The following is a 57333-nucleotide window of genomic DNA, read 5'->3' on the forward strand; positions in this document are numbered from 1 at the left end:
GCAACCCGGCCCGGACGACCGCGACCGCCCGGGCCGGCCGCTTTCGACAGCCGCCCCTACGTCTGCACCGCCGACGCGATCAACTGGTCGATCAGGGCGATCAGCACGTCCCGGCACGACTCCCGGTCCCGGGCGTCGCACAGCAGCACCCGGACGTGATCCGGCACCGCCAGCGCATCCCTGATGTCCTCGGGCGGATACGGGTGTTCGCCGTGGAAGCCGTTGACACCGACGACGAACGGAATGCCGCGGCGCTCGAAGAAGTCGATCGCGGCGAAGCTGGACTCGGGTCTGCGCACGTCGACCAGGACCACGGCCCCGAGCGCGCCCAGCGCCAGGTCGTTCCACATGAACCAGAACCGCTGCTGTCCCGGCGTACCGAACAGATAGAGCACCAGTTCCCGGCTGATGGTGATCCGGCCGAAGTCCAGGGCCACGGTGGTGGCCCGCTTCTCCTCGATGCCGTCGAGGTCGTCGATGCCCAGACCGGCCATGGTCAGGGGTTCCTCGGTGCACAGCGGAACGATCTCGCTGACGGACCCGACCATGGTGGTCTTGCCGACGCCGAAGCCCCCGGCGATGAGGATCTTGACCGTGTCGGGTGCCGAAGACGCGTCAGTGGCAAGGTCAGAGCCGGCCAAGGCCGTCCCTCACTTTCTGCAGCAGGTCCAGGTCCGGGGAGGTACGGGAGACCAGGCGCGGCGGACGGACGGTGATCCGGCCCGCCTCCAGCAGGTCGCACAGCATGATGACGACCACGCTCACCGGCAGATCGAGCCGGGCGGCCAGCTCCGCCACGGCGACCGGCTCGGCGCACAACCGCACGATCCGGGTGTGCTCGGGCTGGCACCGGACCGCCGTGGCGGGCTGCGGATCGACCGCCGTGACCGTCGAGATGAGCGTGAAGTCGGCGCGGCTGGGGCGGGTCCGGCCACCGGTCAGAGCGAACGGCCTGACGAGCCGGCCCGCCGGATCACCTACGTCCACCTCACACGCCAGGATCGACGACGGGGCCGGCCATGCCCCGAGGTGCCGCGCTGAGGTGCTCGCCGATCTTCTTCACCAGCATGTTCATCTGATACGCCACCACCCCGACGTCCGCGCCCGGCCCGGTCAGCACGACCAGATGCGCGCCGGGGCCGGCGGAGGTCAGGATCAGATAGCTGTTGGCCATCTCGATGAGCGCCTGGCGCACCGGACCGCCCCGGAAGTCCATGCTGACGCCCTTGCTGAGGCTCATCAGCCCGGACGCGGTCGCCGCGAGCCGTTCGGCGTCGTCGCGCAGGAATCCGGTGGACTTGCTGACCACCAGGCCGTCCTCGGAGAGGACCACGGCCTGGTTCACGTCGGCGACCCGCTCCACGAGTCCGGTCAGCAGCTGGTCGAGCTGGGTGTGCGTGGCGGGGATGGGGCGTGTCATTGCGGTGTCCTTCGTCAGCGGTCGGCGGGCGGAGTCGGGGCGACGGGATCGGCGGCGGCCTGCCGGGGCACCACGGCCGTCTCGTCGGGGTGGGGCGGCTCGGTGTCGTCGTCACGGGCCCGGAGCGTGCCGCGCTGGAAGCCGGCCAGGGAGGACGCGGCGGCCTCCGCGGTGAAGTCGTCGAGGGAGCCGTCGTCGACGGCCGGTGCGGCCTCCTCCCGCAACTCCTCCACCAGGCTGGTCTGCGGCACCCTGCGGGGGAGCGGGGCGAGACCGTCCCTGCGGGGGGCGACCTCGCGGCCGGCGGACGGGACGGCGGAGGCGGTGCGGGCCGTGACGAGGGGTCTGAGCTCGCGAACGGACCCGGCGGCGCTCCCGGTTCCCCCCGACGCCCCGGCGCGCTGCGGAGCCCCGCTCGGCTCGGCGTCTCTCGCATCCCGTCCGTCCACCGCGACCGGCCCGTCCTCCCGGGCGTCGCCGTCCGTCGCGCCGCCGTCCGTGCCTCTCGGGCCGGCCGGGGCCGGGAGCGCGTTCGGACCGGATGTGGACCCGGCGGCCAGCGGCTGCGGCGCCGCGCCGCCCGCCGGCTCCCGGACCACGATCTCGTGCGGGATCAGCACGATCGCCGTGGTCCCGCCGTACGGGGACGCGCGCAGGGTGACGGCGATGCCGTGCCGGTGCGCCAGCTGGGCGATGACGAACATGCCGAGGCGCAGGTCGTCGGCGAGCGCCACGACGTCGAACTGCGGGGGCACCGCCAGCTGTTCGTTGAAGGACGTGTAGTCCTGCTCCGACATGCCGAGGCCCCGGTCCTCGACCTCGACGGCCAGGCCCTTGGCCACCATCCCGGCCCGCACCGTGACGGAGCTCGGGGCGGGGGAGTACGCCGTCGCGTTGTCGATGAGCTCGGCCAGCAGGTGGATGACGTCGGCGACCGCGGGCGGCGCGACGCACACCTCCTCCTCGGTGAGCACCTCCACCCGCTGGTACTCGGCGACCTCCCCGACCGCGCTGCGCAGGATGTCCATCAGCGCCACCGGCTCGCTCCAGCTGCGGCCGGGCCGTTCGCCGCTGACGATGACCAGGTTCTCCTCGTAGCGGCGCAACTGGCTGGCTGTGGAGTCCAGTTCGTACAGGCCCTTGAGGATGTCGGGGTCGGTGTGCTCGCGCTCCAGCGTGTCGAGCTTGCTCAGCTGGAGGTTGACCAGGTTCTGGCTCTGCCGGGCAATGCCCAGGATGATCTTCTGGAAGCCGCGCCGGGTGTCGGCGAGTTCGACCGCGGTGTGCACGGCGGTGCGCTGGGCGGCGTTGAACGCCCGTGCCACCTGGCCGAGTTCGTCGTGTCCGTAGTCCAGGGGGGTGGTCGCCGACTCCGGGTCGACCGTCTCGCCCCGCTCCAGCCGCGCCACCACGTCGGGCAGCCGCTCCTGCGCGAGGCTGACGGCGGCCCGGCGCAGGCCGCGCAGCCGCCGGGACAGCGAGCGGGTGATCCGCCACGACATGCCGACGCACAGCAGCAGCGCGAGCAGCCCGCCGGCGCTCAGCAGGGCCGCCTTGAGCAGCAGGGCGTCCGCCTTGTCGGCGCTGCGCTGCAGCAGGCTCGCCGTCTGCTGCTCGATGAGGGCCGTGTACTGATCGGACAGCTTGCTCATGGCGGCGGACCACTGCTCGCGCGCGTCCGGCAGGGCGATCCGGCCGGCCGTGCCGCCGGCGTTGCGCGACGCCAGCACCCGGTCCTCGACGGACTGCAGCGTCTGCCAGTCCCGGCTCGCCAGGATCCGCTCGGTCTGCGTCTTGGCGCTGCCCGTCAGCTGCGGCATCACCTGGTCCTGGACCAGCCAGCGCCGGGTGTTCACCATCTCCGTGAACTGCGTCCACGTCTTGTCGTCCAGGTGCCCGGTCGGCCAGGCCAGGGTCAGCTGCGCGTCCTCCCGGGAGACCAGCTCCGCCGCGTGCTCGAGACCGATCAGCGGGCCGGCCTGCGAGGTGAGGTCGCCGTCGTCGACCTGGGACAGCTCCTGGAAGGCGTGGATCTGGTCGTCGATGATCGACGAGTACTGGTCCAGCGTCTGCTGCGCGGTGATGTCGCTCGGGTGGTCCACCTGGTCCCGGTAGTACTCCAGGCTGCCCACCGAGCCCAGCACCGAGTACAGCCGGTCGGATACGCGCGCGGGAGCCTTCTCGATCGCGTCCGCCTGCCCGATCAGCTTGGCCACCGCCTTGTCGGTCTCCTCGCGCTGGGCGTCGAGGGCCGCCCGGGAACCCTTCGCGGAGGCGAGCCAGGCGGCCGACAGGCTGCGTTCCCGTTGCAGCGCGAGCGTCGCGTCGGTGCCCATGGCGCCGGTCGACCGGCTGAGCTCCGTCTGGTCGCGCAGCCTGAGGCCCTCCGAGAACATCTGGATCGTCGTCACGCCCCACATCGCGGCGAGGGTGACGCTGGGCACGAGGGCCAGGAGCACCAGGGAGAGGCGTATGGAACCGAGGCGGCGCCGGGCACCTGTCCGTCGAGACATCGTCGTCCTAGGGCGATCAGCGGGGGGCGAGGAACGAGGAGGAGGGGGAGCGGTCGGGGGGTGTGGGGGACGGGCGAGAGGGTGGGGCCGCCCCGTACACGGCACATGGGATGCGCAGGATGTTATCCGTACAAGTGGACCTGCGGGCCGGGCCTGACCGAATCTTTGGCGACACCGTCACAGGAAACGCCCGGTCACCGGGTCCCGGCCGCCGCGAACCGCGCCACGGCGGACACGTTCGACCTGGTGACGAACGCCGGACCGGTGAGCACCGGCGCCGTCCCGCCACCGCTGACGTTGCCGTTGGTCCGGTACAGCCACAGGGCGTCCACCGCCAGGTAGCCCTGCAGGTAGGGCTGCTGGTCCACGGCGAACTGCACCTCACCGCTCTTCACCGCCTCGACCAGGTCCTTGTTCAGGTCGAATGTGGCGACCTTCGCCCGGCTGCCGGACTGCCGCACGGCCTTGACGGCACTGAGCCCGTACTGGGCGCCCAGGGTGACGACCTCGTCGATACTCGTGTCCTGCCGAAGCCGGGAGGTGATCGTGGCGGTCACCGCGTTCATGTCGCTGCCGTCCACGTACAGGTTGTCGGTGTCGCCGCGGAACGTCTTCCTCATTCCGGCGCAGCGCGCCTCGAGCGCGACGTTGCCCCGCTCGTGCACCACGCACAGGGCGTGCTCGGCCTTGACGTCGTCCAGCTTGTCGCCGACGGCCCGGCCCGCGACCGACTCGTCCTGGCCGAAGTACTCCAGCAGGCCCGCGGGCCGCCAGGCGTCGATACCGGAGTTGAGTCCGACGACGGGGATGCCGGCCGCCCTGGCCCGGGCGATCGGGCCCCGCATCGCCGACGGCTTGGCCAGCGTCACCGCGATGCCGTCGACCTTGTCGCGGACCGCGTCCCGCACCAGCCCGGCCTGCGCGACCGGGTCGGCGTCGCCCGCGTACGTCAGGTCGACGCCGTCCTTGGCGGCAGCCGTCTCGGCGCCCCTGCGCACCAGGTCCCAGAAGGCGTCACCCTTGCCGCCGTGGGTGATCAGGGCGACCTTCATCCCGCCGCCCGCTCCGCCCGCGGCGTCCCCGCCCGCTCCGTCGTCGGCCGCGCCGCCCAGGACGGAGCAGCCCGACACCAGCAGACACAGGGCGGACAGCAGAGCCGCGACACGGATGCCTCTGCCGGAGGTGTGAGGCGGGCAAGGAGTGTTCATGGGGGGCGGACCTCGCTGTGCGGCCGAGCAAGAGCAGGGTGAGAGTGCAGTCGGGGCCGCGGGGATGCACCGACCGATGACTCTCGCTGGCCCGGAGCCAACCGTGTGTGACCACTGGTCGTCAAGTGAGCGGCCACATGCCGTGAGGTGATGCTGCCGCATCGTGATGATCTGTCCGGCCGGTCGAACAAAGGGTGGCCGCGGATGCTCTCACCTCGGCTTTTCATACCGTCCGTGCGGTTCGGCCGCCCCGTGCGGACCGGCCTGACGACGTCAGGAACGCCACGGTGGGTCTTTCAGCCCCGCCTGGACTGAGGCGGCGCACAGGGCGAGGCAGGCGACGGAAGGGGCGGTGACGCCCCGCCGGTGCGCCCGCGCCCTGCGCGACCCCTTCACCGCCGTACTCCTCTGCCTGGGCCTGGTGTCCGCCGCCGTCGCCTCCTGGGGCACCGCCGTGGTGATCCTCGCCCTGGTCGCGGTCAGCTGTGTGCTCCGGGCGAGCGGGGAGCACCGGGCCGACCGGTCCCTGGCCGCCCTGCGCGAACTGGTCGCGGGCACCGCCACGGTGCTGCGCCGCACCGGCCCCGCCGGGCAGCCGGACTCCCTGGAGGTGCCGGTCGCCGAACTGGTTGTCGGCGACGTGCTCCGTGCTGAGGGCGCCGCGGATCCGTACTCCCCGGACGCGGCGCCCGCCGCACCGCCCGTCAGCCGGTCAGAACCGGCAGCGACCGATGTCCGTGCGAGATGAAGGAGTCCACCGGCGCCGGCCCGTCCGCCGGTACGGCGAGAGTGAGGCCGGGGAACCGGTCGAACAGCGCCGGCAAGGCCACGCGCGCCTCCAGCCGGCCCAGCGGGGCGCCCAGGCAGTGGTGGACCCCGTACCCGAAGGCCAGATGATCCTTCGAGGCCCGGGTGACGTCGAAGACGGCGGCGTCCGGGCCGTGCTGCTCCGGATCGCGTCCGGCGGCGGCGTACGCGGCGAGGATCGCCTCTCCCTTACGGATCACCGCGCCGTCCGGGCCGCCCAGTTCGCCCAGGGGGAGGTCCTCGACGGCGTACCGCAGCGGCAGGCTGGCCACCGGCGCCTCGGCCCGCAGGGTCTCCTCGATCACGTCGTCCCAGGAGGCCCGACCCTCGCGGACGTGCGCAAGCTGGGCGGGATGGGTGAGCAGCGCGTGGACGGCGTTGTCGAGCAGGTTGACCGTCGTCTCGTGACCGGCGCTGATCATCAGCATCAGCGTGTCGAGCAGCTCCTGCTCGCTGAGCCGCGTGCCGCTCTCCTCCTCGTGGGCCGAGATCAGCGCGGAGGTCAGGTCGTCGCCGGGCGCGGCCCGTTTCGCGGCGACGAGTTCGCCGAGGACGGCGTAGAACCGGGCGTAGATGTCGGCGACTTCGGCCGCGTCGGCCGAGGTGTGGAAGACGCCGTCCACCACGACCCGCAGCTCTGCGCCCAACTCCTCAGGCAGTCCGAGCAGTTCGCCGATGACCTGGATGGGAAGCGGATAGCAGAACTCCTCCCGCAGATCGACCGCGAGGCCGTCGGCCCCCGCCTTGGCGACGCGGTCGAGGAGCGCCGCGGTGATCTCCTCGATCCGGGGCCGCAGCGCGGTGGTGCGGCGGGCGGTGAACGCCTTGGCGACGAGGGTGCGCAGCCGTTTGTGCTCGGTGCCGTAGGCCGTGAACATGTTCCGCACCGCGACCCACGTGTACAGCGGCCAGTCCGGTGCGACCTCACCGTCGATCCAGCGCTGCCAGTGCCGGCGTGGGTCCTTCGACACCCGCGGGTCGGTGAGCAGCCGCTTCAGAAGCGGGGCGCTGCTGACCGCCCAGGCCGGGACGCCGTGGGGGAGTTCGACGGGTGTGACGGGTCCGCGCTCGCGGATCCGGGCGGCCTCGCCGTGGATGTCGCGGCCGGTCGGGTCGATCACCATCGGGCGGCTGAACTCCATCGGACTCTCCCTGGGCTGACGGCTGGTCGCGGGGCGCGCACACGCCGGTGGGGGAGCGCGCGACACGTCCAGCCAAGTGGCCGCGGCCGGGCGGCGCCAGGGGACGGAGGATCACTGACCTGATTCAGGCGGTCTGGCCGGTCTTCCGCCCCAGGGGCTGTGTCACGGCCTGCGCGTCCTTGGCCTGCCTGCGGCGCTGCCTGCGGCCGACGCGGGGTTCCTGGTCCGGGAGCCAGCCGAAGGCGAGGCAGCTGCCCACCATGCCCAGGAGCAGGCCGACGAAGAAGCCGCCGAGGTTGGAGGTCAGCCAGGTGCCCAGGGAGACCAGGACCCCGATGACCGAGTAGAACAGGCGCTGGGTGGGGTTGAAGAGGATCAGCACGCCGCACAGCAGCATCACGGCCGGGAGCAGGTAGCCGGCCAGTCCCTGCATGCCGACGTGCAGGATGACGTCCAGCGACGCCTTCAGCGTGAGCAGCACCTCGGCCCCGCCCAGGGCGAGCAGCAGCCCGCCCCAGAACGGGCGGCCGGCCCGCCACTGCCGGAAGGCGGGCCGGATTCCCTCGCGCGGACCGCGCGACATCAGCAACCCGACCCGCTGAAGCCCAGCTTCAGGCCGGGCAGCTTGAACACGCCTGCCGTCGTGGCGTAGTTGGTCTGCCGCAGGTTGGCGATGTGCACGGTGTCGGACTGCTGGCTGAACACGCCCTTCGGCCCGCGGCCCTTGGGGCCGGCCTTGGTCAGGGTGCTGGCGTCGTTGCCGATCTCGATGTTGTTGAACGCGGCATCACCGGTCAGCTCGGTGGAGTCGGTCGTCAGATCGCTGGCGGAGACCTTCTGCGCCCCCTCACCCGCCCTGATGACCAGGTTCGTGCCGCCCAGGTCCACGCTCTGGCACAGCTTGGAGAGCGTCGCGTTCTTGATCACGGACGTGACGACCAGCACCTGGCCGCCGGTGTCGCCCGCGTTGGGGCTGCCTTCGGCCATCTCGTCCAGGCCGCCGAACTGCGCGAAGCCGGTGCCGTTCAGCTCGGTCGCGGTGACGGTGAACGGCATGCCGGAGATGGCGAACTGCACGCCCAGAGCTCCCTCGGCGGTGAGGATCGCGAGGCCGGCGGCGGCCAGGGTGGCCGGCACCGCCATCACCGCGGCGCGGCGCGCGCGGACCCGCCCACGTCGCACGGGAGCGTCCTGGACGTCGGGGGCGGTGGCGCCGTCCGGTCTTTCGGGGGTGTGCTCGGCGGGGGTCATGTCTGCTCCAGGTGCATGTCGGTGCGGATCGGACTTCGGTGGCACGTTGCCCTGGCGCGGACATCGACCGCGTACGCACGTCCTTCGCAACTCCCGGCGGTTGCAAGGGCTTTCTCGTTACGCGGCAGTAGCCATCGAGGAAGTTACCGGGGGTTACATGAGGGGTCAAGAGAAGTGTGAACAAAGAGTGTCGATTGTGCGCCAGGGGTGAGCCGCCCATGCCCCGTAAGGCTCAGCCCACGTACAACTCCCCTGCAAAGCCTTGACGTTGACGGAGACGCAGGTCTACAACTCTCCTCGTCCCACCGGATCCGTGGCGCCGGATCCGTCACACGGCACATCCCCGTGTCCCGGACCCGCCCGTCCCGGTACGGGCAACTCGTCGCCCGGTGCGTCCGCACGGGCTTTCCCTCGCCCGAGCCCACGCCACGGCATGGCCGCTTCCCTGGCGCCGTGCCACCAGCCACCCCCCGCCCGGCCCGGCCGGAGGTCCCCTCCCGTGTGAACCTCCGGCCGGTGTCCGGCCTGCCGTCGCCGGCCCGTCGCGTACGGAGAAGGCGTGACGGGCCGGCAACGGCGGACGCCCGGCGCCACCCCCTCACCCCCCGCTATGGAAAGAGGTACACCCGCATGCGTACGCGCACCCTCCTCGCCCTCACCGCCGCCGTCGCCGCCCTGGGTCTCGCCGCCCCCGCCTCCGCGGCCGACACCCCCGTCCTGACCACCGCCGACGGCGCGGCCGTCGCGGTCGGCGACGTCCTCGACGCGTCCCTGGCGAGCGGCACCGCCGCCACCTTCTACTCCAGCGCGACCGGCACCAGCGGCATCTCCTGCACCAAGTCGGCGTTCTCCGCCGCCGTCACCGACAACCCGGCCGCCCCCGGCACCGCCACCGAGTCCCTGACCTCGCACAGCTTCGACACCAGCGGCTGCACCACCAACGTCGTCGGGGTGCTCGGCGTCAGCGGCATCACCGTCGACAACCTGCCCTACACCACCAGCGTGTCCTCCGGCGGCGCCGTCTCCGTCACCCCGGCCGCGGGCTCCACCGTCCAGTCCACGGTCAAGCTGCGCACCCTGCTCGGCAGTGTCACCTGCGTCTACCAGGCCCCCGGTCTGACCGGCACGGCGAGCAACGCCGACAACAGCATCTCCTTCACCAACCAGCAGTTCACCAAGGTGTCCGGCTCGTCGCTGTGCTTCGCCAACGCCTTCTTCACCGCCAAGTACGCCCCGGTGACCAAGGGCGGCGTCGCCGTCAACGTCAACTAGGCGATTTCGTCTGGATCATCGGGCAGACCACAGGAAGATGCCCGCGACGTGGAGTCCGGCCAGGTAGATGGTCGCGGTCTTCTCGTAGCGGGTGGCGATGCCGCGCCACTGCTTGAGGCGGTTCATGCACCGCTCCGACGGTGTTGCGCCGCTGGTAGGCCTCGCGGTCGAAGGCCGGTGGCCTGCCGCCCCGGCTGCCCCTCGCATCGGGCGGCCGGGGCTCTTCTGCGCTCCGGACCCGTCGGTGCCGCCGCCCGGGCGGCCAAAGGTCATGTGGGCGAGATGGAGGACCAGACATACCCCCGCACCTTCCACACCGCGACGGTCATCGAGAGCACAGGCGACTGCGTCGTCCTGTGTCACGCCCACCACCCCTGGATCGCATTCGCTCAGGAGCGCCGGGACTGGTACGCGGAGGAGTTCCTCACACCGCCACCGTGGGCTCATGCCTTTGCTGACCTGGGGTTCGTAGTGCTTGATCGCGCACAGCTCACTCTGTCACTCGCAGACATCGACGTCTCGGTCCTCACCAAAGGCGAGTGGCGCCAAGTTCGCTCCTACGGCATCACCACATTGGGCGGAGTGCTCTTCAACGCATGGGACTGACAGGCAAGGAGTACTCAGTGCTCGACGCCGGACGATGAACGTCAAGCTGAGTACGTACTTCTGAACTTTCGTCCTCGGGACCTGATGCACAGGGTGGATCCGGGTTGGTCGGATGAGTGCCCTGAGCCAGGGGCCCGAGATGGGGGGCACGGGTAGCGTGCTTCTGGAGCGGATGGCGGCGGCCTTGAACCGTCGTACGGCTTGGCGCGGAGTTGGCGCGCTGACGATGGGGGTGGAATGGGAGTCGCGACGTCGACGGTCCGTGCGGTGAACGGGTTGACCGCGCGGTGGGCGGGTGTCTCAGAGGACGGTACGGCGTTCTCGGCGGCGGGGGTGTGGCCGCTGCTGGCCCATCTGGCGGGCGGAGCCGGGGGCGCTGCGCGGGCTGAGCTGGCGGAGGCTCTCGAGCTTCCCGCCGGGCAAGCGACGGAGGCCGCTCGCGAGTTGCTCGCCGCGATGGGCGCCATGCGGGGACTGGCCACAGCTCTGGGGCTGTGGACGAAGCGCACGCTGGAGTTGAGGCAGGAGTGGGAAGCGGGCCTGTCGGCCGACGCCCACGGGGTGCTCACCGGGGACCCTGTGGCTGACCACCAGGCGCTGGACGCCTGGACGGTGAAGCGGACCGGCGGGCTGATCGACCGTATGCCGGTCTCGCTGACCGAGGACACACAGATGGTGCTGGCCAGCGCGCTGACCATGCGCACGCAGTGGCTGCGCCCCTTTCACGAGGTGGAGTTGGAGACAGCGTACGAACCCTGGGCCGCCAAGCCGCGGCTGGGGCTGCGGCGCTCCAGTGCCGTGCTGGAACGGGTCGCGGTGGCGGACACACCCGGCGGACACGTCACCGAGCTGAGGGTGCTGGGCAGCAATGCCCTGGACGTGCACCTGCTGCTCGGTGAGGAGGAGATGAAGCCGGGGCAAGTGCTGGGAGCCGGGGTCGACATCCTCGCCGGCCGGTACGCGGTCCTGCCGGGGACGCGGCTGCCCTACGGGGAAGTGGGCCCCGGCCTGCGGGTGGAGAAGGTGCGCTGCACGCGGCCCGAGCCGCCGTCGCTGGAGGTGACCACCGTGGCGTACCACATGAAGGCGAGCCACGATCTGCTGAAGCTGCACCGGTTGTTCGGACTCACGACGGCACAGGACGCCTCGCGCGGGCACTTCCCCGGCATCAGCGAGTTCCCACTCGCCATCGGGTCGGCCGAGCAGAACACCATGGCGAAGTTCGGCGCGTTGGGTTTCGAGGCCGCCGCCGTCACGGCGTTCGACGTAGTCGCCGGGGGCCTGCCCGACCGCCGCTACGTCACCACAAGGATCAACGCCGCCTTCGACCGGCCCTTCGGCTTCCTCGCCCTGCACCGCCATACACGGCTCGTGCTGACGGCAGGCTGGGTCACGGAACCGTTGACGCTCCCCGAGTATGACTGGGAGGACGAGCGGTGAGCGAGACGACGACGCACACCGTCCGCGCGGTCAGCAAACCGTCGGCACGCGACTTCAAGTGCCAGCCGCTCTCGGGGCGCGCCCTGCTCTCAGCGGTGCCCGCACGTCGACTGCTCGGGTCCTCCCACCCGCGGGGTGCTCTCAGGCCGTGGTCGAGCGCAGCCGTGGCAGCCGCGTTGCCGTCTCGTGTGCGAGACGAACCGGACGATCACGCCGGTCCGGCGGTGGACTGACCACGAAGATCCAGCTGGTGGCCGACGGCCGCTCCTCAAGCAGTGGCGCGCCATCGCCACCCGCTACGAAGGGACAGCCACGATCTACCTGGCCGGACTCCACACAGCAGGCATCTTTCTGTGGTCCGCACGGTGATCCAGACGAGAGTCCCCAGGCGGCTGCCGGGCGCTGAATCAGCGCCGCCGCAGTCGTACGGCCAGGGCGGCGCCGCCGGTGAGCAACAGCACCGCCGCGGCGCCGCCCGCCAGCACGGGTGCGGACGGCCCGGAGGCCGGGCCGGAGGTGGTGGCCAGCGGCGTCTGGTCGCCTTGAGGCGCGGGCCCGGAGGAGTGCGCGGCGGGGCTCGCCGCCGGCTTCTGCTTCTCCTTCGCCTTCTCCGGCTCGCTCTTCTGCCCGGCCTCCCTCTCCTCAGGCTCCGCCGGCTCCTCCTGCCTCTGCTCCTTCTCCTGCTTCCGCGGCTCCTTCTTCGTCTCCGGGAACACCACGTCCGAGCACGAGTAGTAGGTGTCCGGCGTGCTGCTGTTCTGCCAGACCGTGTACAGCACATGGCGCCCGGTGCGGTCCGACGGCAAAGTCGCCTCGAAGCGGTACGCGCCGTCCGTCAGTGCCGGGTCGGTCACCTGGGCGAACGGCTTCTCGGGCAGGTCGGACCAGGACAGCGGCCCGGCCGCGTCGTAGCCGGGCTTCGTCAGATACATACGGAACGTGCCGGTGTGCGGGATCGTCGAGACGTACCGCATCCGCAGGGTCGCGCCGGGCGTCATCCGGGTCGACGGCCAGTCGGCGCGGGCGAGATCGAGGCCACGGTAGGCGGGCAGGCCGCCGCTGCACAGCTTCCCGTCCGGGACGACCTCCCGGTCCCGGCCGTTCACGTTCGCCACCCGCAGGTTGTCCCACGCCGTGAAAGGCGCGCCGTTCGCCGCGACGGCCGCACGGCACGCCGCCGTGCCCGTGCGGTCACCACCCTCCGGTGAACAGGCCACCACCCGGCTCACCGGGTCCGTCGGAGCACCGTGCGCCCGGGCCGGCCCCGCCGCCCACAGCGGCAGCAGCAGCGGGGTCAGGAGCGCGGCCGCGAGTGCGGTGCGGTGTGCGGTCGTACGAGGCATCCGTCTGCTTCTCCTCGGCCCGGGCGGCGACGTTCGGTAGTCCAGTACGGGAAATCGGCCCGACGCGTTCATCACGCCACGACCTGTTCGAAAAGGGTCCATTGGGCGACCAACTGGCGCCATAGAGGGTGGTGTTTCAGCCTGATCGAGGGTTTCCCCCGTATCCCGGTGACCTTCCCTTTGCCTATCGTTCGACCACTGCTGACCCACAGGTAACCCCGAACGGGTCCGCTCTCGCCTCACGCCTGGCCGGCCATCGCGTCGCTCTTCGCTTTTCGAACCACCCCCCTGCGCTTCGAGGACGAAGCGAGTCCACCGCCGCTCCGCCCAGCCCGGAGTCCGGCCACGAAAGGCAACGACCGTGCGTACCTCCCCAGAGCTCAGACGGAAGCTGATATCCGTCGCCGCCGTCTCCGCCGCCCTGCTGACCGCAGCCCCCGCCTCGGTCGCAGTCGCCCAGGAGTCCGCTCCCCGCCCGGCCGCGGTGCCGGCCGCCCAGACCGAAGCGGCCCCCGGCATCCAGGCCGAGCGCCTGATCGTCGGCTACAAGTCCGGCGCCACCGAGGCCAAGTCCAACAAGGCCGCCGCCGCCGACGCCGAGTCCAAGGCCGAGAAGACCGGCGAGGACATCGACTTCCAGCGCCGCCTCGGCACCGGCGCCGCCCTCGTCGAGCTGGGCGACAGCCCCACCCGCGCCTCCGTCGCCGACGTCGTCGCCCAGTACCAGGCCGACCCGCAGGTCGCCTACGTCGTCCCGGACCGCCTGAACAAGCCGACGGCCGTCACCCCGAACGACACCGAGTACGGCAAGCAGTGGGACCTGTTCGAGTCCACCGCGGGCATGAACGTCCCCGGCGCCTGGGACACCACCACCGGCAGCGGCGTCACCGTCGCCGTCATCGACACCGGCTACGTGGCCCACTCCGACCTGGCCGCGAACATCGTCGGCGGCTACGACTTCATCTCCGACACCGCCGTCTCCGTCGACGGCAACGGCCGTGACAGCAACCCGGCCGACCCGGGCGACTGGTACAACGACAACGAGTGCGGCCAGGGCATCGCCGCCTCCACCTCCTCCTGGCACGGCACCCACGTGGCCGGCACCATCGCCGCCGCCACCAACAACGGCAAGGGCGTCGCCGGTATCGCCTACGGCGCGAAGATCTCCCCGGTCCGCGTGCTGGGCAAGTGCGGCGGCTACGACTCCGACATCATCGACGCCATCACCTGGGCGTCCGGCGGCACCGTCTCCGGCGTGCCCGCCAACACCAACGTCGCCAAGGTCATCAACATGAGCCTCGGCGGGGGCGGCGCCTGCTCCAGCGCGACCCAGAGCGCCATCAACGGCGCCGTGAACCGCGGCACCTCGGTCGTCGTCGCGGCCGGCAACGAGAACCAGAACGTGTCCAACGCCTCCCCGGCGAACTGCAACAACGTCATCGCGGTCGCCGCGACCAACCGCGCCGGCAGCCGGGCCTCGTACTCCAACTACGGCTCGCTCGTCGACATCGCCGCCCCCGGCGGTGAGACCCGCACCTCCACCGCCAACGGCATCCTCTCCACCCTGAACTCCGGCACGAAGACGCCGTCGAGCGAGAACTACACCTACTACCAGGGCACCAGCATGGCCACCCCGCACGTCGCGGGCCTCGCCGCGCTGATGAAGTCGGCCAACTCCGCCCTCACCCCGGCGCAGATCGAGTCGGCCATCAAGGCCAACTCCCGTCCGCTTCCCGGCACCTGCTCCGGCGGCTGCGGAGCGGGCCTCGCGGACGCCGCCAAGACGGTCCAGGCCGTGAAGGGCGGTACGTCCGCCGGCACGACCTTCTCCAGCACCACCGCCGTCGCCATCCCGGACAACGGCGCGGCCATCGAGTCGCCGATCAGCGTCACCGGCCGCAGCGGCAACGCCCCCTCCGCCCTCCAGGTCGGCGTGGACATCACCCACACCTACCGCGGCGACCTCGTCATCGACCTGGTGGCGCCGGACGGTTCGGCCTACCGCCTGAAGTCCGCCGCGTCGGACTCCGCCGACAACGTGAACACCACCTACACGGTGAACGCCTCCAGCGAGGTGGCCAACGGCACTTGGAAGCTGCGTGTCCAGGACAGCGCGGCGCAGGACACGGGCACCCTCAACGGCTGGAAGCTGACCTTCTGATCCTTCTTCCAGAACTCTGAACGAGGCGGTCCACCAAGCGGGCGGGCCGGCCGGTGCGGATGGGGCACCGGCCGGCCCGCCTTTACGTATGGCCCGGCATCCCTCACAGTTGAATACCGAACGCGCTGTTTTCTTTCACCAGTTGCGCTTGTTTCGCCGGATGTGCACCCGCACTCCGGCGCACTGGTGTGATGAGCGCCGTCTCAGGGTGAGTTATCGTGTACGGGGGGTAAAAACAAACGGCATGACCCGTTCATTTCTGTCCCGGGAGAGTTCAGTCGATGGCGAGGCAGTTGCGAGCCGAGCAGACCCGCTCGACGATCATCACGGCCGCCGCTGACCTGTTCGACCGTCGCGGCTACGAATCGACCAGTCTCAGCGACATCGTGGAGCACGCTCACGTCACCAAGGGTGCCCTGTACTTCCACTTCGCGGCGAAGGAGGATCTCGCCCACGCGATCCTCGAACTCCAGTCGCACACCGCCCGCCGGCTGGCGACGGAGACCGACAACCGCGGCCGCACCTGCCTGGAGGCGCTGATGCGCCTCACGTTCGGCATCACCCGCATGTCCGTCGAGGACCCGGTGCTGCGGGCCGGGCTGCGGCTCGCCACGGGCGGGATCCGGCCCCGGCCGCCCCTGAGCCACCCGTTCACCGAGTGGCTGGACATCGTCACGGCCCGGCTCGTCGGCGCGGTCAAGGAGTCCGACGTCCACCCCGACATCGATATCGACGTCGTGGCCCACTCGTTGGTCTGCTTCTTCGTCGGCACCCGCGTCGTGGGCCGCTCCCGCGAGCCGGTCGCGCGCCAGCCCCGCCGGACGGCCGAGATGTGGAACATACTCATCCGCGGCCTGGTCCCGGTCACCCGCCGAGCCCGCTATCTGAGCCTGGCGGCGCGTCTGGAGCGGGAGATCGCGCCTGTGTGACCGAGGCGTCGGGCCGTTCGACCCGGGCGACGGACAAGCGTGTCACCGCGATGACGGCGCGTCACCGCGACGGACAAGCACGTCACCGCGACGGGCAAGCGTGTCACCGCGATGACGGCGTCACTGCGACGGGCTCGCGCGTCACCACGACGGGCACGCGTTACGGTGAAGCCCATGCCCGACACCCCCTCCGCACCCCTGCTCCTCGGCAATCAGCCGGGCTCCTTCCCCCACAGTGTGCTGGCCGAGCGGCACCCCGCGATCATCCAGCAGGTCCGCGAGGCCTTCCCGTACGAACCCGCGCAGCACCGAGCCCTCGACGACCTGCTCGCCAACTGCACCGAGGGCGTGATCGAACCGCTCCCCGCCGACGCGCACGACCGGGACGACTGGGAGACCTGGGGGCTCGGCGAGTACACCGGACGGTCCTGGTTCGACGTGCCGTGGCTGTGGTCCGAGAGCTGGTTCTACCGCCGACTGCTCCAGGCCGTCGGTTACTTCGGCCCGGGCCCCTGGCAGGGCATCGACCCCTTCCGCCCGTTCAAGCTCGCCGAACTCGACTCCGCCGAGACCGACGACGAACTCGCCGCACTGGACGAGCTCGCCGGACGCCCTGCCCCCGAACAGGCGCAGGCGCTGCTGCACGGCTCCCTGTGGGGCAATCGCGCCGACCTCGGCTTCCGCCTCTCCGCCGAAGGCGCGCGGGTCGCGGACGCCGTGCCCGGCCTGGTCGCCGACGACAGCGACCGGCTCTGGTCGTTGCTGGACAGCGTCGAGGGGGGCACTCTGTGTCTGGTCGCAGACAACGCGGGCCGCGAGCTCGTCCCCGACCTCCTCCTCGTCGCACACCTCCTTCGGACCGGCCGCATCGGGCAGGCGGTCCTGCACGTCAAGCCCTACCCCTACTACGTCTCCGACGCCACCACCGCCGACGTCGTCGACGCACTGCGCCGGCTCACCGGCGCCGGGGGAGCGGCCGCCGCGTACGGGCGGCGGCTGTGGTCCGCCCTGGCCGACGGCCGCCTCACCCTGCGCGCCCACCCCTTCTCCAGCGCCCCCCTGCCGTACGAGGAGATGCCCGGCGACCTGCGCGCCGAATTCGCCTCGGCCACGCTCACGATCGTCAAGGGCGACCTCAACTACCGCCGTCTGGTGGGCGACCGGCTGTGGGCCCCGACGACTCCCTTCCCGGACGTCACGGCCTTCTTCCCCGGCCCGGTCGCCGCCCTGCGCACCCTGAAGTCCGACGTGATCACCGGCCTCGACGCGCACACCGAGGCCGCCCTGGTCGCGGCGGAGGAGCAGCGCTGGCGCACCGGCGGCACGCACGCGCTGATCCAGGTACGGGACGCCCGGTAGGGGGAGGGGAAACCTGCCGTCGAGCGAGGAACGCCACAAGTCCCTTTCCTGACTCCCGTGTTGGCCCCGGTTCACGCGATAGTGTGATCATGTCCGGTCCGGCGGATGCCACGGCGGGGCCCCGGGTAGGGCCCGGCCATGACGCAGCCGTTCGAACTCCCGCACTTCTACATGCCGCACCCCGCGCGGCTGAACCCGCACGTCGACGAGGCCCGGGCCCATTCGACCGAGTGGGCGCGCGAGATGGGCATGCTGGAGGGATCCGGCGTCTGGGAACAGGCCGACCTCGACGCGCACGACTACGGCCTGCTCTGCGCGTACACCCATCCCGACTGCGACGGCCCCGACCTCTCCCTCATCACCGACTGGTACGTGTGGGTCTTCTTCTTCGACGACCACTTCCTGGAGAGGTACAAGCGCAGCCCGGACCGCGCCGCCGGCAAGGCCCACCTGGACCGGCTGCCGCTGTTCATGCCGCTGGACCTGTCGGCTCCCGTACCCGCACCCGAGAACCCGGTCGAGGCGGGCCTGGCCGATCTGTGGGCGCGCACGGTGCCGAAGATGTCCGATGGTTGGCGCCGCCGCTTCGCCGTGGCCACCGAGCACCTCCTCAACGAGTCGATGTGGGAGCTGTCCAACATCAACGAGGGGCGGATCGCCAACCCCGTCGAGTACATCGAGATGCGCCGCAAGGTCGGCGGCGCCCCCTGGTCGGCGGGGCTCGTGGAGTACGCGACCGCCGAAGTGCCCGCCTGCGTCGCCGGGACCAGGCCGCTGAGGGTGCTGATGGAGACGTTCTCCGACGCCGTGCACCTGCGCAACGACCTGTTCTCCTACCAGCGCGAGGTCGAGGACGAGGGCGAGAACAGCAACGGCGTGCTCGTCCTGGAGACCTTCTTCGGCTGCACCACCCAGGAGGCCGCCGACACGGTCAACGACATCCTCACCTCCCGCCTCCACCAGTTCGAGCACACGGCGTTCACCGAAGTGCCCGCCGTGGCCCTGGAGAAGGGCCTCCGGCCGGACGAACTCGCGGCCGTGGCGGCGTACACGAAAGGCCTGCAGGACTGGCAGTCCGGCGGCCACGAGTGGCATCTGCGCTCCAGCCGCTACATGAACGAGAACGCGGTGCGCGGCGGCAGCCCCTGGTCCGGGTGTACCGGCTTCGGTACCTCGGCGGCCGATGTCCGCACCCTGCTCGCCACGGCCGGGGCGGAGCGGCTGCGCTCCTTCACGCACGTGCCGTACCGGAAGGTCGGGCCGTCGCGGATCCCCGACATCCGCATGCCGTTCCCGCTGCAGCTCAGCCCGCACCTCGACAACGCCCGCCGGAGCCTGCGCGACTGGGTGGAGCGTATGGGCATCCTCGCCGAGGGCGTCTGGGACGAGGACAAGCTGCGCGCCTACGACCTCGCGCTCTGCTCGGCCGGCCTCGACCCGGATGCCACGTCCGAGGACCTCGACCTGAGCGCGCAGTGGCTCGCCTGGGGCACCTACGGCGACGACTACTACCCGCTGGTCTACGGCCACCGCCGCGACCTCGCCGCCGCCCGGCTGACCACGGCCCGCCTGTCCGACTGCATGCCGGTCGACGGCGAGGAGCCCCCGCTCCCGGTCAACGCCATGGAACGCGGGCTGGTCGACCTGTGGGCGCGCACCACCGCCGGGATGACGCCCGAGGCGCGGCGCACGTTCAAGGACGCGGTCGACGTGATGACCGAGAGCTGGGTGTGGGAGCTGTCCAACCAACTCCAGAACCGCGTGCCCGACCCGGTGGACTACCTGGAGATGCGCAGGGCGACCTTCGGCTCCGACCTCACCCTGAGCATGTGCCGGAGGGGACACGGCCCGGCCGTCCCGCCCGAGGTCTACCGCAGCGGCCCGGTCCGCTCCCTGGAGAACGCCGCGATGGACTTCGCGTGCCTGCTCAACGACGTCTTCTCGTACCAGAAGGAGATCGAGTTCGAGGGCGAGATCCACAACGCGATCCTCGTCGTGCAGTCCTTCTTCGGCTGTGACTACCCGACCGGGCTCGGCATCGTGCACGACCTGATGAGCCAGCGCATGCGCCAGTTCGAGCACGTCGTCGCACACGAACTGCCCATCCTGTACGACGATCTCCGCCTCACGGCGCAAGCACGGGCGGCGATGGGGGAGTACGTGGCGGACCTGCGGAACTGGCTGTCCGGCATCCTCCACTGGCATCGGGAGGTGGACCGCTACAAGGACGCGTGGCTGTCCCGGCGGGCCCACGGCTTCCTCCCGGACCGGCCACCCGCCGTACCCGTACCCGCTCTTCGCTGAGACGTTCGCCCGGCTGAGGCCGCACCGGCCGGGCCTGCCCCACGGCCCGTACCGCATCCAAAGACCCGGGTGCGGTCCGGGCCGTGCCCCCGTTCGGCGCCGCCTCCTGGCCGCCCCGGACCCGGGCTTGTCGTTCGGATCAGGTCGCAGGGCATAGGCGGGGTTTCTCGGCGCCGGTGGACGTGGCCTGGCACGTGCGAGGTCGCCGGGCATCGGCGGGGTTTCTCGACGCCGGTGAGCGCGGCCTGGCACGTGCGGCTGCAAGGCGGAGGAGGGCGTCGACGCGATGGGGCCCCTCCCGCGCGAGCGCAGCCGAGCGTGGGGGAGTCGGTGACCGACGACAACGCCGCAGATGCGCGCACCAGGCCCCGCGTCCGGGACCTGATCAACACGACAAATCCCAGGTCAGTCTCACTCTTTCGTGGCTCGTCGGCCGCCGGTGCGCCGGGTAGAGCACCTGCCGAGATCGCTCCGGGATCCGCCGGAGCCGATCGGCACCATCCGGAGGCGAGCCATGGAACAGACCGCGCTGCGACCCAAGCCGATGCCGGGGCAGGACCCCGGCGGGGCCGCGCCGGCGACGGGGGCCGGTCCGTCACGGCCGCGCCCGCACGCCGCCCGGCGCCGGGGGAGGCGGCTCCTCAACGTCCTGCTCGCCGGGTTCGCCGGCGTGGTCCTGGTGCTGTCCGGGATCGGCCTCGGGGCGATGGGGACCACGGTGGTCGGCAAGGGCGGACGCCTCGATGCACGCGGATGGCACGCTCCGTCACCTCCCGTTCCCTCGCCCGTCTCCGCTCCCTCGGCGCCCGCCGCCTCCCTCGGCGTGCAGGTCATGGACGCCCGCAAGCCGGGGGCCGTGGTCGTGGGACTGCACGTCCCGGGTCCGGCCCAGGCCGCCGGGCTGGTGCGCGGCGACGTCCTCCTCGCCTTCGGCACGACCCGGATCGACACGGCCGCCGATCTGGTCCGGGCCGTCGCCCGGGCCCGCCCGGGCTCCGGGGTCAGGCTGACGGTCCGCCACCGCAGTGGCGGTTACGAGCAGCTGACACTGGTACCGGCCGTCGCCGCGTGAGCCGCGCCCTCACGGCACGACGCGGAAGTGGCTCGTGAGCCGGCCCGAGCCGTCCAGGACGTGGAGCGCGAACCCGGGCGGCGCCTCCCGGTCCGCGATCTGCTCGCCCTCCCAGGGCAGCCGCAGCGTCCATGTCACGCCGGGCCCGACGACCAGCGGCCGCCCGGCGAACGTGGTGGCGGCGGGGGTGTGGGCGTGGCCGGTGATCAGCCCGGCGATCTCGGGCCGGCGGGACAGCAGGCCGGCCAGCCGGCCGGGGTGCCGCAGCGGGTAGGCGTCGGGCAGGGGGTGGTGCAGCGCCACCGGCGGGTGGTGGAGGACGAGCAGGGCCGAAAGCCCGTCGTCGAGTTCGTCGAGGGTCGTTTCGATCCAGTCGTACGTCTCCTCGTCCAGGTCCCCGTGGTCCCGGCCCGGGACGCTGGAGTCGCACATCAGCACCGCGCCGTCGTCGAAGACCTGCACGCTGTTGACCGGCCCCTCGTTCCCGGGCCGGTCCAGCAGCGCCGTGCGGTACGGCGTACGGCTGTCGTGGTTGCCGGGGCAGGTCAGCACCGGGAACGGGGCGTCACCGGCGCGCAGCCCCAGGATGCGGGCGGCCTCCTCGTACTCGGGGACCGTGCCGTGATCCGCGATGTCCCCGGTCACCAGCAGCGCGTCCACGGGGCCCGGCAGCTCCCAGAGGCGGTCGCGCACCCGCTCGGCGCGTTCCGTGGCCCGCGCGCTCCCGTCCAGATGCAGATCGCTGATGTGTGCGAGTACCAGCACCGTCGTACGCCCCCTCGATCGAAGACTAATGGAAGAGCTGCATATAAGCATTAGCCCTAACGCCTGGGCAATCCACTGCCGTTAGACAGGTCGCCGGGTGAATGCCCGCAGACGGCTCGCGCCGCCCCCTTCCGCCGGGCAGGATGCTGCCCGTAGCCACTTCGCCGTCCTGGGAGGCCCGGATGACCGGAAGCACGGCAGCGTCCTTCACCGCCGACGACTACCGGGCCCGTATGGAGCGCGCCGCGCGGACAGCCGCCGAGGCCGGTCTCGCGGGCCTGCTGGTCGCCCCGGGACCGGACCTGGTGTGGCTCACCGGCTACACGCCCCCGGCGGTCACCGAGCGGCTCACCCTGCTGGTCCTCGCCGCGGGACAGGACCCCGTGCTGGTCGTCCCCGCCCTGGAGGCCGCGGACGCGCACCGGGCGGCCGGCGCGGCCGCGCTGACCCTGCGCGACTGGACCGACGGCAAGGACCCCTACGCCGCCACCGCCGCGCTCCTCGACGCCCCGGGCCGGTTCGGCATCAGCGACAACGCCTGGGCCCTGCACCTGCTGGCCCTCCAGCAGGCCCTGCCCGGCAGCTCCTACGCCTCGCTCACCGAGGCCCTGCCGATGCTGCGTGCCGTCAAGGACGCGGCGGAGCTGGACCTCATGACGGCCGCGGGAACCGCCGCCGACGCGACGTTCGAGGAGATCCGCAACGTCCCCTTCGCCGGACGCCGGGAGGCCGAGGTCGCCGCGGACCTCGACCGGCTGCTGCGCCGGCACGGACACGAGCAGGTCGACTTCACCATCGTCGCCTCGGGCCCGAACGGCGCCGACCCGCACCACGAGGCGGGCGAGCGCGTCATCGCCCGGGGTGACATGGTCGTCCTCGACTTCGGCGGCCTGCGGGACGGTTACGGCTCCGACACCTCCCGCACGGTCCACGTCGGCGAACCCACCGACGAGGAGCGCCGCGTGCACGCCGTCGTGCGCGAGGCCCAGGAGGCCGGCTTCCGCGCGGTGCAGCCCGGGGCGGCCTGCCAGGACGTGGACCGGGCCGCCCGCCGGGTCATCGCCGACGCCGGCTACGGCGAGTACTTCATCCACCGCACCGGACACGGGATCGGCGTCACCACCCACGAGCCGCCCTACATGATCGAGGGCGAGGAGCGGCCCCTGGTGCCCGGCATGTGCTTCTCCGTGGAACCCGGCATCTACCTGCCCGGCCGGTTCGGGGTCCGCATCGAGGACATCGTGACGGTCACCGAGGACGGCGGGCGGCGCTTGAACACCACCACGCGCGAGCTGGTCATAGTGGAGTGAGGCCCCGATGTCCCCAGCACGCCTCCCGAACGGCAACGGCGCGACCATGACCCAGGCACCCACACCCACCGCGGACACCGTCCGGCGGCTGGTCCAGTCCCTCCTCGACGACGCCAAGGAAGGCAAGAACGCCAAGAGCGCCGAGGACGCCAGGAGCAGTACGGGCGGCAAGGAGAACCGGCAGGTCGGAAGCGGCCCCGGCCTCGACGTGCGGCCCGCCACCCCGGAGGCCGAACCCGTCACCTGGTGGGTCGGCACCCGCCACGTCCTGCGCCTGGCCCCCGACCGGGAGGCCGCCCTGCGCCAGCGCCGCGAACTGCGCCTGCGCGACCTCGTCCGCCCGCACGTCCCGGTGGCGGTGCCGGTCAGCGTCGCACACGGCGAGTGGGCACCCGGCCTGAGTTACACGCTGGACACCAAGGTGTCCGGCGGCTCGGGGGAGGAGCACGACGTGTCCGCCGTCGGCGAGGCCGACCTCGCCGGGCTCCTCACGGGCCTGCGCGAGGTGCCGGTCCGGCAGGCCGAGACACTCGGAGTGCCGCGCGCCGCGCCGCGCTCCCTGGAGGCGCTGCGCCGGGCCGCCGTGCGCGCCGCCGAACGCCTCGCCCACGCCGACGAGTTCGACCCCGCCCGCCTGAACCAGCTCACCCCGCCCGCCGCGTCCCAGCTCGCCGCGCAGCCCGGCTCGGCGGTCCTCACCCACCACGCCCTCACGGGCGGCCACCTCGTGGTCAGCGCCGACGGCAGGGTGCGCGGCGTGCTCGGCTGGGCGGGCACGGCCGTCGGCGACCCGGCCGAGGACATCGCCGGTCTCGCTCTCGCCGTCGGCTCGCCCGCCGCCGTACGCGCCGCCACCCTCGCCGGCTACGGCGCCCGCCCCTGCCTGCGCGGCCTGTGGCTCGCCCGTTGCGACGCCGTGGTCCATCTCGCCGACGACCTCGCCGGCAAGGACGCCACCCTGCTGCGTACCCGGCTGCGCCGTGCGTGGGAGCCGATCCTGCTGGAACGGGTGACGGACCTGGGGGACGCCGACGACGTCCCGTAGCGGGCCCGGCGCCGTGATGCCGTACGGCTGTCCTCCGCGCATGCCCGAGGGCGGCACACCCCGGCCGGTCCCCACCACCGTCGTGCGCCACGGGGACGTCATCGCCGTCTGCACCGCGGTCGGCGGCGATGCGCCACGGGGACGTCATCGCCGTCTGCACCGCGGTCGGCGGCGCCCGCATCGCGAGGCCGGGACTCCTCGCGCCCGCATCGCGAGGCCGGGACTCCTCGCGCCCGTCATCGAGGCGCAGGACGCCGAACTCCCCTGACGCGCCGGGCGCTCACTCCTGCAGCAGCACCACGGCCGACTCCCCGGGCAGCCGCACCACCCCGTCCGCCCCGGGCGTGTCCACCGGCTCCCACGCGGCCAGCACCCGCGCGTGGGGCACACCGAGCGGCAAGGTCGCCTCCTCGGAGGCCAGGTTCACGGCCACGAGGACGTCCCCGCGCCGGAAGGCGATCCAGCGACGCTCCTCGTCGAAGGCCACCTTGGTGTCGGCGAGGTCGGGGTCGGTCAGGTCCGGCTGCTCGTGGCGCAGGGCGAGGAGCTGGCGGTACCAGCCCAGCATGCGCGTGTGGGGCTCGCGGTCCGGCTCGGACCAGTCGAGGCAGGAACGGTCCCTGGTCGCCGGATCCTGCGGGTCGGGCACGTCCTCCTCCTTCCAGCCGTGCGCGGCGAACTCCCGCCGCCTGCCCCGCCGTACGGCGTCCGCGAGCTCCGGGTCGGTGTGGTCGGTGAAGAACTGCCAGGGCGTACCCGCCGCCCACTCCTCGCCCATGAAGAGCATCGGGGTGAAGGGCGCCGTCAGGATCAGCGTGGCCGCGCACGCCAGCAGTCCGGGGGAGACCAGGGCCGAAAGCCGGTCCCCCTGGGCGCGGTTGCCGACCTGGTCGTGGGTCTGGCCGTAGCCGAGCAGCCGGTGCCCGGCCACCCGTGTGCGGTCCAGCGGGCGCCCGTGGTGCCGCTCGCGGAAACTCGAGTACGACCCGTCGTGGAAGTAACCGCCGGTCAGGGTCTTGGCGAGCCCGCCGAGCCCAGCCGCCGCGAAGTCGGCGTAGTAGCCCTGCGACTCGCCGGTCAGCGTGGTGTGCAGGGCGTGGTGGAAGTCGTCGTTCCACTGCGCGTGCAGTCCGAGGCCGCCCTCGGCGCGGGAGGTGATGAGCCGCGGGTCGTTCAGGTCCGACTCGGCGACCAGGAACAGCGGCCGGTCCGTCTCGGCGGCCAGGGCGTCCACGGCCGTCGACAGCTCCTCCAGGAAGTGGCACGCGCGCGTGTCCACCAGCGCGTGCACCGCGTCCAGGCGCAGACCGTCGATCCGGTAGTCGCGCAGCCACGCCAGCGCGCTGCCGATCAGGTACGCGCGCACCTCGTCCGAGCCGGGCGCGTCCAGGTTGACCGCGGCGCCCCACGGGGTGTGGTGGGTGTCCGTGAGGTACGGGCCGAAGACCGGAAGGTAGTTGCCGGACGGCCCGAAGTGGTTGTGCACCACGTCGAGCACCACGCCCAGGCCGAGTTCGTGAGCCCGGTCGACAAAGCGTTTCAGCGCCTCGGGCCCGCCGTACGGCTCGTGCACCGCCCACAGCGAGACACCCTCGTAGCCCCAGCCGTGCGTGCCCGGGAAGGGGGTGAGGGGCATCAGCTGCACATGCGTCACACCCAGTTCGGCGAGATGGCCGAGCCGCTCCGCGGCCGCGTCCAGGGTGCCCTCCGGCGTGTACGTCCCCACGTGCAGCTCGTACAGCACGGCGCCGGGCAGCGGCCGTCCCCGCCACGCCGCGCGCCACGCGTAGCGCTCGTGGTCGACGACCGCGCTCAGCCCGTCCGGGCCGTCCGGCTGCCGGCGCGAGCGCGGATCGGGCAGCACGGGCCCGTCGTCCAGCGCGAAGCCGTACCGGGACCCCTCGCGCGCCTCCGCCTCGCCCCGCCACCACCCCGCCCGTTCCGGATCACGCTCCAACGCGTGTGTGACGTCGTCGCACCGGAGCGTCACACGACCGGCCTGTGGTGCCCACACCTCGAACTGCACGGACGGTTCCCCTTCGTCTGTTCACCGTGATGTAGCCCGTCCATGGTGCGTCAAAAGAGATCAATCCGCTGGCGCATCCACCCATTTGCGGCGGGTCTCACCGGGTACGCGCGTGTGGCGGCCGATTTCCCGTTTTCTGGACAGCCCGGCCGCGCTGCCCGACAATCACCAGCGTGACGTCGTCCTTCGAGTTCAACACGTTTCCCGCGCGGCTCTCCGACGCGGAGCGCGACCGGGCGCTGAAGGTGCTCCGTGACGGCGTCGCAATGGGCCGCCTCTCCCACGACACGTTCGTCCGCCGCATGGAGCTGGCGCTCGCCGCCCGCCGCCGGGACGAACTCGCCGTGCTCACCGCCGACCTGCGCACCGAGAGCCGCCTCTCGCGCCTGGTGTTCGGCACCGTCGAGGCCGTCTCCGGGTTCTCCCTGCGGCTGCGCAGGGCCTGGCAGGCCGAGCGGCTGCCCAAGCTGCAGCTGCCCCACCCCTCGCACGGCCATCCGCTGCGCATAGGCCGCGACCCCGCCAGCGGACTGCGCCTCAACCACGAGACGGTCTCCCGCGTCCACGCCGAACTCCGTCACCAGGGCGGCCTGTGGGTCCTGCGAGACCTCGGCTCCACCAACGGCACGACGGTGAACGGCAGGCGCGTCGTCGGGGCGGCCGTCGTCCGCGAGGGCGACCAGGTGGGCTTCGGCCGGATGACGTTCCGGCTGTCGGCCGGATGACCTTCCGGCTGTTGGCGGGCTGACCTTCCGGCCGTCGGCGGGCTGACCGGAAACGGAACCACGCCTCAGCTCCGGCCTGGGCCTTACCGGCCGTCGGTGCCGTGACCTTGGCCGAAATCCCGTTGCGGTTCACGGTGTTGACGTGTCCCCGAAGTCGTGACTGACTGTGCGTACACCATCTACACCTGGTGAACCGACGGCACCGCATCGGGGAGGTGTGCCCTGCCGCCCCTGCTGCGCTACCCGACCGTCGACGAACTGGGTGCCCGGGCCGCCGCCCTCGTCGCCCGCCGTCCCCGTGACGCCCGGCTGCGCCGGGTCGGCACCTCCCGCGCGGGCACCCCCTTGTGGCTGCTCTCCGTGGGGCACGGCAGCCGTCAGGCGCTGGTCGTGGCCGGCCCCCACGCCAACGAACCGGTGGGCGGTGCCACCGTGCTGCGACTGGCCGAGCGGGCCCTGGCCGACCCGCGGCTCACCGAGGGCGCCGACGCCACCTGGAACCTGCTGCTCTGCCTCGACCCGGACGGGTCACGCCGCAACGAGGGCTGGCTGCCCGGCCCGTACACACTCGGCCACTACGTCCGGAACTTCTTCCGGCCCGGCTTCCTGGAGCAGCCCGAGTGGCTGCCCGACGGCGCGGCCGGCGCCGCCCTGCCGGAGACCCGGGCCCTGCTCGACCTCCAGGACGAACTGCGCCCGTTCCTGCAGTGCTCCCTGCACGGCGTCGACATCGGCGGCGGCTTCGTCGAGCTCACCCACGACCTGCCGGGCCTCGACCGGCGCCTGGCCCACATCGCCGCCCGGTTCGGCGTACCGCGTGAACTCGGCGCGTACGACGCCCTGTACTGGCCCGGCCTCGGGCCCGCCGTCTACCGGATCCCGCCACCGCGCCGGGCCGGTCTGATCGCGGCCATCACGGAGGCCGCCGTCGAGTCCACGTGGTTCCACCCGTACCGGCACGGCACCGTCACCGCGGTCGTCGAGGCGCCCATGTGGGGCGTGACGGCCGTGTCGGACGGCTCCCCGCCCACGGACCGGGACGCCGTGCTCCGGGCCGTCAGCCGCACCCTGCGCCGCGACACGGGTCTCCTGCGGCAACTCCTGGCCCGGATCCGGCCGCACCTCGCCACCGCGCCCGACGCGGCCCGCCTGCTCGCCCCGGTCGACGACTACCTCCTGGTCTGCCCCGGCCTCGCCGACGCCTGGGACCCCGACACCGGCGACAACCCGGCCCACCCCCTCCCGCCCCTGAGCACCGCCCACCTGGTGGCCCTGCGCATCTCCGGGCGCCGGCTCGCGCTGCGCACCGCGGGACTGCTGCACCAGCTGATACGGACCGCCGGCCGTGACCCGGCCGGGCTGCTGCCGGAGCTGGACCTGCTGATCGACCAGTGGTGCGCCGAGTACCGCGACGGCTGCGGGGCGCGCTGGATCCCGGTGGCCCGACAGGCGGAGTACCAGGCCCGTGTGGTGCTCGCCGCGTTCGAACTGGCCGGGCGGCACGCGCGCGCGAGCTCCGGTCCGGGCGAGCCGGTGCCGGTGCAGCGGGACTGAACCCAGCGACCGTCGGTTGCGTCCCGGTGCGCGGTGCGCGGTGCGCGGTGTCAGGTGCCAGGTGTCCGGGTCAGGTGCCAGGTGTCCGGTGCCAGATGCCCGGTACACCGCCGTCCCACACGAGGCCCTACGACGCTACGACGCCCTCTCGCGCGCGTGCAGCGCCGCTGCGACGACCGTGCGGGACTGGTGCTCCACCTGGTGCTCCAAGGGCACCCAGCGGGCGCGGAACCGTTCCGCGAAGGCGTCGCTCCAGGTCGACACGAGGCCCTCCAGCTGCGTCGCCGCCTCGTCGTCGGTCCCGCGCAGCACGCGCAGCAGCATCGCCGCCGCTCGCAGCGGCACGCGGCGCGCGAACGCGTCCACGCTGCCGACGTACGCCCGGGTGAGGTCGGCGGGCGGGGTGTGCAGCAGGTCGGAGGCCAGCCCCGGCACCAGTTCGAGACCCCACCGGGCGGCCCGCAGCAACGGGCCGTCCAGGTCCGCCAGCCGGGGCAGCGCATGGTCGAGCACACGCGTCACCTCCAGCGCGTCCCGCTGCAGCCGGCGGGCCAGGAGCCCGATCGCCGCCGCCGGAGCCGGATGCGGAGCCGGGTCGTCCACCAGGTCACTCGCCCACATCGGCACTTCGACCACCGCGGTCAGCCCGCCGTACCGGTGGGCGTGGTACCAGGTGCTGTGCCGCGCGTCGTCCGGCAGGCTCGGGTACGCCGGCCCGATCCCCGGCGCCGGCATGACGTGCACGCCCGGCCCGGACGCGGGCCAGCCGGCGGCGTCGGAGGCGCCGGTCTCCACCGGGATGTGCAGCTCGGCCGCCGACTTCGCGAACGGCTCCGCCAGCCCGGGAACGTCCCTCGTCAGCTGCACCCAGCTGCCGCCCAGGTCCGTGCCGTGCAGGGTGACCTGCAAGTAGGGGCGCAGCTCGTCGATGACGCCCGTCAGGGCCCGGGTCTCGGGCGGCAGCCGGTCCGGCGGCAGCAGGGACGGCGCCCACTCGGGCTGCTCCGGCCCCGCCGGCCGGAAGAACCCGAGGTGGTAGTCGAAGAGGCTGCGCGGCGCCGGCGTCACGTGCAGACTCGCCCCGTCGGGGTCCGCGCACAGCAGGAAGTGCCAGGAGACGCCGTCGCGCAACTCCCGCTGCTCCAGCACCCGCCGGGCGACCGCGAGCAGGGTGCAGGAACCGGTCGGCTCGTTGGCGTGGGCGCCGGCGACCACCAGTACGGCACGGCGGGCGCGGCCCACGGACAGCAGGTGCAGGGGCCTGCCCGCGCGTGAGGCACCCACCTGCCGCAGGGTGCACACACCGGGGCGCTGAGCTGTCAACGCCCGGGCAGCTGAGACCTGTTCGGTCACCGTCGGGTAGCGCAGCTCCGGCAGGACACTCACCCCCGTCACATCCCCCCGAGTTCGCCATCGCAGTACCCCACGGCCATGGTGCGGTGTCAAGGGCGCGGCAGGGTGGTCCCCAGGGGGCGCCCGGAAGCATGGCTCTCCGCCTACTGCTGGTGCAGCCCTCGCCCCGCCAGGGTGAGGAACACCTCGCCGACCGCCTCGGACAGGGTCGGGTGCGGGTGGACGTGCCGGGCCACGTCGGACGGCTCGGCGTCCCAGCCGATCACCAGCTGGCTCTCGGCGATCATCTCCGACACGTGCGGACCCACCAGGTGCACGCCGAGCACCCGCCCGCCGGCCTCGGTGACGACCTTCACCATCCCGCCCTGTCCGTGCACCATGCCCTTCGCCACGGCCGTCAGCGGCATGGAGCCGGCCTCCACCTCGTACCCCCGCGCGCGTGCCTCGGCCTCGCTCAGGCCGACGGCCGCCGTCTGCGGCGACGAGTACGTGACCCGGGGCACGGCCGTGTAGTCCACGGGCGCGGACGGCATGCCCGCCAGCGTCTCGGCCACCAGCAGCCCTTCCGCGAACGACGCGTGGGCCAGGCCGGGCGACGGCGGCGGCAGCAGGTCGCCCACCACGTGAATGCCGGGCACAGCCGTCTCCAGCCGGTCCCAGTCGGCCGGTACGACGAACCCGCGCGCGTCCGTGGCGAGCCCCGCGGCGGCCACGTCCAGACCGTCGGTGACCGGGGCCCGCCCGACCGCCACCAGCAGCCGCTCGGCCTCCACCGTGAAGGTCTCGCCCCGGGCGGTGCGCACGCGTGCCCTCACCCCGTCGGCGAGGACCTCGGCATCCAGCAGGCGGGCGCCGGCCCGTACGTCGATGCCACGCTTCTTCAGCCCCCGGGTCAGATGCCGGCTCACCTCCGCGTCCTCCAGCGGCACGATCCTGTCGGCCGCCTCGACCAGGGTGACCTCGGCGCCCAGGGAGCGGTGGAACGAGGCGTACTCCACGCCGATCGCGCCGCCTCCGAGCACCAGCACGGACGCCGGGAGCCCGGGGGCGAAGAGGGCGTCGTCGCTCGTCACCACGCGCCGCCCGTCCGGCTCGAGCCCCGGGAGCGTGCGCGGCCGTGAGCCGGTGGCCAGAACCAGCCCGCGGCGCGCGGAGAGCTCATGGACGCCGGGTTCGCCCCGCACCCCCGCGTGGCCACCCGGCGTACCCGGGCCCGCCACCCGCACCGAGCGCGGCCCCGTGAGCCGCGCGTTCCCCGCGAGCACCCGCACCCCCGCACGCGCCAGATGCGCCTGAACACCCCGGTGGTTGCGGGCCACGATGTCGTCGCGGGTGGCCACCAGGGCGGACCAGTCGACCGCGTCCAGGGTCGCCTTCACACCCCAGCGTTCGCGGGCCTCGGCGATGCCGTCGACGAGTTCGGCCGCGTGCAGCATCGCCTTGCTGGGGATGCAGCCGCGGTGCAGGCACGTCCCGCCGACCTTGTCCCGCTCGACGAGCACGACCTCGAGGCCGAGGGCCGCGGCGCGCAGGGCGGTGCTGTAGCCGCCCGTGCCGCCGCCGATGACGATGACGTCCGGTGAGTCCATGGACTCAGCCTCCGCCCGGTCCTTGCCATGCGTCCAAGGCAATGTTCTTGTGGAACCGATGCAGGACGTTTATGGGGGAGGGGCCGTGAGCCTGCGCCAGATGGAGTACTTCCTGACGGTCGTCGAGGAGGCGTCCTTCACGCGCGCGGCGGAGCTCCTGCACGTCTCACAGCCCGCGCTCTCCCACCAGGTCAAAGCTCTGGAACGGTCCGTGGGCGGAGCCCTCCTGGAGCGCCTGCCGCGGGGGGTGCGCCTGACACCGATGGGGCGCGCCTTCCGGCCGCACGCCGAGCTCGCCGTGCGCAGCGCGGCCCAGGCCCGCCGCGCGGCCCGCGCCGCGGCCGGTGCCGAGGGCGGCGAACTCCACATCGCCGCCGTCCACTCCGTGGCCGTCGGCGTCCTCCCGGACGTCTTCGCCCGCTGGCGCGCCGCTCACCCCCGCGTGCTGCTGCACCTCCACGAGTACGCCACCTCCGAGGCGCTGGAGGAGCAGATCCTGCGCGGCACCGTGGATCTCGCCGTCGGCCCGGCGCCGGCCGACCCGCAGGGCCCCGTCGTACCGGTCGGCCAGGAGGAGATCGTCCTCGTGGTGCCCTTCGACGACCGCTTCGCCGGGCGGACGACGGTCACGCTGCCGGAGCTGGCCGACCGTCCCTGGGTGCGCTGCGCGATGGAGCCCGTCGTCCACGGAGAGCGTTTCCTCGACTGGGCGTGCGGCCGCGCGGGCTTCACTCCGCGCACCGCGGTGTTCACCGAGCACACCTCCACGGCGGTGCGGATGGCCGCTGCCGGGGTCGGCGTCTGCGCCGCGCCCGCCCACCTCGTCCGCGAGGCGGTCGGCGGGGGCTGCGTCGTCCTCACCCCCGACCCCGCCTGGAGGCGCGCCCTGACGGTCTTCTCGCGCCTGCCGCCGACCGGCGCGGCGGAGAGGTTCGTCGACCTGCTGCGGACGTCCTGGCCGCGCCCGCGAGCCCCTCTGCCGGCCTACGAGGACTGCCCGGAGGACGGCTCGGCCGTCGCCTGAACTCAGTCGCCCACCCTCTCCAGCAACGCCACCGGCAGCCCCTCGAACAGCTCCTCCACGCGCGCCTGCCCCGAGAACTCGCGCCCCGGCTCCAGCACGTCCGCCCAGCGGCCCGGCGGCAGCGGCAGCCGTGTGTCCCGCCAGCCGCCGGCCTCCGCGAGCCGCAGGGACAGGCGGGTCACGGCCGTCAGCACCTCACCGGAGCGGACGAAGGCCAGGCAGTGTGCGGCCGCCGGTCCCTCCGCCGGCAACGCCATGTACGTCGCCGTGTCACCGAACGCGCCGGGCCGCCGGGCCCGCAGCCCCAGCGCCGCCTTCGTCACCGCCGTCTTCTCCCCGGAGGTGTCTTTGCGGTCCGCGGGCGGGAAGTCCACCGCCCGCCGGTTGTCCGGGTCGACCAGCGCCCGGTACTCGGCCTCCGTGCCCTGGTAGACGTCCGGGACGCCCGGCATCGTCAGCTGCACCAGGGCCGTGCCCAGCACGTTGGCCCGGATGTACGGCGCCAGCGACTCGCGGAACGCGGCGACCCGCTCGCCCGGCGCCCCGCAGGGCCCGGCCGCCACGAACCGCTCCACCGCCTCCTCGTACGGCGGTTCCTGCTCGGTCCAGCTCGTGTACAGGCCCGCCTCCCGCACATGCTTCAGCAGCGCCCCCTGCACCCGCTCCCGCACCCCGGAAGCCGGCCCCAGCCCGAACACGGTCTGCCAGGCCGCCCACGCCAGCTGCGCGTCCGGCACGCCCTCCCCGGTGCGGGTCACCTCCGCGAGCACGTCCGCGAAGCGGTCCGGGCACTCGGTGAGCACGTGCAGCGCCGCCCGGACGTCCGCACTGCGCTTGGTGTCGTGCGTCGTCGCCACCGTCCCGGTGACGGGCCAGTCGCGCTGCACACGCGCGCAGTACGCGTGGAACTCCTCCGGCGACAGCGCGGGAGCGCCGGGGTTCCCGCCCACCTCGGTCGCCGACAGCAGCGGCACGTACCGGTAGAACGCCGTGTCCTCCACGGACTTGGCCCGCAGCGCCGAGGAGGTCTGCGCGAACCGCGTCCGGAACTCCAGATGGGCGGGCTCGTCGCCGTACCGTCCCAGCACCAGGTCCCGCACCACGTCCACCGCACCGGCCTCCTCGGGCACGGCGAAGGCGTGCCGGGCCTCGGCGGCGGCCTCCTCGGTGACCACGGACGCCGCGTCGGAGGACTCGTAGGGCCGGTAGACCTCCATGCGGACCAGGAGCTCCTGGAGCGCGGTGCGCAGCGCCCAGGGGGCCCGGTCGCGCAGGGCCGGCTCCGGGGAGGTCGCGCACAGCCGGCCGGCCACCCGGGTGAGCCGGTCGGTCTCGGTGGCCAGCTCGTGCGTGAGGACCTTGTACGCCGCCCTGCGTACCGTCGCCTCCCACTGCCCGCCCCGGTCCGTCTGCGGAGCCGCGAAACGCCGGTACCGCCCCAGCAGGTCCCCGAAACCCGCCGGGTCCGTGAACACCCCGTCCACGTGCCGCAGGGCGTCGTAGCCGGTGGTCCCCGCGACGGGCCAGGACGCCGGCAGCCGCTCGCCGTCGGCGAGGATCTTCTCCACGACCGTCCAGCGGCCCCCGGTCGCCTCGTGCAGCCGCCGGAGGTAGCCGTCGGGGTCGGCGAGCCCGTCGGGGTGGTCGATGCGCAGCCCGTCGATCACGCCCTCGTGCAGCAGCCCGAGGATCTTGTCGTGGGTGGCCTCGAACACCTCCGGGTCCTCCACCCGCACCCCGATGAGCTCCGAGATGCTGAAGAACCGCCGGTAATTGAGCTCGGTCCGGGCCAGCCGCCACCACACCGGGCGGTACCACTGCGCGTCCAGCAGATGCGGCAGCGGCAGGTCCTCGGTGCCCTCGCGCAGTGGCAGGACGTGGTCGTAGTAGCGCAGCACGTCACCGTCGACGCGCAGCTCGTCGAGCACTTCGGCCAGCGGCCCGCCGAGGACCGGCAGCAGCACCTGCCCGTCCTGCGCCTCCCAGTCGATGTCGAACCAGCGCGCGTACGGCGACTTCGGGCCCTCGCGCAGCACCTCCCACAGGGCGCGGTTGTGGCGCGGGGCCATGGCCATGTGGTTCGGGACGATGTCCACCACCAGGCCGAGACCGTGCTCGCGCGCGGTGCGGGCCAGCGCCCGCAGCCCCTCCTCGCCGCCCAGTTCCTCGCGCACGCGCGCGTGGTCGACGACGTCGTAGCCGTGCGTCGAGCCCGGCACCGCCTCCAGGACGGGGGACAGGTGCAGGTGCGAGACGCCGAGCGAGGCCAGGTACGGCACGACGGCCGCGGCTGCTCCGAACGGGAACTCGGGCTGCAGCTGCAGCCGGTACGTGGCCGTGGGCACCACCGGGTCAAGTCGCTCAGGTGTCATGGAGACGTACGTACCCGCCCTGCCGCCGTTCGTGTCATCCCCCGCGCCAGGTGCGCCGCGCGTCGCCCGGACGAGTGGTGTTCCGGACGACGCGCGCGCCGGGCGATCACACGGGCCGCTGGAGCACCGTCATGCTCCGGTCCGTCAGGGTCAGCCGGTCCCCGGCCTGCACCTTGGCGCCGGTGTCCGAAGGCACACCCTCCGGGAGGGCGGTGTCGACCACGACCTCCCACTGCCGCCCGTGGTTGACCGGAACCACGAACTCCAGCGGCTTCGGCGAGGCGTTGAACATCAGCAGGAACGAGTCGTCGGTGATGCGCTCCCCACGCGCCCCGGGCTCGGAGATGGCGTTGCCGTTGAGGAACACGGTCAGCGCCGAGGCCTGCGCCGAGTCCCAGTCCCGCTGGGTCATCTCCCGACCGTCCGGGGTGAACCAGGCGATGTCGGACAGGTCGTCGTGCGTGCCCTCCACGGGCCGTCCGTGGAAGAAGCGCCGCCGGCGGAAGACCGGGTGGTTGCGGCGCAGCCACACCATGGCACGCGTGAAGGCCAGCAGCTCCGTGCTCGCACCGCCCGCGGCGTTCTCGGCATCGTCGGCGTTCTCGGGCCACTCGACCCAGGACAGCTCGTTGTCCTGGCAGTAGGCGTTGTTGTTGCCACCCTGGGTGCGGGCGAACTCGTCGCCGTGGCTGATCATGGGCACGCCCTGGGACAGCATCAGCGTCGCGATGAAGTTCCGCATCTGCCTCGCCCGCAGCCGCAGCACGTCCGGGTCGTCGGTCTCGCCCTCGGCGCCGCAGTTCCACGACCGGTTGTGGCTCTCGCCGTCCCGGTTGTCCTCGCCGTTGGCCTCGTTGTGCTTGTCGTTGTAGGCCACCAGGTCGTGCAGGGTGAAGCCGTCGTGGCAGGTCACGAAGTTGATCGAGGCCAGCGGGCGCCGCCCGTCGTCCTGGTACAGGTCGGACGAGCCGGTCAGCCGGGAGGCGAACTCCGCGAGGGTGCGCTGCTCGCCCCGCCACAGGTCGCGCACGGTGTCGCGGTACTTGCCGTTCCACTCGGTCCACAGCGGCGGGAAATTGCCCACCTGGTAGCCGCCCTCGCCCACGTCCCACGGCTCGGCGATCAGCTTGACCTGCGAGACCACCGGGTCCTGCTGCACCAGGTCGAAGAACGACGACAGCCGGTCCACCTCGTGGAACTGCCGGGCCAGCGTCGCCGCCAGGTCGAAGCGGAACCCGTCGACGTGCATGTCCGTGACCCAGTACCGCAGCGAGTCCATGATCAGCTGGAGCACATGCGGGGACCGCATGAGCAGGGAGTTTCCGGTCCCTGTCGTGTCCATGTAGTAGCGGGGGTCGTCCGTCAGCCGGTAGTAGCGCGAGTTGTCCAGGCCCTTGAACGACAGGGTCGGGCCCAGGTGGTTGCCCTCGGCGGTGTGGTTGTAGACCACGTCGAGGATCACCTCGATCCCCGCCTCGTGCAGCGCTTTCACCGCCGACTTGAACTCCAGCACCTGCTGGCCCCGGTCGCCCCAGGACGCGTAGGCGTTGTGCGGGGCGAAGAAGCCGATGGTGTTGTAGCCCCAGTAGTTGTTCAGGCCCATGTCGACCAGTCGGTGATCATTCACGAACTGGTGTACGGGCATCAGCTCAAGGGCCGTGACCCCGAGCTCCGTGAGGTGCTCGATGATCGCCGGGTGCGCGAGAGCCGCGTAGGTGCCGCGCAGCTCCTCCGGGAGACCGGGGTGGCGCATGGTGAGGCCCTTGACGTGGGCCTCGTAGATCACCGTGTGGTGGTACTCGGTGCGCGGGCGCCGGTCGTCGCCCCAGTCGAAGTAGGGGTTGACCACGACCGACGTCATCATGTGCGGCGCCGAGTCGAGATCGTTGCGCCGGTCGGGATCGTCGAAGTGGTAGCCGTAGACCTCCTCGCCCCAGTTGATCGAACCGCTGATCGCACGCGCGTACGGGTCGAGCAGCAGCTTCGCGGAGTTGCAGCGCAGCCCGCGCTCCGGGGCGTACGGGCCGTGCACCCGGAACCCGTACCGCTGCCCCGGCATGATGCCGGGCACGTACGCGTGCCGCACGAAGGCGTCGCTCTCCCGGAGCTCGATCGCCGTCTCCGAGCCGTCGTCGTGCAGCAGACACAGCTCTACTCGGTCCGCGGCCTCCGTGAAGACCGCGAAGTTGGTACCGGCGCCGTCGTACGTGGCACCGAGTGGATACGCCTCGCCAGGCCAGACCTGCATGGATACGACTCTTTCAGGTGTGCGGCGCCGGTGGGGACGCCTTGGTCCCGAGTCTCCCCGAAAGTGAGGGAACCTCCTATGACTTATCTCCCTCTTACCGAGTGACCAGTGCATACGCGGTATGCCAAACCAATGGGGCTGACACATACTCCCGGGACTTGGGGGAGTAGGGGGAAGACGTGCGCAACATAGTGCACCGCCACCTGGGCAAGATGGTGGCCGGTACCGCCATCGCGGTGGCAGGGACCGCCGTGATGGTGGCGGTGACCCTGCCGGGTACGGCGGGGGCGGACGACAGCGGGACCCGGGCGGGGCGCTCCGCCCCGCAGGAGGCCGGAGCCGCGGGGACGGGCGCCGCGGGGACGGGCGCCGCGGGGGCGGGCGGCCGGGCCGTGGCGCCGGGTGTCGTCGAGGCGGCCCCTGCCGAGGGGCAGAAGGGCCAGGGCCGTGATCCGCTGACCGACGACGAGCTGCAGCGGGTCGAGAAGATCGCCCTCAGCCGGCAGCTGTTCCAAAGCAGCGAGAGCGTCGACGGGGAACGCGGTCCTGAGCGCCTCGGGGTCGACCTCGCCGAACCGGAGGCCGACGAGGCCGGCCGGCCGGACGCGCCCCGGCGCGCCGACGTGACCTTCTACGACTACCGGGACGACACCCTCGTCACCCGGACCGTCGATCTCGGCACCGGCAAGGTGGTGCACACCGGCACCCAGCGCGGCGTCCAGCCGCCGCTGAGCCGCGCCGAGAAGGCCGAGGCGGCCGGCCTCCTGATCGCCGACCCGCTCGGCTCGGGCCTGAAGGCCGACTACCAGGACGCCACCGGCAAGGCGCTCACCTCCCCGGACCAGCTCCAGCTCAGCGGAGCCGTCTACCGGGCCGCGCCGGGCGCCCAGCCCGCCGTGCTCGACCGGTGCGGAGAGCACCGCTGCGTCCGGCTGTTCCCGAAGGTCAAGAACGGCCCGTGGGTCGACGCCAGGTCGCTGGTGATCGACCTGAGCGCCCGCAAGGTCGCCCGGCTCGGCCACTGACCCGCCCGCTTCACTCACCGTCCACCTCGCTCCTCCTCGTCAGGGAGTCATCTCGTCATGCGCGTGAACAGAAACAGCAAGGCCCGCACTCGCACGGCCGTGGGCCTGACCGTGGCCGCCCTGGCCGCGGGCGCCACGGCCGGCGCGGGCCCGGCCACCGCCCAGCCGAAGGCCGCCCCGGCCGCGCCGCCCGCCGCCGACTGCAGCGCCGCCTACCGCGTCGAGCAGAAGCTCTCCTCCGGCACCACCTGGCGGATGTGCTGGCGCTACGACGGCAAGGCCGGCCTCGTGCTGGAGAACATCTCGTACCAGCCCAAGGGCGAACCCAAACCGATCAAGGTCCTCAACAGCGCCCGCCTCGGCCAGATCCACGTCCCCTACGACGACGGCAAGGTCGAGTACGACGACCTCACCGGCTTCGACTTCGCCCAGGGTCTGATGAACCTGGCGTCCAGCGAGTGCCCCGGCGGCACCATCAAGACCGTCAAGGTCCCGGACTCCTGGAACGAGGACCCGAACGTCAAGGGCCTGTGCACCACCACCCGCTCCCGCGGCCACGCCTACCGCATGCAGGGCGACACCGCGAACAAGGTCTTCCAGGCCGAGGGCAAGGACCTCCTCGTCTACACGGTGAACCAGGTCGGCTGGTACGAGTACATGACCGAGTGGCGCTTCCAGGACGACGGCACGATCACCATGAACGTCGGCGCCACCGGCAGCCTGTCCTGGGACGACTACGACGCCGGTGACGGCCGCGGCTGGCCGATCGGCAAGGGCGCGAGCGCGGCCAAGGCCACCAGCCACAGTCACAACGCCTTCTGGCGGCTCGACTTCGCGCTCGACGGTTCCACGAAGAACACCGTCGAGCAGTACGACTCCACCGTCACCGCGCCGACCCGGGGCCAGCGCGCGCCCACCACCAAGACCACCCGCACCAAGGTCGCCAAGGAACTGGCCGGAGACAGCAAGAGCTACCGCTGGTGGCGCGTGGTCAGCGCGACCGGCAAGAACAAGGACGGACACGCGCGCTCCTACGAGATCGTCCCCGGACCCACCACCAAGTACCCGGGCCGCAGCTACACCAAGCACGACGTGTACGTCACGCAGTACAACAAGTGCGAACTGTTCGCCAGCAACAACCCCGGCAACTGCGGGGCGGGCGCCGGGAAGTCCGTCGACAAGTGGGTGAACGGACAGGCCCTGACCCACCCGGTGGTCTGGACGAACATCGGCTTCCACCACATAGCCCGGGACGAGGACCAGCAGCCCATGCCCGTCCACTGGCAGGGATTCTCCATCGTCCCGCGCGACGTCACGGCCATGAATCCGCTCACTCCGGACGAGCTCGGCTGGCAGAACGGGCACTGGCGGCCCCGGGGTTGAGAACTACCCTGCCCATCCGGCTGCACCGCCGACCGCTCCCGGAGTACCCTTCCTTGATCGTTGACAAGGGCAGTGTGCGGGGGAGCGGAAGGCGGTGCGCGGGTGGGCTCGGGAGGGCTGGAGCTGCCCCCTGGTGACGAGGGTCACGAGGGGAACTCCGCAGACGTCCCGACCGGTGCCGTGTCCCTGGCGCGGCCGATGGACGCGACGGGCTCGATCGGCCCGGAACTGGACTGGGACGCCGAGGCCTGGCGCGAGGTGCGCACCCGCGCCCAGCGGGCCGGCCGGGCCTACATCTGGCTGAACCTCGTCGAACAGCGGCTGCGCGCGGTCGTCGCCGCCGTGCTGCGGCCCGTCTACGAACCCGTCCACGGCGAGGACTGGGTGGTGGCCGCCGCCGGACCGGCCGGCCAGGAGTGGGTGCAGCGCGCGGTGGCCGTCCGCGAGGTCAGCCGCCGCAAGGGCTATCTGCTCGACCCGGCCGACGACAACGTCCTCTCCTTCCTCACCCTGCCCCAGCTGCGCGAGCTGATGGTGCAGCACTGGCCCTGCTTCGAGCCGTACTTCGACGACCGCCGGGACGTCGAACTCGCCCTGGACGAGCTGGAGGTCACCCGCAACGTCGTCTCCCGCAACCGGGCCCTGTCCGAGGCCGTGCTCAACCAGGCCGAGCGGGCCTCGGCACGGCTGCTGGAGATGCTCGGCGCCGGCGGGGACGTGCCGTCCGCGCGCCGGCTGCCCATCGACGCGGTCGAGGACCTGGTCGGCGACCGGTACGCCGACGTGGTCGCCGTGCACTCGGACCGGGTGCGGCTGATGCGGCAGTTCCCGGCCGAGGACATCTTCGGCGGCGCCCGTCGTCTCGACGCCATCGGTATCGGCCTCAACCTGCTCGTGCAGAACTTCTCCGGCCGGCGTCTGGTGCGGCTGGCGGAGTCCGGCTGCCGGGTCAGGCTGCTGTTCCTCAACCCGGCCTCCAGCGCGGTCAAGCGCCGCGAGCGCGAACTGGGCATCAAGCGCGGCGAACTCAGCCGGGCCGTCGAGATGAACATCCTGCACATGCGCCGGGTGCGTGCCCGGCTGCGCGACCCCGGCGCCTTCGAGATCCAGGTGTTCGACGAGACGCCCCGCTTCACGGCGTACCTGGTGGACGGCGACGGCGCGGACGGCATCGCGGTCGTGCAGAGTTATCTGCGCCGCACCCGGGGCATGGAGGCACCGGTGTTCGTACTGCGCAACGGCAGCAAGGTGGTGAAGTCGGGCGAGGTGGATGAAAGCGGCCTCTTTCCCACCTATCGCGAGGAGTTCGAGGTGATGTGGGCGGATTCGCGGCCCGTGTCATGAACTGCACCCCGGTGCGCGGTGGTTCTCCGGCCCGCCGCCGGGCATGAGCGGAACGCGATCCTCTGATTGTCAGTGGTGCATGCGAAGGTGGGGACCACTGGGGGAACGCACCACAAGAAGGGGGACCGCCCATGGGCTGGCACCGGGAGCTGCTGGTCGGCTTCGACCTGGAGACGACGGGTACGGATCCGCGCGAGGCGCGCATCGTCACGGGGGCCGTGATCGAGGTCAGGGGCGCGGAGCCGATCGGGCGCCGTGAGTGGCTGGCCGACCCGGGAGTTCCGATCCCCGAGGAAGCGGTGGCGGTGCACGGCATCAGCAACGAGCGGGCGGCGGCCGAGGGCAGACCGGCCGACCAGGTGGCGGACGCCCTCGCCGACGTCCTCACCTCCTACTGGAAGACGGGCGTACCGGTCGTCGCCTACAACGCGACCTTCGACCTCACCCTGCTCTCCGCGGAGTTGCGGCGCCACGGGCTGCCGTCCCTGCGGGAGCGCCTGGGCGGCGTGGACCCGGCCCCGGTCATCGACCCGTACACCATCGACCGCTGGGTCGACCGCTATCGCCGCGGCAAACGCAACCTCGAAGCGGTCTGCGCCGAGTACGGCGTCGTCCTCGACGCCGCCCACGACGCCATGGCCGACGCCCTGGCGGCCGCCCGCCTGGCCGGGGCGATAGCCGACCGCCACCCCAAGATCGCCGGCCTCGGCCCGGCGGCCCTGCACCACCGCCAGATCGAGTGGTACGCGCAGTGGGCGGCGGACTTCCAGAGCTTCCTGCGCGGCAAGGGCGATCCCACCGCCTCGGTCGACGGGGCGTGGCCGCTGCGGGAGTTGGCGGACGAGCCGGTCCGAGGCGGCGGTCAGGCGGCCAGGCGCCAGTCGGTCAGAACGGATACCATCGCACCGTCTCGTCCCCGTCCCTGAGGGACCTCACCCGCCGCTCGAACTCGGCCAGCGCCTTGGGGTTGCTCGGCGCATGCTGGGCGACCCACGCACAACTGGCCGTCTCCCGGGCCCCGCGCAGCACACCACAGCCCTCCCAGCCGCGTACGTCCCAGCCGTAGGTCCGCGTGAAGGAGGCGTACGCCTCGTCCGGCATCCCGTACCGGTCGTGGGACAGCGCCATCACCACGAGATCGTGCTCCCGCAGGTCCGCGGACACCGTCTCCAGGTCCACCAGCACGGGCCCGTCGGGTCCGACGTGCACATTGCGCGGCAGCGCGTCCCCGTGGATCGGCCCCGGCGGCAGATGCGGTGTGAGCGCGGCGGCCTGAGCGGCGAACCCGTCGCGCCGCTCCCGCAGATACGCCGCGTCCGCGGGGTCGATCGCATCCCCGGCGAGCCGCAGCCACCGCTCCACACCGCCCAGCAGATCGCGGGGCGGGAGGTCGAAGGGAGGAAGAGGCACGGCGTGCACGACCCGTAGCAGTTCGGCCAAGTCCCGCGGCTCGGCGGGCCGCACCGCGTCCGGCAGCCGGTGCCACACCGTCACCGGATGCCCGTCCACCAGCAGCGCCTTCGGCTCGGCCGCCCGCACGGCCGGCACACCCGCCTCGGCGAGCCATTCCGCGACCTCCAGTTCGCGACGCGCCCGGTCGAGGAGTTCGGCGTCCCGGCCGACCTTGACGACCAGGTCACCGGCGGCGAACACCGCGTTCTCGCCCAGAGCGAGCAGCCGCGCCGCCCCGGCCGCACCGGGCAGCACCCCCGCCGCGTCCAGTACGTCCCGCGCCCGTGCCTCGTCCATCGTCCGCCTCCGTCGTCCACGCCTCGACCGTCGGGTTCCGGCCATCCACCGGTCAGTGTCGCATCGGCACAGGTCGGACGGCGTACGCGGTGCCTTGACGAGGCATATGGCCTCCACGAGCATGACCAGGCCGGCCGAGCCGCGCAGAGGGGCTGATTCCGTGACACCGGTGACCGAGGCAGCATCCCCTTCGCCTCCTCCGCCGCCCTCGCCGCCTTCGACACCGGGGCGGCGGGCCGGCCGCGGACCCGGCGGGCACCGGCCCCGGCACGCCGTCGACCACGGCGCCTGGTTCCTGGTGCTGCCCGCCCTGATCCCGATCCTCGTCCTCAGCGTCGGACCGCTGCTGTACGGCATCCTGCTGGCCTTCACCGACGCCCAGTCGGGCCGCGTTCAGCCCACCCGCTGGATCGGCGCCCTCAACTTCCGGGACCTGCTGCACGACACGCTCTTCTGGGAGTCGTTCCGGGTCGGGCTGGTGTGGGCGGTCGGCGTGACCGTGCCGCAGTTCCTGCTCGCATTGGGCCTCGCCCTGCTGCTCAACCAGGACCTGCGGCTGCGCTGGCCGGCCCGGGCCCTGGCGATCATCCCCTGGGCCATGCCCGAGGTCGTCGTCGGCATCATGTGGCGGCTCGTCTACAACCCGGACGCGGGCATCCTCAACGAGACCCTGCGCGACCTCGGTCTGGGCAGCGGCCGGGACTGGCTCAGCGGACTGGCGACCGCGCTGCCCGCCGTGATCGTCGTCGGCGTCTGGGCGGGCATGCCCCAGACGACGGTCGCGCTGCTCGCCGGGCTGCAGAACACCCCGCGCGAACTGCACGAGGCGGCGGCGGTCGACGGCGCGGGCGCCTGGCGCCGCTTCCGCACGGTCACGTGGCCCGCCCTCAGGCCCATCGCCCTCGCCATCACCGCCCTCAACCTGATCTGGAACTTCAACTCCTTCGCCCTGGTCTACGTGCTGACCAGCGGCGGCCCCGGCGGCAGGACCCGCCTGCCCATGCTCTTCGCCTATGAAGAGGCCTTCCGCTACGGCCAGTTCGGCTACGCGGCGGCGATGGGCTGCGTGATGGTGGCCGTGATCTCGATCGCCCTGGCCGTCTTCCTCGCCGGCCGCCTCAAGGGGGGTGGCGACGCGTGAAGACCGGCCGCCCGGCCCGCGCCGGCCAGTACGCCGCGCTGCTCGCCTACCTCGTCTTCCTCGCCTTCCCGTTCCTCTGGCTGGTCTCCACCGCGTTCAAGCCGCCGCGCGAGCTCGGCAGCCTGCACCCGACGTGGATCCCGAAGGACCCCACCCTCGACAACTTCCGGCAGGCCTTCGACGAACAGCCGCTGCTGCACGCCGCCCTCAACTCCCTGCTCGCCGCGCTCGCGGCGGCCGTCATCGCCGTGCTGATCGCGACACCGATGGCCTATGCCGTCGCCCGGCGCCGCTCACGGCTCGCGAAGGCGGTGACGGGCTGGGTGGTGGTCAGCCAGGCGTTCCCCTTCGTCCTGCTGATCATCCCGCTGTTCCTCGTGCTGAAGAACCTGGGCCTGATCAACTCCGTGCCGGGGCTGGTGCTGGTGTACGTGGTGTGGGCGCTGCCCTTCGCGCTGTGGATGCTCGCCGGGTACGTACGGGCCGTACCGCCGGAACTGGAGGAGGCCGCGGCGGTCGACGGGGCGGGCCGGGTGCGGACGCTGGTGTCGGTGACCGCGCCGTTGCTCGCGCCGGGCATCGTGGCGACCGGACTGTTCGCGTTCATCACCGCGTGGAACGAGTTCTTCTTCGCGCTCGTGCTCCTCAAGACTCCGGAGAAACAGACCCTGCCCGTGGTCCTCACCCACTTCATCGGTGCCGAAGGCGTCGCCGACCTCGGCCCGCTCGCGGCCGCCGCGTTCCTCGCGACCCTGCCGTCCCTGGTGGTCTTCGCCCTCATCCAGCGGCGGATCACGGGCGGCATGCTCACCGGGGCGGTGAAGAGCTGATGCGCACCCGCCTGCTCGCCCTCGTCCTCCTGCTGCTGCTCGCGGGCTGCTCCTCCGGCGGCACCCGCGACGACGGCCGGATCACCCTGCGCTTCCAGTCGCTGGCCTGGCAGGAGGAGTCCGTCGAGGCCAACAAGCAGTTGGTGAAGGAGTGGAACGCCACCCATCCGGACGTCCGGGTCGAGTACGTCCAGGGCACCTGGGACAGCGTCCACGACCAACTCCTCACCGCCTTCGAGGGCGGCGAGGCGCCCGACATCATCCACGACGCCTCCGACGACCTCGCGGACTTCGCCTACGGCGGCTACCTCGCCGAACTCACCGGCCTGCTGCCCGCGAGGCTGAAGTCGGACATTCCGCAGCGCAGTTGGGAGACCACGACCTTCGGGGACGGCGTCTACGGCGTGCCGTTCCTCCAGGAACCGCGCGTGCTGATCGCCAACGCCACCTGGCTCGGGAAGTCCGGCGTGCGGATCCCGACGGCGCAGAAGCCGTGGAGCTGGGCCGAGTTCCGCCGGATCACCGAGCGCCTCAGCGGCCGGGGGAAGTACGGCGTCGCCTGGCCGCTGAGGGAACCCGTCTCCGCCACGCTCAACCTCTCGCTGTCGGCGGGCGGGCGATTGTTCCACCGCGGGCCGGACGGCAAGGTGACGGTGCGGTTCGGGGCGGCCGACCAGGTGGTGCCGCGTACGGTTCACGCCCAGGCGAACACCGACCGCAGTGCCTCGCCGACGACCCTGGGCAGCGGCGGCTCCGACACGCTGCCCGGCTTCTTCGCGGGACGGTACGCGATGGTCCCGCTCGGTTTCTCCTACCGCCAGCAGATCGCCCGGCAGGCCCCCAAGGGCTTCGACTGGGAGGTGCTGCCCGCTCCGGCGGGGGCCGGCGGCCTCACCCAGGGCGTCAGCCCGCAGACGCTCTCCATCGCCGAGGACTGCCCGCACAAGGAGGAGGCCGCGGAGTTCCTCGACTTCTTCCTCAGACCACCGAACATGGTCCGCCTCGCCCTCGGCGACTGGATGCTGCCCACCGGCAGACAGGCCCTGAAGGATCCCGCCCTGCACCGGACGAAGGACGGCTGGGACACCGGCACCGCCCTCGCCGAGCACCTGAGACCGGCACCGGCCCAGTCCGTCCGCGGTTACCCGGAGTGGAAGGACAAGGTCGCCACGCCCGCGTTCCAGGAGTACTACAGCGGGGCGATCGGCCTGCGTGAGCTGCGCGTTCGTCTGGAGGAGGACGGCAACCTGGTGCTGGCGCGCTACCAGCGCTGACGGCGCCGCCATCTCCGGGGGCGCACGGTCCGGCCGTCCGGCGGCAAACTGGTTGCACGAGACGTCTCGTCTCGCATACGGTCGGGCGCATGACCAGTCGCGCCCACATCGCCATGTTCTCCATCGCCGCCCACGGCCACGTGAACCCGAGTCTGGAGGTGATCCGCGAGCTCGTGGCGCGCGGCCACCGGGTGACCTACGCGATCCCTCCGGTCTTCGCGGGCAAGGTCGCGGGCACCGGCGCCGAGGTGAAGCCCTGGAACTCGACCCTGCCCTCGCCCGACGACGACCCGGAAGCGTGGGGGGACACGCTGCTGGACAACGTCGAGCCGTTCCTGGACGACGCCGTCCAGGCCCTCCCACAGCTGATCGAGGCCTACGAGGGCGACGAGCCGGACCTCGTCCTGCACGACATCGCCTCCTACCCGGGCCGCGTGCTCGCCCACCGCTGGGGCGTCCCCGCGGTCTCCCTCTCGCCGGCCATGGTCGCCTGGGAGGGGTACGAGGAGGAGGTCGCACGGCCGCTGTGGGAGGAGCCGAAGAAGACCGAGCGGGGCCGCGCCTACTACGCCCGCTTCCAGGCCTGGCTGGAGGAGAACGGGATCCACCGGCACCCCGACGACTTCGGGGGCCGGCCCGACCGTTCGATCGTTCTGCTCCCCAAGGCGCTCCAGCCGAACGCGGACCGTGTCGACCAGCGCGTGTACTCCTTCGTCGGAACCTGCCAGGGCGACCGCACCGCCGAGGGCGGCTGGCAGCGGCCGGCCGATGCCGAGAAGGTCGTGCTCGTCTCCCTCGGGTCCGCCTTCACCAAGCGGCCCGGCTTCTACCGGGAGTGCGTCAAGGCGTTCGGCGATCTGCCGGGCTGGCACCTGGTGCTCGCGGTCGGCAAGCACGTCGACCCGGCCGGATTCGCGGACGTGCCGGACAACGTCGAAGTACGCACCTGGGTCCCGCAGTTGGCGATCCTGAAGCAGGCCGACCTGTTCGTCACGCACGCGGGCATGGGCGGCAGCCAGGAGGGCCTGGTCACCGCCACGCCGATGATCGCCGTACCGCAGGCCGCGGACCAGTTCGGCAACGCGCAGACGCTCCAGGGTCTCGGCGTCGCCCGCTGCGTGACCACCGAGGAGGCGACCGGAGAGACCTTGCGCGCGGCGGCCCTCGCCCTGGTCGGCGACCCGGAGGTGGCCCGGCGCCTGAAGGAACTCCAGGCGGAGACGGCCCAGGAGGGCGGCACGCGACGCGCGGCCGACCTCATCGAAGCCGAACTGGCCGCCGTGCGGGGTTCTGCCGGCGCCCCCTAGGCCGTGCCCTCACCCGTCAGGTCTTCGTCACACCGCGACGGCCTGACGGGTGAGAGTCAGTCGGGCGTTGTCGAGCGTGGCGTCCATGCGTGCCGACTGGCCCTTGGTGAACATGAACATCGCGGCGTCGTCGGTGTAGTCCATGTAGTTCATGAACATGTCGCCGGCCGGTCCGTTGCCGCACGTCACATGGGGGAAGGTGGGGGAACCGGTGTTCGCCCCGGCCTGGTTGGGGGTGTCCGCCACGAAGTCGCTGCCGCTGCAGCCCTCGTCGTCGTCGCCCCAGATGTGCCGCAGGTTCAGCCAGTGCCCGATCTCGTGCACGGCCGTGCGGCCGCCGTCGAAGGGGGCCGTCGCGGTGCCGGTGGTACCGAGGGCGGTGTGGGTGACGACCACGCCGTCCGTGGAGGCGGCACCGCCCGGGAACTGGGCGTAGCCCAGCAGCCCGCGGCGCAGCTGACAGACCCAGAGGTTCAGATAGATGTCCGCGGGCCAGGCGTCCTGGCCCCCGCTCAGGCTGAACTTGACCAGGTCGTCGGTGCCCCAGTCGTCGTCCGCGCTCTCGGTGCGCGTGATGCCGTCCGTCGGGCGGCCCAGCGGGTCGGTGCGGGCGAGGTGGAACTGCAGCCGCGCGTCGGCCACCAGGTCCTGCCAGACCTCGGGCACCTTGCTCACATCCGTGTTGCTCGCGCGGAAATCCTGGTTGAGCACGTCGATCTGACTGTGGATCTGGGCGTCGCTCACGTTCTGTTCGGGGTGGCTGTGCACGACGTGTACGACGACCGGGATGTCGATCAGGCCCTGTCGGGCGGTGACCTGATCCATCGACTCGTAGGCGAACGCGGTGTTCTCGATCAGGGCCCGGTTCTCGGCGTACTCCGGGTTCAGGGTGAGGAGTCTGCGGTGCACCTCCATGGCGCCGCACCAGTGGCTGTAGTCGGGCGAGGTGGCGCGAAGGAATGCCTGCGCATCGGACATGGCGTGCCCTTCGAGGGGAGCGGGGGTTGTGCCGCGCACGCGGCTGCGGAACTGCGCGTCTGAGACGCGTCGCGAGGGCCGGGCGACGTCGGGCGGAGCGATCGGTTGCCCGTTCCTCCCTGACTCATACACTGATAATTCTAGTCACTTTGGTGCAAGAGCGACAATATGGACGACGTCGGATGAGTGAGGTGGCCGGGTCATGCGAGAGCCCCCGCCGGGCCTGTTCCGCTCGTGGCTGCACTCCTACGAGGAGGACCACGAGGATGTGCGGGTCTACCGGCCGGACGACTTCCCCTTCCCGCCCGCGCGCGGTCGCCGCGGCATGGAGTTCGCCCCCGACGGCACCCTTGTCGACCACCCGCTGGGTCGCGGCGACGCCCCCGGCGCCGTGCCCGGCCACTGGCGGCTCGTGTCGGACCGTCACCTCGCTCTCACCTTCGGGGGCGCCCGTCCGGACCGGGAACTGGAGATCGTGCGCTGCGACGAGCAGGTGCTCCAGGTGCGACGGCTGATGTAGCGCCCGTTCGCGGACCTGAACCATCCCAAGTTGAATGAGGAACCTTACGGTTGAGGTCCGATGCTCCAGAGCAACTGCCGCGTGACAGGGCGTGGCAGGGCCCGTCGGTTGCCCCGGCAACCGACGGGCCCCCTCGCACACCGTGGCGATCAGACCTTGAGGGGCTCGCTCTCGCCGTCCCGCTCCGCCGTCCCGTCGATCGCCTGCGGCGTCTCGTCGTGCGTGAGATCCGGCATCCGGTGCAGCCACTTCGGCAGGTACCAGTTCCGCTCGCCGAGCAGCGCCATCACGGCCGGCAGCAGCACGCCCCGGATGATCGTCGCGTCGATGAGCACCGCCGCCGCGAGGCCGACGCCCATCTGCTTCATGGACTGCATGGACAGCGTCCCGAAGATCGCGAACACGGCGACCATGATGACCGCGGCACTGGTCACCACCCCGGCCGTGGTGACCACGCCGTGCCGGATCGCGTCCTTCGTCGCAAGACCCCGCAGCCGCGCCTCACGGATCCGGGAGACCACGAACACGTGGTAGTCCATCGACAGGCCGAACAGGATCACGAAGAGGAACAGCGGCAGCCAGGTGATGATCGCGCCGACGCCCTCCGCGCCCACCAGGGACGCGCCCCAGCCGTGCTGGAAGACGGCGACGAGAATGCCGTACGCGGCGCCCACCGACAGCAGGTTGAGCACGATCGACGTGACCGCGATGGTCAGCGAGCGGAACGACAGCAGCATCAGCACGAAGGCGAAGACCACGACGAACGCGAAGACCGGGACGACGGCGCCCGCCAGCTGGTCGTTGAAGTCCTCGGAACCGGCCACCTGCCCGGTGATGGGCGCTTCCACCCCGTCGACCCTGCCGAGCGTGGCCGGGCGCACCTCGTCGCGCAGCTTGTCCAGGCTGGCGCCCGCCTTGTCCAGGTCGGATCCGCCGACGAGCGGGACATAGACGAACGCGACGTTCTGCGCGTCGTGCAGCTTGATCTCCACCGGCCCCCGCGAGGCGCCCGAACTGATCGCCCGGTCACGGAAGTCGGCGAGCGCGGACTTCACCTCCGGGGCGTTGATGTCGCGCGCCTTGACGATCACCTCGGCCGGCTCGGAACCGCCCGGGAAGGCGTCGTTGAGCCGGTTGTACGTCTGCACGATGGGCAGTGAGTCGCCGAACTCCTGGTCCAAAGTGAGCTGTTGCGTCTTCATGCCGAGCGCGGGAGCCGTGACGGCCAGCAGCGCACCGGCCGCCACGACGACCGCGATCACCGGCTTGGCGAGGACGCGCCGCAGCACGGCCGTCCAGAACCGGCTGTCCTGACTGCCACTGCCGCCCCGCTTGCGCCGCCGCAGGAACGGTATGCGGCCCTTCTCGACGCGCCCGCCCAGCAGCGACAGCAGCGCGGGCAGCACGGTCACGGACCCCACCATCGCCACGGCCACCACCATCAGCGAGGCCAGACCCATCGCCTCGAACTCGGCGAGCCCCGTGAAGAGCATGCCCGCCATGGCCACGCACACCGTGACACCCGAGACGACGATCGCCCGGCCACTGGTCGCGGCGGCGATCCGCAGGGCCGTCTGCGCGTCCCGGCCGGCCTCGCGCTCCTCGCGCTCGCGGCGCAGATAGAACAGGCAGTAGTCGACGCCGACCGCCATGCCGACCAGCAGCATCACGGAGTTGGCGGTCTCGCTCATCGGCTGGAGGTGGCTGACGACGCCCATCAGGCCCATCGTCGCCATGATCGCGGTGATCGCCAGCGCCACCGGCAGCAGCGCAGCGACCAGCGCGCCGAAGGCGATGAGCAGGATGCCGAAGGCCACCGGCACCGCGGAGTACTCGGCCTTCTTGAAGTCGTCGCCGTACGCGTCGGCGAACGTCTTCATCATGCTGGCGCCGCCGATCTCCTCGATCCGCAGCGACTCGTGGTCCTGCTGGACGCCCTCGACGGCCTTCAGCACCGGTTCGATCCGCTCGCCGGCGGTGTCGGCCTCGCCGCGCACGTCGAACTGCACGAGCGCGCTGCGGCCGTCCTTCGAGATCGTCTTCGTGTCGTAAGGCGAGGTCACCTCGGTGACCCGGCCGGTCCCCTCGACCGCTCGCACGACGGCGTCGACGGCCTCCCGGAACTCGCCGTCCGTCGCCTTCAGCTCACCGCCCTTGGCCTGGATCAGCACCGTCTCGCCGGCCGGCTCGTCGATCCCGGCGTCCTCGATGATCCGCGCGGCGGTGTGCGTCTCGCCCTGCAGCTGGTCGCTGTCCTTGACGTCGACCCGGCCCGCCGCCGAACCGAGCCCCATCGCCAGGACGACGAACAGCACCCAGATGCCGACGGCAGCCCATCGGTGCCGGGCGCTCCAGCCGCCGGCCCGGGCAGCGAAGCCCCGCACCCGTATGTCTCCGTTCCCCATGACCGGCTTGCCCCCTCGTGAAGCGGTGGCGGCCCCCTGCCGCCTCCTTTCGCTTCGAAGGTATGGGCCGGATAAAGCCATCTCGTCGTGCTGCCCGGTGAAGTGACAGGGCCGGAACTCATCCCCACGGAGTGAGCCTCTCCCCACTGGGGAGGACCCCCGGCGACTGTGGTCCCTTACACCTATCGACAGACAAATCGGGCTCCTCGGGTGTGTGGATCCTGAGCAGACGGTTGTGCCCGGCGAAGACCGATGAGTAATTTACGGGGCCGGGCAACTGCCCGCCGCGGCCGTCGTGCCCACCCCCACGGGGCACGACGGCCGCTTTATCGTGAGCGGATGACGACGACATACGCGGCCCTGCTGCGCGGCATCAACGTGGGCGGCAGCAGGAAGGTCCCCATGGCCGACCTGCGCACGCTCCTGACGGACCTCGGCCACGACGACGTCCGCACCTACCTGCAGAGCGGCCAGGCCGTGTTCTCCTGCGGACACGGCGACGAGGAGTCGCTGGCCGCCGGGATCGCGCAGGCCGTCGAGAAGCGCTTCGGGTTCGGCGTCGACGTGATCGTGCGCGACCACGCCTATCTCCAGGCGATCGCCGACGCCTGCCCGTTCCCGGCCGCCGACCTGGAACCCAAGCAGCTCCATGTCACCTACTTCTCCGCCCCCGTCACCCCCGACCGCTTCGCGGAGATCGACCAGGAGGCCTGCCTCCCCGAGGAGTTCCGCCTCGGCGACCGGGCCCTGTACCTGTACGCCCCGAACGGCCTGGGCCGCTCCAAGCTGGCCGAGCACCTGTCGAAACCGCGCATCAACAAGGGCGTGATCGCCACGACCCGCAACTGGAACACCGTCGTCAAGCTGGTGGAGATGACCGGTGCCTGAGCACAACCCGGCCGTCGAGTCCGCGATGGAGGGCGAACTCGCCCTGCTCACCCCGAAGGTCCGCCGCTCGCCCGAACGGGTCGGGGCGCTGCTCCACCCCGACTTCCATGAGTTCGGCGCCTCGGGCCGGCACTGGAGCCGGGCCGCCATCGTCGCCTCGCTGGCCGCGACCACCGAGCCGGGAGACCGCCCCGTCGCCGTCTCCGCCCTCAGAGGCGTCCAGCTCGCGCCGGACCTCGTCCACCTCACGTACGACACGGAGTACGACGGCAGCCGCGCACACCGCAGTTCACTGTGGCGGCGCACGGAGGGCCGCTGGCTGCTCTACTTCCACCAGGCGACCCCGTTCAGCGAACGGGCAACGTGACGCGCCGGCCCCCGCGGGTAGGGCGTGCACGACGTCATGTCGGCCCTGCCCTCCGGGGCCGGGCAACCCGTCGGCCGTCCCTGTGAACACCTCCGCCGTCCGCTGCGTACCTACCGGCGGACGGCACGAGAACGGAGTCTCGCGAGAGGAATCGCACGGCCACCGACAGGAGCCCGCAGTCATGAGCGACACGAACCTCGTCTACGCCTACGCGGTCCTGCGCCGCACCCCCGAGGCCGCGGCGGTCACCCCCCATCTGCGCGGTGTCGCCGGAGAACCGATCCACCTGATCACCCCGGCCGTCACCGGCCCCCAGCTCGCCTTCGCCATCGGCCACGTCCCGCCCGCCGACTACGACGACCTCCCCCTCCAGGCCCACCTCCACGACGTCGACTGGCTGGAGTCCACGGTCCGCTCCCACCACGCCGTCGTGGCCGCACTGGTCGCCTCCGGCGCCGCCGTACTGCCCCTGCGCCTCGCCACCGTCTACCGCGACGAGGACCGCGCCCGCCAGGCCCTGGACACCCGGCGTGGCTACTTCCTCTCCCTGCTCGACCGCCTCACGGGCCATGTCGAACTCGGCGTCAAGACCTACGCCGCCCCGGGCATCACCCCACCCGAAGCCGACACCGAGTCCGCACCGGACCCGGTCACGGGCCTCGGAGTCGGCCGCGCCTACCAGGTCATCCGCCGCCGCAGGCAACGCCGGAACGACGAGGCCTGGCGTTCGGTCACCCAGGCCGCCGCCCGCCTCACCGACACGGCCGCCGCCCTCGCCGTCGACCGCGTCGCCCACACCCCCGAACGCGGCAGCCTGGCGGGCTCGGCCCCCGGCACCAACATCGGCAACGACGCCTACCTCGTCCCGGCCGACCGCGTCCACGCCTTCCGCACGGGCCTCCTCGCGACCGCCGAGGGCATCCCCGGTCTCCGCGTGGAGATCAGCGGCCCGTGGGCCCCGTACTCCTTCGCCCTGCAACCGGAACCGTACGAGGAACCGGCGGCGTGAGCGCGGGCCCGCAGCCCGGCTGACGTCAGGCGCTCGCGGCCGCCGGCAGTGGCATCCGGGCCGCCTCGTACCGCTCCAGCACCACCCGTGCCACCTCCGGCGCCGGGCCCAGGACGTCTGCCAGGACATCCGCCTCGGCCGCGCCCCGGGCGATACGGTCCGGGAGGAAGCCGGGCGCCAGGACGTACGGGGCGACGGCGACGCGGGAGCAGCCGAGGGCGCGGAGTTCGCGGACGGCGTCCTCCGTGCGCGGAAGGGATGCGGAGGCGAACGCAGGCCGCACGGCGCACCAGCCGGTGTGCCGCCACTCCCGCGCGATGTCTGCGATCACTGCGATCGCCTCCGGGTCGGTGGACCCCGCCGAGGCCAGGACGACCCCGGTCGAGGACTTGTCGGCGGGCGTCAGACCCGCCTCGTACAGGCGCCGCTCCAGCGCTGTCAGGAGCAGGGGAGAGGGGCCGAGGACGTCCGCCTGGTGGATGCGCAGCTGCGGGGGCGCGTCCGCGAGGACCGCGGGGATGTCCGCCTTCGCGTGGAACGCCCGGGTGAGCAGGAGGGGCAGGGCGACGACGTCGCGGACGCCCTGCACCGCGAGGGACTCCAGGACCCCCTGCACCGAGGGGACGTTGAAGTCCAGGAAGCCCGTCTCCACCCGTACGTCGGGGCGCGTCGCGCGCACCCGGCGCACCAGGGCGTGCACCGTCGCGGCATGGCGCGGGTCGCGGCTGCCGTGGGCGATGACGAGGAGGACGGGCTTGTTGGTCATGGGACTCAGTTCTTCACCAGCAGGCCGCGGCTGCGCAGCACCCACCGCTCCAAGGGGCTGAAGATCAGCAGGTCGATGGCGATGCCGACGATCAGGATGAGCAGGATCGCCTCGAACACCATGGCCATGTCGCTGGCGTTGCGGCCGTTCTCCAGCAACTGTCCGAGGCCGACGCCGAGGTCGGGGAAGGACGCGATGATCTCGGCGGCCATCAGGGAGCGCCAGGAGAAGGCCCAGCCCTGCTTCAGACCCGCCACGTAGCCGGGCAGGGCGGCGGGCAGGACGATGTGCCAGGTGCCCTTCAGGCCCGTGGCGCCGAGCGTGCGGCCCGCGCGCAGGAACAGCGGGGGCACCTGGTCGACGCCCGAGACCAGGCCGTTGGCGATCGAGGGGACCGCGCCGAGCAGGATCACCGCGTACATCATCGAGTTGTTCAGGCCCAGCCAGATCACCGCCGGTGGCACCCAGGCGACCGACGGCAGGGACTGCAGGCCCGACAGGATCGGGCCGATCGCCGCGCGGATGAACTTCACCCGGGCGACGATCAGGCCCAGCGGCGTGCCGATGAGCAGGGCGAAGAGGAACCCGAGCAGACCGCGCGAGACGCTGGTCCAGATGTAGCCGAGCAGCTCGCCCTGGAGCCACGCCGTGTGCACGACGTCCCACACCGCGGACGGCGCGGGCAGCTTGGTCGGGTCGTCGACGACCTTGAACGAGACGAGTGCCTGCCAGACCGCGAGGACCAGGGCGACAGCGAGGACGGGCGGCAGGATCTTCTGGGTGAAGGTCTGCCGGAACGGGGTCCGGCTCGTCTGCCGCGTCTCCAGCGCGTCGAGGCCCGCCTCCAACCCGGCGAGATCGTTGCCGTCCTTGGCGACGGTCGTCGAATCAGTGCTGGCCATGACGGCGGATCTCCCCACGCAGTTCTTCGGTGATCTCGACGGACAGTTCCGCCACGGCGGTGTCCTCGATGCGGCGCGGATGCGGGATGCCGACCGTCCACTCACGCGCGATCCGCCCGGGACGGGACGACAGCAGCACCACGCGCTGGGCGAGCCGTACCGCCTCGCGCACGTTGTGCGTGACGAACAGGACGGAGACCTGCGTCTCGCGCCAGATGCGGGTCAGCTCGTCGTGCAGCACGTCCCGCGTGATGGCGTCCAGCGCCGCGAACGGCTCGTCCATCAGCAGCAGTTTGCTCTCCTGCGCGAGCGCACGGGCCAGCGCGACGCGCTGGCGCATGCCGCCCGACAGTTCGTGCACCCGCTTGCCGTACGCGCCCTTCAGCCGCACCAGTTCGAGCAGTTCCTCGGCACGCTCCCGGCGCTCGGCCTTCGGCACGCCCCGCAGCTTCAGGGCGAGTTCGATGTTCTTGCCCGCGGTCAGCCACGGGAACAGCGCGTGCTCCTGGAACATCAGCGCCGGACGGCCGTCCGTGGCGATCTCGCCGGCGCTGGGGCGGTCCAGGCCCGCCACCAGGTTGAGCAGGGTGGACTTGCCGCAGCCCGAGGCCCCCAGGAGGGTGACGAACTCTCCGGGCGCGACATCGAGGGTGATGTCGTCCAGGACGAGCTGCTGCCCTGCGGGACCCGGATACGACTTCGACACGTGCTCGATCCGGGCGGCGTGTGTGGCCGACTCGGTGCCGTCGGCGGCCTTGGCGAGGGTCGTGGCCATGGTCGTCACCTCCTGGGAACTCTTCATGCGGCTTCGGGATGCGGGCTTACTTCACGCCGAGACCGGCGTCGTCGACCGCGGGCTCGCCCTCGGCCTTGAGGACCTTGTTCAGCGGCGCGAGGTCGTAGATGCCCTTCAGGTCCGGCTTCTGCAGCAGGCCCGCCTTCACCGCGTGCTCCGCCTCGATGCTGAGGGTGGAGGCCAGCGGGTCGTCGGTGAACCGGATCGACTTCCATGCCGGGTCCAGCACGTCGGCGGGCAGCGCCTTGCCGGAGTCCTCCTCCAGCTGCTTGTTCGCCGCCGCCTTCGCCGCGTCCGGGTTGGCGTTGATCCACTTGTTGGTCTCGACCGAACCCTTGAGCACGGCCTCGACGACCTTCGGGTGCTTCGTGAGGAAGTCCTGCCGCACGATGATGTTCGTGATCACGAACTTCTTGTCCGGCCACAGCGTGGACTCGTCGAGCAGCACCTTGCCGCCCTCGGCGACCAGCTTCGACGCGGTCGGCTCCGGCACCCAGCCGCCGTCGATCGAACCGGACTTGTACGCGTCCGGGGTGACCTTGTTGTCGCTGCGGACGACCGTGACGTCACCCTTGCCGCTCTGCGGGTCGACCTTCCAGCCCTGCTCGGCCGCCCAGTTGAGGAAGGCCACGTCCTGCGTGTTGCCGAGCTGCGGGGTCGCGATCCGCTTGCCCTTGACGTCCTTCAGCGACTTGATCTTGTCCGGGTTCACCACGAGCTTCACGCCGCCGGAGGCCGATCCGCCGATGATGCGCAGGTTCTTGCCCGCGGCCTTGGTGTAGCCGTTGATGGCGGGGGAGGGGCCGATCCAGCCGATGTCGATCGAACCGGAGTTGAGTGCCTCGATCTCGGACGGGCCGGCGTTGAAGATGGCCGGCTTGACCTCGGTGGCGCCGAGCGCCTTCTGGAAGATGCCCTTCTGCACACCCACCAGCGCGGTGCCATGGGTCAGATTGCCGAAGTAGCCGATCTTGACGCTGTCGAGTCCGTCGATCTTCTTCGCCCCGGCGGCGACCTTGGCGGCGCCGTCGTCGTCCTTGGCCTGCGAGCCGTAACCGCAGGCGGCCAGCGTGAGCAGGGGAAGCGCGGCGATGACCGCAAGACTGCGGCGAAGAGCGGATGAAGCAGGCACGGGAGGTGGTCCTCTCACCAGGCCCGGCGGTCACGGTCTTTCAGGTCGTGGCCGGGAGGTCGGCAGGTTTTCGTCTACGGCGGTGGGGGGTGAGGGCGCGCATGCGGTGCGCGTACGTCAGCGCACACATCGCGCCACTCCGCCCTGCCCTCCCCCAAACTCCGTTTGGGGGCACCCCCAGCCGAGAGCACCGCTGCCGACGCGGCCGCCCTCCTTGGCGAACATCGAGTAGAAGTCGGGGGAGGTCATGTCAGAAGTCCCACCCGTCGTCCTCCGACTCGTCCTTGACCGGCTCGGGGGCCGCGAAGGACTCGCCGACCATGCCGGCGGTGAGGGTCTGGCCGTCGTTCGGGTCGATCAGGATGAACGAGCCGGTGCGGCGCGAGTCGGCGTAGGAGTCGACCGGCAGCGGCTCGGCGGTACGGATCTTCACCCGGCCGATGTCGTTGGCGACGAGCTGTCCCGGGTGCGGGTGCAGGGACAGGTCGTCGAGCGTGAGGCGGGACGGGATGTCCTTGACGATCGCCTTGACCGTGCGGGTGCCGTGCTTGAGGAGCACCCGGTGGCCGACCGTCAGCGGGGCGTCGGCGACATGGCAGACCGTCGCCTCGATGTCCTGCGTCGTCGCGGGAGCGTCCTTGCTCGGCACGATCAGGTCGCCGCGCGAGATGTCGATGTC

48 protein-coding genes and 3 pseudogenes (1 of these 51 running past the window's edge) are annotated in these 57333 nt (G+C 71.9%); 27 read left to right on the forward strand and 24 right to left on the reverse strand.

Translation table 11 applies throughout. The annotated features are described in order from the left end of the window. Positions 1 to 56: 56 nt before the first annotated feature. The 5 genes from ACZ7EG_RS21700 to ACZ7EG_RS21720 all read right to left on the reverse strand — a co-directional run bounded on the left by ACZ7EG_RS21700 (position 57) and on the right by ACZ7EG_RS21720 (position 5141). Entirely contained in the window at positions 57 to 641 is a 585-nt protein-coding gene (locus ACZ7EG_RS21700; protein WP_471081150.1) for a GTP-binding protein, read from the reverse strand. Next, a complete protein-coding gene (locus tag ACZ7EG_RS21705) occupies positions 628 to 987 on the reverse strand; it encodes a DUF742 domain-containing protein (RefSeq protein ID WP_471081153.1) in 360 nt (119 codons plus the stop codon). Before ACZ7EG_RS21705 ends, ACZ7EG_RS21700 begins: the two co-directional genes overlap by 14 nt. 1 nt (position 988) lies before the next feature. Beyond that, positions 989 to 1420 carry a roadblock/LC7 domain-containing protein gene (locus tag ACZ7EG_RS21710; RefSeq protein WP_020271575.1) on the reverse strand — a complete coding sequence of 144 codons (432 nt, stop codon included), beginning with the start codon at positions 1418 to 1420 and terminating at the stop codon, positions 989 to 991. Positions 1421 to 1434: 14 nt separating this feature from the next. Beyond that, positions 1435 to 3933, reverse strand: a complete 2499-nt coding sequence (locus ACZ7EG_RS21715) for a sensor histidine kinase (RefSeq protein ID WP_471081156.1) — start codon at positions 3931 to 3933, stop codon at positions 1435 to 1437. A 194-nt stretch (positions 3934 to 4127) separates the two neighbouring features. Then, positions 4128 to 5141, reverse strand: a complete 1014-nt coding sequence (locus tag ACZ7EG_RS21720; RefSeq protein WP_471081160.1) for a substrate-binding domain-containing protein — start codon at positions 5139 to 5141, stop codon at positions 4128 to 4130. A gap of 286 nt (positions 5142 to 5427) precedes the next feature. On the opposite strand from ACZ7EG_RS21720, the pseudogene ACZ7EG_RS21725 reads away from it, so the two are divergent. Then, positions 5428 to 5790, forward strand: a pseudogene (locus tag ACZ7EG_RS21725) (magnesium-translocating P-type ATPase); the annotation flags it as partial. 55 nt (positions 5791 to 5845) lie between these two features. Here ACZ7EG_RS21725 and ACZ7EG_RS21730 read toward each other — a convergent pair. From ACZ7EG_RS21730 to ACZ7EG_RS21740, 3 genes are all read right to left on the reverse strand, one after another. Then, positions 5846 to 7090, reverse strand: coding sequence for a cytochrome P450 family protein (locus ACZ7EG_RS21730; protein WP_471081163.1), 1245 nt, complete (start codon positions 7088 to 7090; stop codon positions 5846 to 5848). Between the two features lie 124 nt (positions 7091 to 7214). Next, the gene (locus ACZ7EG_RS21735; protein WP_471081166.1) at positions 7215 to 7673 is read right to left on the reverse strand and encodes a DUF6114 domain-containing protein; all 459 of its coding nucleotides are present in this window, start codon (positions 7671 to 7673) and stop codon (positions 7215 to 7217) included. Next, positions 7673 to 8341, reverse strand: a complete 669-nt coding sequence (locus tag ACZ7EG_RS21740) for a DUF6230 family protein (RefSeq protein ID WP_471081169.1) — start codon at positions 8339 to 8341, stop codon at positions 7673 to 7675. The genes ACZ7EG_RS21735 and ACZ7EG_RS21740 overlap by 1 nt, the downstream gene beginning before the upstream one ends. A gap of 630 nt (positions 8342 to 8971) precedes the next feature. On the opposite strand from ACZ7EG_RS21740, the gene ACZ7EG_RS21745 reads away from it, so the two are divergent. Beyond that, positions 8972 to 9613 carry a Tat pathway signal sequence domain protein gene (locus ACZ7EG_RS21745; protein ID WP_471081172.1) on the forward strand — a complete coding sequence of 214 codons (642 nt, stop codon included), beginning with the start codon at positions 8972 to 8974 and terminating at the stop codon, positions 9611 to 9613. A 15-nt stretch (positions 9614 to 9628) separates the two neighbouring features. On the opposite strand, the pseudogene ACZ7EG_RS21750 reads toward ACZ7EG_RS21745, so the two are convergent. Next, positions 9629 to 9818: pseudogene (locus ACZ7EG_RS21750) on the reverse strand (IS5/IS1182 family transposase); the annotation flags it as partial. 77 nt (positions 9819 to 9895) lie between these two features. On the opposite strand from ACZ7EG_RS21750, the gene ACZ7EG_RS21755 reads away from it, so the two are divergent. Together ACZ7EG_RS21755 and ACZ7EG_RS21760 are read left to right on the forward strand one after the other, a co-directional pair. Beyond that, a complete protein-coding gene (locus tag ACZ7EG_RS21755; RefSeq protein ID WP_471081175.1) occupies positions 9896 to 10219 on the forward strand; it encodes a hypothetical protein in 324 nt (107 codons plus the stop codon). Positions 10220 to 10456: 237 nt separating this feature from the next. Further along, positions 10457 to 11659: a serpin family protein gene (locus ACZ7EG_RS21760; protein WP_471081178.1), complete on the forward strand. Its 1203-nt coding sequence runs from the start codon at positions 10457 to 10459 to the stop codon at positions 11657 to 11659. Positions 11660 to 12066: 407 nt separating this feature from the next. Here ACZ7EG_RS21760 and ACZ7EG_RS21765 read toward each other — a convergent pair whose 3' ends face one another. Then, entirely contained in the window at positions 12067 to 13002 is a 936-nt protein-coding gene (locus tag ACZ7EG_RS21765) for a lytic polysaccharide monooxygenase (protein ID WP_471081181.1), read from the reverse strand. Positions 13003 to 13363: 361 nt separating this feature from the next. On the opposite strand from ACZ7EG_RS21765, the gene ACZ7EG_RS21770 reads away from it, so the two are divergent. The 5 genes from ACZ7EG_RS21770 (at position 13364) to ACZ7EG_RS21790 (ending at position 20827) form a co-directional block, all read left to right on the forward strand. Beyond that, positions 13364 to 15163 carry a S8 family serine peptidase gene (locus ACZ7EG_RS21770; protein ID WP_471081184.1) on the forward strand — a complete coding sequence of 600 codons (1800 nt, stop codon included), beginning with the start codon at positions 13364 to 13366 and terminating at the stop codon, positions 15161 to 15163. A 281-nt stretch (positions 15164 to 15444) separates the two neighbouring features. After that, positions 15445 to 16092: a ScbR family autoregulator-binding transcription factor gene (locus ACZ7EG_RS21775; RefSeq protein WP_471081187.1), complete on the forward strand. Its 648-nt coding sequence runs from the start codon at positions 15445 to 15447 to the stop codon at positions 16090 to 16092. A 174-nt stretch (positions 16093 to 16266) separates the two neighbouring features. Continuing rightward, a complete protein-coding gene (locus ACZ7EG_RS21780) occupies positions 16267 to 17451 on the forward strand; it encodes a damage-control phosphatase ARMT1 family protein (protein WP_471081190.1) in 1185 nt (394 codons plus the stop codon). Positions 17452 to 17589: 138 nt separating this feature from the next. Further along, positions 17590 to 19755 (forward strand): germacradienol/geosmin synthase Cyc2, encoded by a 2166-nt coding sequence (gene cyc2 / locus ACZ7EG_RS21785; RefSeq protein ID WP_471081193.1) that lies wholly within the window; start codon positions 17590 to 17592, stop codon positions 19753 to 19755. Positions 19756 to 20269: 514 nt separating this feature from the next. After that, complete coding sequence (locus ACZ7EG_RS21790; protein WP_471081196.1) at positions 20270 to 20827, forward strand: PDZ domain-containing protein; 558 nt, start codon at positions 20270 to 20272, stop codon at positions 20825 to 20827. 9 nt (positions 20828 to 20836) lie between these two features. Here the strand turns inward: ACZ7EG_RS21790 and ACZ7EG_RS21795 are convergent, their stop codons facing one another. After that, a complete protein-coding gene (locus ACZ7EG_RS21795) occupies positions 20837 to 21592 on the reverse strand; it encodes a metallophosphoesterase (RefSeq protein WP_471081199.1) in 756 nt (251 codons plus the stop codon). Between the two features lie 182 nt (positions 21593 to 21774). On the opposite strand from ACZ7EG_RS21795, the gene ACZ7EG_RS21800 reads away from it, so the two are divergent. Genes ACZ7EG_RS21800 through ACZ7EG_RS21810 form a run of 3 tightly spaced genes read left to right on the forward strand, consistent with a single transcriptional unit; the run spans position 21775 to position 24215 of the window. Further along, complete coding sequence (locus ACZ7EG_RS21800) at positions 21775 to 22902, forward strand: M24 family metallopeptidase (RefSeq protein WP_471081202.1); 1128 nt, start codon at positions 21775 to 21777, stop codon at positions 22900 to 22902. Positions 22903 to 22948: 46 nt separating this feature from the next. Next, a complete protein-coding gene (locus tag ACZ7EG_RS21805; RefSeq protein WP_471081861.1) occupies positions 22949 to 23947 on the forward strand; it encodes a phosphotransferase in 999 nt (332 codons plus the stop codon). Between the two features lie 40 nt (positions 23948 to 23987). Next, positions 23988 to 24215, forward strand: coding sequence for a hypothetical protein (locus ACZ7EG_RS21810; protein ID WP_471081205.1), 228 nt, complete (start codon positions 23988 to 23990; stop codon positions 24213 to 24215). A 12-nt stretch (positions 24216 to 24227) separates the two neighbouring features. On the opposite strand, the gene treZ is transcribed toward ACZ7EG_RS21810, so the two are convergent. Continuing rightward, the gene (gene treZ, locus ACZ7EG_RS21815; protein ID WP_471081209.1) at positions 24228 to 25973 is read right to left on the reverse strand and encodes a malto-oligosyltrehalose trehalohydrolase; all 1746 of its coding nucleotides are present in this window, start codon (positions 25971 to 25973) and stop codon (positions 24228 to 24230) included. Between the two features lie 173 nt (positions 25974 to 26146). Between treZ and ACZ7EG_RS21820 the strand changes: the two genes are divergently transcribed. Continuing rightward, complete coding sequence (locus tag ACZ7EG_RS21820) at positions 26147 to 26698, forward strand: FHA domain-containing protein (RefSeq protein ID WP_471081211.1); 552 nt, start codon at positions 26147 to 26149, stop codon at positions 26696 to 26698. 222 nt (positions 26699 to 26920) lie between these two features. Then, positions 26921 to 28252 carry a M14 family zinc carboxypeptidase gene (locus ACZ7EG_RS21825; protein ID WP_471081864.1) on the forward strand — a complete coding sequence of 444 codons (1332 nt, stop codon included), beginning with the start codon at positions 26921 to 26923 and terminating at the stop codon, positions 28250 to 28252. A gap of 135 nt (positions 28253 to 28387) precedes the next feature. On the opposite strand, the gene ACZ7EG_RS21830 is transcribed toward ACZ7EG_RS21825, so the two are convergent. Together ACZ7EG_RS21830 and lpdA are read right to left on the reverse strand one after the other, a co-directional pair. After that, positions 28388 to 29638 carry a M14 family zinc carboxypeptidase gene (locus ACZ7EG_RS21830; protein WP_471081214.1) on the reverse strand — a complete coding sequence of 417 codons (1251 nt, stop codon included), beginning with the start codon at positions 29636 to 29638 and terminating at the stop codon, positions 28388 to 28390. Positions 29639 to 29748: 110 nt separating this feature from the next. Then, entirely contained in the window at positions 29749 to 31194 is a 1446-nt protein-coding gene (gene lpdA, locus ACZ7EG_RS21835) for a dihydrolipoyl dehydrogenase (RefSeq protein ID WP_471081216.1), read from the reverse strand. A gap of 85 nt (positions 31195 to 31279) precedes the next feature. Between lpdA and ACZ7EG_RS21840 the strand changes: the two genes are divergently transcribed. After that, entirely contained in the window at positions 31280 to 32218 is a 939-nt protein-coding gene (locus tag ACZ7EG_RS21840) for a LysR family transcriptional regulator (protein WP_471081219.1), read from the forward strand. A 2-nt stretch (positions 32219 to 32220) separates the two neighbouring features. Here ACZ7EG_RS21840 and treY read toward each other — a convergent pair whose 3' ends face one another. Both treY and glgX read right to left on the reverse strand, forming a co-directional pair. Further along, entirely contained in the window at positions 32221 to 34590 is a 2370-nt protein-coding gene (treY, locus tag ACZ7EG_RS21845) for a malto-oligosyltrehalose synthase (RefSeq protein WP_471081222.1), read from the reverse strand. 106 nt (positions 34591 to 34696) lie between these two features. Beyond that, entirely contained in the window at positions 34697 to 36838 is a 2142-nt protein-coding gene (gene glgX / locus ACZ7EG_RS21850) for a glycogen debranching protein GlgX (protein ID WP_471081226.1), read from the reverse strand. A gap of 179 nt (positions 36839 to 37017) precedes the next feature. Between glgX and ACZ7EG_RS21855 the strand changes: the two genes are divergently transcribed. From ACZ7EG_RS21855 to ACZ7EG_RS21870, 4 genes are all read left to right on the forward strand, one after another. Next, on the forward strand, positions 37018 to 37863 hold the full coding sequence (locus tag ACZ7EG_RS21855) for a Tat pathway signal sequence domain protein (RefSeq protein ID WP_471081229.1): 846 nt from the start codon (positions 37018 to 37020) through the stop codon (positions 37861 to 37863). Between the two features lie 57 nt (positions 37864 to 37920). After that, on the forward strand, positions 37921 to 39246 hold the full coding sequence (locus tag ACZ7EG_RS21860) for a copper amine oxidase (RefSeq protein ID WP_471081232.1): 1326 nt from the start codon (positions 37921 to 37923) through the stop codon (positions 39244 to 39246). Positions 39247 to 39348: 102 nt separating this feature from the next. Then, positions 39349 to 40590 (forward strand): SAV2148 family HEPN domain-containing protein, encoded by a 1242-nt coding sequence (locus ACZ7EG_RS21865; RefSeq protein ID WP_471081234.1) that lies wholly within the window; start codon positions 39349 to 39351, stop codon positions 40588 to 40590. Between the two features lie 131 nt (positions 40591 to 40721). After that, on the forward strand, positions 40722 to 41516 hold the full coding sequence (locus ACZ7EG_RS21870; RefSeq protein WP_471081237.1) for an exonuclease domain-containing protein: 795 nt from the start codon (positions 40722 to 40724) through the stop codon (positions 41514 to 41516). Here the strand turns inward: ACZ7EG_RS21870 and ACZ7EG_RS21875 are convergent. Further along, entirely contained in the window at positions 41476 to 42339 is an 864-nt protein-coding gene (locus tag ACZ7EG_RS21875; RefSeq protein ID WP_471081241.1) for a phosphotransferase enzyme family protein, read from the reverse strand. The genes ACZ7EG_RS21870 and ACZ7EG_RS21875 overlap by 41 nt on opposite strands. 160 nt (positions 42340 to 42499) lie before the next feature. Between ACZ7EG_RS21875 and ACZ7EG_RS21880 the strand changes: the two genes are divergently transcribed. From ACZ7EG_RS21880 to mgt, 4 genes and pseudogenes are all read left to right on the forward strand, one after another. Next, positions 42500 to 43480, forward strand: a complete 981-nt coding sequence (locus tag ACZ7EG_RS21880) for a carbohydrate ABC transporter permease (protein WP_471081244.1) — start codon at positions 42500 to 42502, stop codon at positions 43478 to 43480. After that, complete coding sequence (locus ACZ7EG_RS21885; protein ID WP_471081247.1) at positions 43477 to 44310, forward strand: carbohydrate ABC transporter permease; 834 nt, start codon at positions 43477 to 43479, stop codon at positions 44308 to 44310. The genes ACZ7EG_RS21880 and ACZ7EG_RS21885 overlap by 4 nt, the downstream gene beginning before the upstream one ends. Then, positions 44310 to 45584, forward strand: coding sequence for an ABC transporter substrate-binding protein (locus ACZ7EG_RS21890; RefSeq protein ID WP_471081250.1), 1275 nt, complete (start codon positions 44310 to 44312; stop codon positions 45582 to 45584). The genes ACZ7EG_RS21885 and ACZ7EG_RS21890 overlap by 1 nt, the downstream gene beginning before the upstream one ends. A gap of 52 nt (positions 45585 to 45636) precedes the next feature. Further along, positions 45637 to 46891, forward strand: a pseudogene (mgt, locus tag ACZ7EG_RS21895) (macrolide-inactivating glycosyltransferase). A gap of 27 nt (positions 46892 to 46918) precedes the next feature. On the opposite strand, the gene ACZ7EG_RS21900 reads toward mgt, so the two are convergent. Continuing rightward, entirely contained in the window at positions 46919 to 47869 is a 951-nt protein-coding gene (locus ACZ7EG_RS21900; RefSeq protein ID WP_471081252.1) for a zinc metalloprotease, read from the reverse strand. Between the two features lie 202 nt (positions 47870 to 48071). On the opposite strand from ACZ7EG_RS21900, the gene ACZ7EG_RS21905 reads away from it, so the two are divergent. Then, a complete protein-coding gene (locus ACZ7EG_RS21905; protein WP_471081255.1) occupies positions 48072 to 48389 on the forward strand; it encodes a hypothetical protein in 318 nt (105 codons plus the stop codon). A gap of 149 nt (positions 48390 to 48538) precedes the next feature. Here ACZ7EG_RS21905 and ACZ7EG_RS21910 read toward each other — a convergent pair whose 3' ends face one another. Beyond that, positions 48539 to 50794 carry an MMPL family transporter gene (locus tag ACZ7EG_RS21910; protein ID WP_471081257.1) on the reverse strand — a complete coding sequence of 752 codons (2256 nt, stop codon included), beginning with the start codon at positions 50792 to 50794 and terminating at the stop codon, positions 48539 to 48541. Positions 50795 to 51133: 339 nt separating this feature from the next. Between ACZ7EG_RS21910 and ACZ7EG_RS21915 the strand changes: the two genes are divergently transcribed. The 3 genes from ACZ7EG_RS21915 (at position 51134) to ACZ7EG_RS21925 (ending at position 53058) form a co-directional block, all read left to right on the forward strand. Continuing rightward, positions 51134 to 51682 (forward strand): DUF1697 domain-containing protein, encoded by a 549-nt coding sequence (locus ACZ7EG_RS21915; RefSeq protein WP_471081260.1) that lies wholly within the window; start codon positions 51134 to 51136, stop codon positions 51680 to 51682. Beyond that, positions 51675 to 52049, forward strand: a complete 375-nt coding sequence (locus tag ACZ7EG_RS21920) for a nuclear transport factor 2 family protein (RefSeq protein ID WP_471081263.1) — start codon at positions 51675 to 51677, stop codon at positions 52047 to 52049. The genes ACZ7EG_RS21915 and ACZ7EG_RS21920 overlap by 8 nt, the downstream gene beginning before the upstream one ends. A gap of 181 nt (positions 52050 to 52230) precedes the next feature. Beyond that, entirely contained in the window at positions 52231 to 53058 is an 828-nt protein-coding gene (locus ACZ7EG_RS21925) for a GvpL/GvpF family gas vesicle protein (RefSeq protein ID WP_471081267.1), read from the forward strand. Between the two features lie 25 nt (positions 53059 to 53083). Here ACZ7EG_RS21925 and ACZ7EG_RS21930 read toward each other — a convergent pair whose 3' ends face one another. The 5 genes from ACZ7EG_RS21930 to ACZ7EG_RS21950 form a co-directional block, all read right to left on the reverse strand. Beyond that, positions 53084 to 53824, reverse strand: coding sequence for a sirohydrochlorin chelatase (locus ACZ7EG_RS21930; protein ID WP_471081270.1), 741 nt, complete (start codon positions 53822 to 53824; stop codon positions 53084 to 53086). Between the two features lie 5 nt (positions 53825 to 53829). Next, positions 53830 to 54726: an ABC transporter permease gene (locus tag ACZ7EG_RS21935; RefSeq protein ID WP_471081273.1), complete on the reverse strand. Its 897-nt coding sequence runs from the start codon at positions 54724 to 54726 to the stop codon at positions 53830 to 53832. After that, positions 54713 to 55501: an ABC transporter ATP-binding protein gene (locus tag ACZ7EG_RS21940; protein ID WP_471081867.1), complete on the reverse strand. Its 789-nt coding sequence runs from the start codon at positions 55499 to 55501 to the stop codon at positions 54713 to 54715. Before ACZ7EG_RS21940 ends, ACZ7EG_RS21935 begins: the two co-directional genes overlap by 14 nt. Before the next feature lie 46 nt (positions 55502 to 55547). Then, positions 55548 to 56654, reverse strand: a complete 1107-nt coding sequence (locus tag ACZ7EG_RS21945) for an ABC transporter substrate-binding protein (protein ID WP_471081276.1) — start codon at positions 56652 to 56654, stop codon at positions 55548 to 55550. A gap of 250 nt (positions 56655 to 56904) precedes the next feature. Further along, positions 56905 to 57333, reverse strand: partial view of a sulfate adenylyltransferase subunit 1 gene (locus ACZ7EG_RS21950; protein ID WP_471081279.1) — the end only. Its footprint extends 906 nt past the window's final position; the window shows 429 of its 1335 coding nt (coding positions 907-1335); its start codon lies off the right edge, out of view — the gene reads right to left on this strand; its stop codon occupies positions 56905 to 56907.

This window comes from Streptomyces sp. NPDC037100, assembly GCF_055606225.1.

Bases quoted from the DNA above. Each gene is read 5' to 3' on its own strand.
- ACZ7EG_RS21710 (WP_020271575.1), bottom strand. From the start codon at position 1,420: ATGACACGCCCCATCCCCGCCACGCACACCCAGCTCGACCAGCTGCTG.
- ACZ7EG_RS21715 (WP_471081156.1), bottom strand. From the start codon at position 3,933: ATGTCTCGACGGACAGGTGCCCGGCGCCGCCTCGGTTCCATACGCCTC.
- ACZ7EG_RS21720 (WP_471081160.1), bottom strand. From the start codon at position 5,141: ATGAACACTCCTTGCCCGCCTCACACCTCCGGCAGAGGCATCCGTGTC.
- ACZ7EG_RS21730 (WP_471081163.1), bottom strand. From the start codon at position 7,090: ATGGAGTTCAGCCGCCCGATGGTGATCGACCCGACCGGCCGCGACATC.
- ACZ7EG_RS21735 (WP_471081166.1), bottom strand. From the start codon at position 7,673: ATGTCGCGCGGTCCGCGCGAGGGAATCCGGCCCGCCTTCCGGCAGTGG.
- ACZ7EG_RS21740 (WP_471081169.1), bottom strand. From the start codon at position 8,341: ATGACCCCCGCCGAGCACACCCCCGAAAGACCGGACGGCGCCACCGCC.
- ACZ7EG_RS21745 (WP_471081172.1), top strand. From the start codon at position 8,972: ATGCGTACGCGCACCCTCCTCGCCCTCACCGCCGCCGTCGCCGCCCTG.
- ACZ7EG_RS21755 (WP_471081175.1), top strand. From the start codon at position 9,896: ATGGAGGACCAGACATACCCCCGCACCTTCCACACCGCGACGGTCATC.
- ACZ7EG_RS21760 (WP_471081178.1), top strand. From the start codon at position 10,457: ATGGGAGTCGCGACGTCGACGGTCCGTGCGGTGAACGGGTTGACCGCG.
- ACZ7EG_RS21765 (WP_471081181.1), bottom strand. From the start codon at position 13,002: ATGCCTCGTACGACCGCACACCGCACCGCACTCGCGGCCGCGCTCCTG.
- ACZ7EG_RS21775 (WP_471081187.1), top strand. From the start codon at position 15,445: ATGGCGAGGCAGTTGCGAGCCGAGCAGACCCGCTCGACGATCATCACG.
- ACZ7EG_RS21780 (WP_471081190.1), top strand. From the start codon at position 16,267: ATGCCCGACACCCCCTCCGCACCCCTGCTCCTCGGCAATCAGCCGGGC.
- cyc2 (WP_471081193.1), top strand. From the start codon at position 17,590: ATGACGCAGCCGTTCGAACTCCCGCACTTCTACATGCCGCACCCCGCG.
- ACZ7EG_RS21790 (WP_471081196.1), top strand. From the start codon at position 20,270: ATGGAACAGACCGCGCTGCGACCCAAGCCGATGCCGGGGCAGGACCCC.
- ACZ7EG_RS21800 (WP_471081202.1), top strand. From the start codon at position 21,775: ATGACCGGAAGCACGGCAGCGTCCTTCACCGCCGACGACTACCGGGCC.
- ACZ7EG_RS21805 (WP_471081861.1), top strand. From the start codon at position 22,949: ATGACCCAGGCACCCACACCCACCGCGGACACCGTCCGGCGGCTGGTC.
- ACZ7EG_RS21810 (WP_471081205.1), top strand. From the start codon at position 23,988: ATGCCCGAGGGCGGCACACCCCGGCCGGTCCCCACCACCGTCGTGCGC.
- lpdA (WP_471081216.1), bottom strand. From the start codon at position 31,194: ATGGACTCACCGGACGTCATCGTCATCGGCGGCGGCACGGGCGGCTAC.
- treY (WP_471081222.1), bottom strand. From the start codon at position 34,590: ATGACACCTGAGCGACTTGACCCGGTGGTGCCCACGGCCACGTACCGG.
- glgX (WP_471081226.1), bottom strand. From the start codon at position 36,838: ATGCAGGTCTGGCCTGGCGAGGCGTATCCACTCGGTGCCACGTACGAC.
- ACZ7EG_RS21860 (WP_471081232.1), top strand. From the start codon at position 37,921: ATGCGCGTGAACAGAAACAGCAAGGCCCGCACTCGCACGGCCGTGGGC.
- ACZ7EG_RS21870 (WP_471081237.1), top strand. From the start codon at position 40,722: ATGGGCTGGCACCGGGAGCTGCTGGTCGGCTTCGACCTGGAGACGACG.
- ACZ7EG_RS21875 (WP_471081241.1), bottom strand. From the start codon at position 42,339: ATGGACGAGGCACGGGCGCGGGACGTACTGGACGCGGCGGGGGTGCTG.
- ACZ7EG_RS21890 (WP_471081250.1), top strand. From the start codon at position 44,310: ATGCGCACCCGCCTGCTCGCCCTCGTCCTCCTGCTGCTGCTCGCGGGC.
- ACZ7EG_RS21900 (WP_471081252.1), bottom strand. From the start codon at position 47,869: ATGTCCGATGCGCAGGCATTCCTTCGCGCCACCTCGCCCGACTACAGC.
- ACZ7EG_RS21905 (WP_471081255.1), top strand. From the start codon at position 48,072: ATGCGAGAGCCCCCGCCGGGCCTGTTCCGCTCGTGGCTGCACTCCTAC.
- ACZ7EG_RS21910 (WP_471081257.1), bottom strand. From the start codon at position 50,794: ATGGGGAACGGAGACATACGGGTGCGGGGCTTCGCTGCCCGGGCCGGC.
- ACZ7EG_RS21915 (WP_471081260.1), top strand. From the start codon at position 51,134: ATGACGACGACATACGCGGCCCTGCTGCGCGGCATCAACGTGGGCGGC.
- ACZ7EG_RS21925 (WP_471081267.1), top strand. From the start codon at position 52,231: ATGAGCGACACGAACCTCGTCTACGCCTACGCGGTCCTGCGCCGCACC.
- ACZ7EG_RS21930 (WP_471081270.1), bottom strand. From the start codon at position 53,824: ATGACCAACAAGCCCGTCCTCCTCGTCATCGCCCACGGCAGCCGCGAC.
- ACZ7EG_RS21935 (WP_471081273.1), bottom strand. From the start codon at position 54,726: ATGGCCAGCACTGATTCGACGACCGTCGCCAAGGACGGCAACGATCTC.
- ACZ7EG_RS21940 (WP_471081867.1), bottom strand. From the start codon at position 55,501: ATGGCCACGACCCTCGCCAAGGCCGCCGACGGCACCGAGTCGGCCACA.